We start from the raw sequence: 57,671 nt of genomic DNA, 5'->3' as shown, positions 1-57,671 counted from the left end.
TTCGTGTCGCGGCGATTGTACTTGACGGCGGTTCCGTACGCTAAATGCACCGGGTATTTCGCCTCGTTCTTTTCGATCTTGGCGGCGACCGCCCCTTCGAGGTCCACGTCGAGGCGGTCTGCCAGACGCACCAGGTAAATCAGCACGTCAGCCATCTCGTCGACGACGGCGGCATAGTCATCGGGACGATCCCGCAGCGCGATCGATTGCTCTTCGGTCAGCCACTGGAAGCGCTCCAGCAGTTCCGCTGCTTCGACCGACAACGCGATGGACAGGTTCTTGGGGCTGTGGAACTGTTCCCAGTTCCTCTCGTTGGCGAAGCGGCGCAGGCGCTCGCTTAAATGATGAAGATCCATGAGCTTTCCGATTGAATCTTTGGAATCGCACCGAAGTAGGCGAAAATAACGGGCGTACGTCCATTCGTTCATCCGCGCCCGGCATGCTGCGTGGGATTGCGGGTGTCACGGCCTTGCAGACGGATAGCGAAATACTTGATCAAGCGCAACGGGGGTTGTGAAGCCATGGACAAATTGACCGACGACATCCAAAGAACCATTCGAGCGCTGGAGACCCTTAGTGGCCGCGCTTCGTCCGCGTCCGATACGATCGATGAATTGATGGACCAACTGTTCCAGCAAAAGATCGATCTCGCGGGCGCGAAGTACAGCACGTCTGCCCCGGCCTATCAGCAAGCGCTCCAGAGCATGGCGGCGGCCGCCAACAAGGCCGAGCGCGCTCTGAAGGATCCCCATGCGGTGGCACCGATGGTGCCCGCCATCGAGGATGCGATTGGCAAGCTGGCTCGCCTGCTGGATAGCTTTGCACATACCTCGTAGGCGAGCGGCGGCGTGATCTGCGTCGTTGCCTTACTATACTGCAGGCCGAATCCGACATCGACTCAACAGGGGTCGCCGTCATGAGCGTTTACAAGCTTGCCAAACTCCGTTGTCCCCCGGTCGAACTGGGGGACTATCACTGGCTCGAGCAGCGAGTCGGGCGTTGCCACCTGGAGCAGCGGCTCGGCATCGAACATGACTACGAGGCGCGCATCTTCGGCCAGGGGCGGACGATTTTCCACATCGAGAACTGGACGTCCCTGCATGCCCTGATTCGCTTGACCCTCCGACTGGTCATGCTGGAGCGGCGGGGGCGCGACAATGCGCGCGCACTGAAGGTACGCCACAACGAGCTCATCATCGAACGCCTGCCGCGTGAGTTCGACGGCTTCACGCTGCTGCATCTGAGCGACATGCATCTGGACATGGCGCCGGATAGTCCCGATGCGGTGATCCGCGCCTTGCACGAGGTCGGCGACTACGACATCTGCGTCCTGACGGGCGATTACCGGGTCAAGACCTACGGGCCCTATCAGGCAGCCCTGGATGCCATGCAGCGGGTGCGCCCGCATCTGCGTGGACCGGTCTACGCTGTGCTGGGAAACCACGACACCATCCGGATGGCGCCTGGACTCGCGGCAATGGACATCCGCCTGTTGTTGAACGAGTCGATCCGTATCAGTCGGCAGTCCGCGACCATCCATCTCGCCGGTATCGACGATCCCCACTATTACCGCGCCGACAACATCGAGAAGGCCACGGATCAGATCCCGCGGGATGCCGTTTCGATTTTGCTGTCGCACAGCCCGGAGATGTATCGCCATGCGGCCTACGCCGGGTTCGACGTCATGCTCTCGGGTCACACACATGGTGGGCAGATCTGCCTGCCTGGCGGCATTCCGCTGATGCTGAACGCCAACGCCCCACGGAAGATCTGTGTTGGCGCTTGGCGCTATAACGGGCTACAGGGATACACTTCGACTGGCAGCGGTGTCAGCGTGGCCGACGTGCGTTTCAACTGCCCGCCCGAGGTGACGCTGCACCGGCTGCGTGCGGCCTGAGTTGCCGTCAATAGGGCTGCTTCCGGATATGCAGATGGTATAGCACCCGCGACAGCAGCAATTCGATGATCAGGAACAGAACGGTGACCGCCGCGATTTCGCCTGCGGTGAGGGCTACCGTGTGTTGCACCAGTAGCAGCGGAATCAACACTTCGGGCACCTGATCAATCCCCAAAGCCATGCCGCTCGGCGCAATGCCGAGCCGCCGTTTGACGAAGCTCGACACAAGGTCGCCGGCCATGGCCCCGATTCCCAGCCAAAGCCCGGTTGCTGCCGACAAACCGACTCCGACGGCACCGATGGTCGCGGCGACGAGCGCGGCGGCGATGCCTCGCCACGTTTTCGAGACGCCGAACAACGGGCGGCCGTCGGGGAAGTTCCGACCGCAGTCGACGGGGTACTGCCAGTTATCCCGCAGCAGGTTTTGGGCGAGAATCGGCGCGCCGTTCGCGAGGCCGATAACGAAGAGCAGCTGCACCGCCACCATGCTAGGATGCTCGAAGCGAAACCATGGCTGGTAGGGTATCTTGAATGCCGCGTTGCGAAAACCCGAATGAGTTGCCGGACGCGGGCCTTGGCCGGTCGGAGGCGGTTCCCGAGAGTCAGGCACCGACGCTCGTCCACACGCCCGAGGAGTCCCGCGCGCTCCCGCGCTGGGAACATTTCTCCCACATGGCGGACATGGGCGTCCGAGGCATCGGTCGCGACTGCAGCGAGGCTTTCGCCCAGGCCGCGGTTGCGATGGTCGCCATCCTCTGTGACCCCGCGACGATATGCCCCGAGCGGGCGGTGAGGATCCGATGCGAGGCGCCGGATACGGAGTCACTGCTGGTCGACTGGCTGAACGCGCTGATCTACGAGATGGCCGTGCGCCGCATGCTGTTCAGCCGCTTCGAGGTCCGCGTGAGCGCGGACGGGCTGGAGGCGACGGCCTGGGGTGAGGCGATCGATCGGGTGCGGCACCGACCCGCCGTCGAGGTCAAGGGGGCCACCTACACGGCGCTTAAGGTCGCGCCGGACGCTCGCGGAGCGTGGCTGGCGCAATGCGTCGTGGATGTCTGAACGGAGCCGCGGCGATGGACACCGGTCGACTGGAACGCCTCTCGGAATGTGCGTGGCGCATCGCCCCCAGCGGCGGCATGCGGGTCCCGGCCGTCATCTACGCGGACGCGCCGCTGATCGAGGCCATGGATGACAAGGTCCTCGAGCAACTCACCAATGTCGCCAAGCTGCCGGGCATCGTCGGGGCCAGCTATGCGATGCCCGATGCCCACTGGGGCTACGGCTTTCCGATCGGCGGTGTCGCGGCCTTCGATGCATCGGAAGGCGGCGTCGTATCGGCCGGCGGCGTGGGCTTCGATATTTCCTGTGGCGTCAGGACCTTGCTGACGGGGCTCCGCCGGGATGCCATCGAAGCGGTCAAGGGTCAACTCGCCGATGCGCTCTATGCGGCGATTCCCGCCGGTCTCGGCAGCCAGGGCGACATCCGCCTGGACGACCGCGCGCTGGACGCCATGCTCGTGGGCGGGGCGCGATGGGCGGTGCAGCGCGGTTGGGGCACGCCGGCGGATCTCGAGCGCATCGAGGAACAGGGCTGCATGGCCGGCGCCGATCCGGCAGCGGTATCGGCCCGGGCCAAGGAGCGGCAACGCAACGAAATGGGCACGCTCGGTTCGGGAAACCACTATCTCGAGGTGCAGGAGATTGCCGAGGTTCACGATGCCCCGACCGCGACGCGTTTTGGCCTCGGGGTCGGGCAGGTCGTCGTGACCATCCACTGCGGCTCGCGCGGTCTCGGCCACCAGATCGGCACCGAGTTCCTGAAGTCCATGCAGACGGCGGCGGCGCAGGCCGGCATCCGTCTGCCCGATCGCGAACTCGCCTGTGCCCCGATCGATTCACCGGTGGGGCGCCAGTATCTGGGCGCGATGCGGGCCGGCATCAACTGCGCGCTCGCCAACCGGCAGATCCTCACGCATTTGACACGGGCCATTTTCCAGCGCTTTTTCCAGGGGACCTCACTCGACCTCCTTTACGACGTGTCTCACAACACCTGCAAGCTGGAAACGCATCCGGTCGACGGCAAGCCGAGGGTGCTCCATGTGCATCGCAAAGGTGCGACACGCGCCTTCGGGCCGGGTCATCCCGAGTTGCCCGAGATTTTCCGCGAAACCGGACAGCCGGTGCTGATCGGCGGCTCGATGGGTACGGCCTCCTACATTCTCGCCGGCATGGCCGGTAACGCGAGGCTGTCCTACGCGTCCGCCTGTCATGGCGCCGGCCGCAGCATGAGCCGTCACCAGGCAACCCGCACCTGGAGCGGTCGGCAAGTCGTCGACACGCTGGCCGAGCGCGGTATCGTGATCAGGAGCCCCTCATATCGGGGCGTCGCCGAGGAGGCGCCGGGTGCCTACAAGGATGTCGATGCCGTGGTGCTGGCCAGCGAGCGCGCCGGCCTCGCGCGGCTGGTCGCCCGCCTGAAGCCGGTCATCTGCATCAAGGGCTGATTGCGGGCGACCGCCCGCGCTACCGTCGAGGCCAGACGACTCAGCTCCCGGGCCACCGCGCACAGGCAAGCGCCTCCCAGTCGTCAGCGATCAATCCTCTTCCGTTCGTTCATCTTCAAATGCTTGGAATGGGTTCCCATCGGCATATTGGGCCCTGGGTACGGTGTCGCACACTTCATCTTGGAGCCGGTCGTGGCTTTTGACGCAGGGAATGCGGTGAATAACCTGCAACAAGTTAGCGCAAGGCACTCCGATTGATTACTCCGGCCCGAATCTACTGTACAGCGCGGGGCACGCCAGCCGTGGTTTCCAGCCAATTCCGCTTACGAAGGAGTAGGGCGGGATTAATAGTTGTTACTTGATCGTCATGCGGGAACATAGTTTGCTTAAGCCTGTATGTGCCGCTGTCGGACGTCAACGAATGGGCTGGGTACTTTCCGTAACAACGGGTCATGAATGAGGTCCATGGGGGTCTCATCAAGACATATACCCTACAAGAAATGTGTGATGGCGGTTGCTGTCCTAATTGATTACACAAAAGAACAAGGGTAGGATTTGCGCCCAAAAAAACCGGCAGCCAATTGACATTATCGACGTCATTAATCATCGATACGAAACTGGGGCCTCTACTGTAGTAGGTTGAGGTGACATGCGCTCCGTGGCCGGTCATCTGGTTATGGGGTTGAGAATCTGCCCTGCTTAGCCGATCCAGGCGGGCAACACTGGCGTGATTGCCGTGCGTCTGATATGCGGCGCGCCGCACTTTGCGTCCGTCGGGGGTAGCGACGTTGTTGCAGACGAGGGTTGGCGGCGCAGTGTGGAACTGGAGGCGTACGGCGCCGACGATGACGCGAGATGGTGGCGCGTGCCGGGAGCGAGTGCAACGCGTAGAGGCAGTACGGCACGGGGCAAAGCGGAGTCGCGGACTGGATAGGCAGGGTGATCGGGAAGGTTCGGCGGGCCAAACTCCGCAAAAGCGCTTTCCGTGCGGAACTGTGTGGTTCCAGGAATCGACCCGTCCTTTCGCTGTACCTGTTCAGCCTAGTCGGATTTGCGAGCGAGTCGGTACTCTTGGCAGGCCGTTAGTTGGACGCGGCGGGATTTCAGTCACATGCGAAGCAATCTAAGTATAGCTCTGATGTTGATTTCACTGTGGTTGCCAGGTGGAAAGCCTGCCGCGCATGTGATCTACAAGAACCTACTCACTCAGAATCTGGACAGATCCGGACGGTTTTATGGCTACCTATTCAACAACTATGGCTGGATAGATGGAGCGGACACGGAACCCGACGACACGTTCACGCTTGGCAACACGCATAACGTCTACTGGGGACGATTCACGCTGACTACGACATCTCATGTCAGCATTCGTGTAAGGTCTGTGAATAGGCTGCCTTACTCGATACCGGGACTGAATGGCACTAATGGCATTCCGTTTCGCACGGATCTGGCTCCGGCCTTTACCTTGTACTATGGTCTTGCTCCAGCTCTTGGTCACGACGATGCGAATCCCGAGTGCTCGTCACAGGGCTCTTTTTGTCATGGCGTATTGGATGTGCTTGACACCTTTGAACTATGGAATTCCTGGGGAAGTAACTCTACATTGCAATACCTAGGGCATGCTGTTTCGAATGAGGTACACCCGCATTACGCTGCACGCGCATTCAGGAATCTTCCTGCAGGAAACTACACGGTCGTGGTTGGTGGCGGGAAACCTGAGGGTATTCCAGATGGAAGTAACATGTTGGTTGGGATACGAGCGTTTTCCGTGTTGATGGCCGTCGTACCCGCGGAAGGTGCACCCAGCGCGCCATCTCTGAGTCGCGAACAGGGCTTTTCCGGGACGCTCTCAGTGGGTCAGGAGAAAAAACGTTACCGCGTCGACTGCAAGCCGTCATCGACCAGATTAACCGACAGGTACTGGTTCAGTATCAGCAGCCTAGGCGTGAACGCTCCAAAGCTTAAGCTGACCGTTGAAAAGAATGGGGTAGCCCGGACCGTAACCGACCCCTACAGCGGTGATCTTGCCTTTTCCAATTGGGCTTCGGTTCGTGGTCGCGATGGCGCATATTACCTCACCGTCAGTCGTGACGGTAGTTCTGGAGCTACGGCAGAGGCAGGCCAAACTTTCCGAATAAGGCATGCGTGTGGGACAAACCGGGGAAATCTCACTGTAACTTCGTCGCCCAGGGCCCTGGACCAGGGCGATCGCTTGGCTGACATAAACAAACCTTAACGTTGGAGCGGTTTAATGAAAAATTTTGGAGTGTCGCATGCCGTGTTGCTGCTTGCCGCCCTGGTCGCTTCGACCGGTGCTCTTGCGCATGCAACGGGCAACATTTCTCTAAAAATTGTCGACAAAAAGCTTGTAGCCACGTCGGTCGATACGGGAGAGGTTCTTGGCCGCAACAGTGTCTATCAGACATTCTTTGGAGTCGAGCGGGAGTGGGACGAAAGAAAAATATACACTAATGTCGATGCTCAAGGTAATCCCAGAGACGACAATGGGAATGTCGCCTTCTCGGGTGGTTCCGGCTTGCCGTTCATGAGTGACAGCGGCAGCACAAGGAACCCGCTATATGTCGTGGATGACTATGCCTGGAGTTACTACGATAATGCTTTTTCGTTGCCAGTTAGACCGGGAGACGACGGTTCGGTCGACAACTTGAAGATCACACTTAATGTCATCTCTTCCATGAAAGTCTGGAACGGTAGCAAGTTTGTTTTGACGGGTGGAGAAAAGCCGTCCATCTCGATTTGGGAATGGACGACAGTTGCGAGTGACGGGGTGTCCAATAAATTTGACGGGTATCAGTTCCCTGATGGCGGGTGGTATGCCGTCCCCGTTGATCCTGTTCGGCCCGATCATCGAGAGACCGTTCCGGCCGGCACTTATATCTTTGCTCCGGGTGATCACTATCATTGGTTGATTCAGTTGGGGACTGACAGGTCGGGCGCCAGGGATAAAGGAGTCTATTTGCTGACTGTCACGTTCAGCACTGATGCGCCCGGTGTGAAGGAAAGTCAGCCCATAAAGCTTCTGGTTGCCAATGGCTTGGGTAGTGATTGGGCGTCATCCGTGTCTCACGCCAAGTTCGCGGAAGCGCTGGCAGCCTTCAAATAGGGTGGAACTGGCGCTGAGAGAATAGGTACGGCAGTGACCAAAGCACGCCGTGCGGCCGGGCCGCGGTCCTTTGGCGGATGGATTCGCCGAGTACATAAAACGGTTGGGAGTAGCGGGGGAGTCTGATAGCGCAGTCAGGCCGTGATGCCGCCGGTGCACACCGGCGGCAGCCTGTGGCGTCTACTCGATCCGGACCTTCTGACGTTTCGCGCCGGGTGCCTTCGGCACCGTAATTTCGAGAATGCCCTGGCTGAACGAGGCCTTTGCCTTGTCGCCTTCGACCGGGCCCGGCAGTCGGACGGTACGCTGGAATTCTCCCCGGCTTAGTTCCCGTCGGTAGTATTGCCCCTTCTCTTCCTTGGATTCGTGCTCCGCCGTCGCCTGTATCGTCAGCAGGTTGTCGTTGATCGAGACCTCGACGTGGTCCTTCTCGACGCCCGGCAACTCCGCCTTGACGACGACCTCGTCGTCGCGGTCGATCACGTCGATTTTCAGCGAGCGCGCGCCGAACGGTATCGGGATGTCGAGTTCGGACAAGCCGCGACGCAGGAAGGGCTGTATCCAGCCGCCGCGGGACAGGAATTCGTCGAACAGGTGTTCCATTTCCTCGAACGGACCGATCGCCGTGTGGCGTACGGGCTGAACCTGAACCTGCTTCGAGGTTTCCTTGGTTTCTTTGTCGTCTTTCTTGGACATGGCGATGACTCCTTGCGTTTGGACTTGGCGTCTCCGTGTGCGCTCGGCGATGGCGTGGCCTCAGTGCACGACAGGATGGTCATCATCATGAAATCGTAAGGCCGAAGATCCGGTGGCCGAGCACAGAACACGCGGAGTAACAACCGTATACGCCGCCTCACCTGGCCGAGTCAACGCTGTCTTTCGGCCTAACCGGTAGGCGGCAACCGGGATTCAGACGGTGTCGCCGAGGCCGTATTTGCGGATGCGGTAACGCAGCGTCTCGCGCGTGGTGCCGAGGGCACGAGCGGCACCGGTCACGTTGCCGTCGTAACGCTCCAGTACCGTGCGGATGATGTAGCAGTCCATGTCGTCGAGCGCCATGCTGCCGTCCAGGGGGATGCGCAGACTGTTCGCATCCCCGCTGGCCTCCGGTCCGGGGGGCGGCGCGACGCCCGGCAACTGCAGCCATTGTCCGGGAAAGACCGGCCCGTCGGAGAGCAGCACGCAACGCTCGACCACATTACGCAGTTCGCGGACATTGCCGGGCCAGTCATAGGCGCGGAGCTGAGCCCAGACGGGCTCAGGGACGCTTCTGACCTGCTTTCCCGAGGCGGCATTGAATTCGTCGATGAACAAGGGGACCAACTCTTCCAGGTCTTCCTTGCATTCGCGCAGGGCCGGCAGATGGAGCCGGAACACGCTGAGGCGGTGGTAGAGATCCTGGCGGAATTCACTGCGTCGGGCCATGTCCGCCAGATCGCGATGGCTGGCCGCGATGATCTGCACGTCGACAGCGATCTCCTTTTCCGAGCCCAGCCGCCGGAACTTGCGATCCTCGATCGCCTTCAGCAGCTTGGCCTGAAGATCCAGGTGCAACTCGCCGATCTCATCCAGGAACAGCGTGCCGCCATCGGCCTGCTCGAGCAGGCCGCGATGACGGGCCGTCGCGCCCGTGAAAGCGCCGGCCTCGTGGCCGAACAGTTCCGATTCGAGCAGTTCGCGTGGCAGCGCGGCGCAGTTCAGTTCGATGATGGGACCTTTGGCCCGCTTGCCTCCGAAATGCAGCACGCGGGCCGCAAGTCCCTTGCCGGTGCCCGTCTCGCCGCTGATGATCAGCGTGCTGAACGGCACGTCGGTCAGCCGGCTTAGCAGATCGCGCACCTGCCGCGCCGCCGCACTGTGACCGATGTAGGCTTCGGCCGTGTACCGCCGGTGCTGATTCTGGGCCTGGTCTATCAGCCGGCGATGGGCGGACGCGGAGCGGACCGCACTCGCCATGACCAGGTCGAGTCGTTCGAGCTCGCAGGGCTTTTCGAGGAAGTCATAGGCGCCGAGCCGGAGCGCCCGTACGGAATCGGGCACGCTGCCGTAGCCGGTCAGAAAGATCCATTCGGCGTAGGTCAAGCGTGCGGACAACTCTTCCATCAGGTCGAGCGCGTTGCCGTCCGGCAGGTGCATATCCGACAGGATCAGCAGCGGCTCGAAGCCCTTGATACGGATCAGCTGGCGGGCGTCCTGCAGCGTTCGGGCCCACTCGACCTCCCAGCCGGTCCGGCTGTAATGGCGGGACAGTTCGGTGCCCAGCAGGGCTTCGTCTTCGATGATCAGCAGGCTATTCGGCATGAATCGGACCCTCTTCCGCGGGGATCTGAAGCGTGACCTCTGCACCCCGGGGGAGCCGGTTGGCGAGCCTGAGCTGGCCACCGATATCGCGCACAAACCGCTGGACGATCGCGAGGCCCAGGCCCGTGCCCTGCTTCCGGCTGGTCGCAAAGGTCTGGATTCCGCCGGCGAGCAGCTCCTGGCTGAAGCCGGGGCCATCATCGTAGACCGTGATGATGACAGAGCGATGATCGCGTTGCGCGTTGATGACAATGTTGCCGGGATGGCTATCGATCGCTTGAGCGGCGTTCAGGACAAGGTTGAGCAGGGCCTGGCGCAGCCGGTTCTCCGCGAGCCGGCAGACGAGATCCGCGGGTACCTCGCTGCGGAGTTCGATATGGGACGAGATCTGATAGCGGGTCAGGGCGACCAATTCCGAGACCAGCTTCGACAAGGCCACCGGGCGTGCTGGGGCCGGGCTTTGCTTGGCGCGCTCAAGGAGGTCCGTCAGCAGGCGCGCCATCCGTTTCAGTTCTGAGGTGACCAGGTCGAGGCGTCGCGCGTGCTCGGGATTCTCGACCTCGCCACGCAGGTTGGCGCAGCTCATTTGAATGCCGGCCAGAGGGTTGCGCAGCTCGTGGGCGATGCCCGCGGCCAGCTCGCCCACGGCGGCCAGGCGCTCGGCCTGGGCCAGGCTCCGTTGCTGTTCGAGCAGCGCGCGCGTTGCCGCACGCACTTCGGCTTCCAGCGATTGCGTATGCATCCGCTTCACGCCCTCGAGTTCCGCCAGCCGCTTGACCATGTCGTTGTAGCTGTTGAAAACCGGCCGCAGCAAGGGGTCGAGCTGCTGGGTTTCGATGGGGCTGAAGTCCTCTTCGGCCAACCGGATCAGCAGCACGCGCAGATCGTTCAGCGGCGCCAGGATGCGATGGCGCAGGAATAACCCGGCCAGCAGCAGGATGGCCGCCAACGTGGCGCTGGCCAGCGCGACCTCGTAGCGGGTGTCGCTGCTCAGATACTTCAGCATTTGTTCGCGCCGGGTCGTCTCCTCGTCCAGCGCCTGACTCATCAGTGTCATCGCCGACAGGAGCCGGGTGCGCGACGCTTCCGGCGAATCGCTGCCGTCACCGGGATCGGCCAGCGAGCGTTCCACGGACAACAGGCGCGCGGGGGTTTCCGGGTCCAGATGACGGTCGAATCGGACCAGTTCGCGCACCTGCTCGGAAATGCCCTGCAGGCGCCCCGTGTCGATCACCTGGTTGTCGGCGATGTGTTCCAGCAGCGCGTTCTGCATGCTCAGGTTCGCCATCTGGATACGGTGCGAATAGCGCACGTACGAACCGAGCGATTCGAGCCGGGCCAGATTGCGCCAAATCATGCCGCTGAGGATGGCGAGCACGAGCAGCAATAGCCCCAGCAAGGCCCAGCCGCGCAGCTGGGCGGGATGGTAGATCAGGGATCGCACGGTCAGCAGCCCGTTTGGGGTACGTTCCGCCATTATACGAAGTCGTCGGTGCCAGACATGGGGCGGTCAACGGATGGCGCGCTTGGCGGTGTCGGGGTTAAGCGGCGGGATGAGGCTAACGCGGGGTCAGAAACGTCAGCAGACCGCGCAACAGCGTCAAGGGCGTGGGCGGACAGCCGCGAATCACGGCATCGACCGGTATGACATTCTCGATCGCGCCCAGGCTGGCATAGGACACGCCGAATTCGCCGCCGTCGGCCGCACAGGTACCGACGGCGATGACCCATTTCGGGTCCGGCGTCGCGTCGTAGGTAGCTTTCAGCGCATGCTGCATATGCCGCGACACCGGTCCTGTGACAAGCAAAAGGTCCGCATGGCGCGGTGAGGCCACGAAATGGACGCCGTAGCGCTCCAAGTCGTAGAAGGCGTTGTTCAGCGCATGGATTTCTAGCTCGCAGCCATTGCAGGAACCGGCGTCGACCTGGCGTATGGCCAGACTGCCACGGAAGCGCTGGTCGATGACCGTGCGCAGTTCGGCGCCGACTTCTTCCAGTTCGCTGTCGGAGTAGGGTCGCGCCGGTTCAGTGGCGATGCCGACGCGGGCGATCTTCAGGAGAATGGATTTCATCTGGGCGCTAAAGATCGTGGCCGGAGTACGAACCGTTCACCGACTTGTTGCATAGGGGGAAGTCGGGAACGATGTTGCCGTGAATGAGTTGTTCGAGTGCCGGCCAGTTGAAAACGCTGGGATCGCGGGGATAGTACCGGGCCACGCGCCCCGTTTCGTCGAAGCGGATATAGCTCAGGACTTCGCCACGCCAGCCCTCGACCAGGCCGATGCCCTCGGTGGCGCGGCCAGTCGGCCGGAGATCCGCGATTACGGGTCCCGGGTGCAGCCGGTCCAGCAACTGCGCGATGATTGCCAGCGATGCATTGATTTCGTCGTAGCGCACATTGAGCCGCGCGGCCACGTCGCCCTCCGTCCGCAGGACACGGGGCACGCTCACTTCGTCGTAAGGGGCATACGGGCGGTCGCGGCGCAGGTCTATGTCGAAGCCGCTGGCGCGACCGACGTAGCCCAGGCAGCCAAGATCGCGCGCGCTCTCGAAACTCAGATGCCCGGCGCCCACCAGCCTGTCCAGCAACGAATGATTGCCGTCGAGAATCGGACGGAGTTCGTCGAGCTCGCGTCGCAGGCCCGCCATGTGATCCCGCATGGCTCCTGCGTCGGTTTCAGCCAGGTCGTGGGCGACACCGCCCGGTACGACGAGGTCCATCAGCAGCCGATGACCGAACCACGCCGCGTTGTCCCGCAGCCATTGCTCACGCAAACGGCTGAACTGGTAATTTGCAAAGGGGAAGCCGACGTCATTGCAGATCGCGCCGATATCGCCGAGGTGATTCGCGATCCGTTCGCGTTCGGCGAGGATGCCCCTCAGACGGAACGCGCGCAGCGGTATCACCGTGTCCAGCGCCTGTTCCATCGCCATGCAGGCTGCCCAGGCATGGGCGACCGTCGAATCGCCCGAGACGCGGCCGGCGAGGCGCGCAACGCTTTCGGGGTCACGGCCCTCGGCAATTTTCTCGATACCCTTGTGGACATAGCCAAGCCGCTCCTCCAGATTCAAAACCGTCTCGCCGACAGCGAGAAACCGGAAGTGGCCCGGTTCGATGATGCCGGCATGCACGGGACCGACGGGGATCTCGTAGATCTCGGGTGAGGGGCTGGCCAGGAACGGGTAGCCGGCATCCGGTGGTGTTCCCGGTGTCGGGTGACCGGTGACCGGGAAGGACTTACGGAGCGGAAAGCAGTCGGGAGACCAGGCCTGATGCCGGGTCCAGCGGCGTGGGTCCGGATGGCCCTTGAACGTCACGCCGTACAGGTCGGCAGCATGCCGTTCGACGCGGTCCGCCGCGGGGAACGCATGAGCCTGAGACGGCAGCGACAGATCCGGCGGTTCCAGGTGGGTGCGCAGTACCAGGAGTCCGCCGTGCTTCATTAACGCAGCATGGGCGCGCAGCTGCCCATTGCCGAGGTCGTCCAGCCACACCCCGGCCCAGCGAACCTGCCGATGCTGGGCTGCGCGGGCCACGCGCTCCCAGTCCTGGGAACCGAGCTCCCACAGATGCGCCGGCAGCAGTGCCGAGCCGGTGGCGTCGAGAACGTCGATACCCTGCGTCTGGAGCTCCCGGTGCAGTTCGATCATCCACGCGCGATGCGCGTCGTTCAAGGGTGCCCAGACATCCATAACGTTCTCCTGTATGGGGCAATACACGGCGCGCCGGTGATAAACCGGATATCTCACAGCGGCCGGTCACCGGCGATCAGCTGCGTGGCCTGGCTGAACCACTCGGCGAGGCCGCTCGGGATCGCGAGGCCTAGCCACAGCACGATGGCGAGGTGCGCGAACACTGGCCAGACGTTGGCGGTGACGGGGTGCTGGCCTTCGGGTAACGGTCCGTAGACCATGGAATGCAGGTGCCGGAACAAACCCGCGAAGGCGACGCCGATGCCGATAAGCAAGAGCGGAGTCAGCCACGGATAGCTCTGCATCGTCGCCAGCAGCAACAGGAACTCGCTGGTAAAGACACCGAAGGGTGGGAAACCGGCAATCGCGAGCGTGCCAATCAGCAGGCCCCAACCGATGGCGGGTTGCGTCCGGATCAGGCCGCGGATGTGCTCGATCCGCTGGGTGCCGGCAATTTGCGAGGCGTGGCCGACGGTCACGAAGATGGCCGACTTCGTCAGTGAATGCACCGTCATGTGCAACAGGGCCGCAAAGGTCGCGAGCGGCCCGCCGACGCCGAAGGCGAAGGTCATCGCGCCCATGTGCTCGATCGACGAGTAGCTGAACAGCCGCTTGATGTCTTTCTGACGATGCAGGAACAGCGCCGCCACGAGGAAGGACAGCAGGCCGAAACCCATCATCATGTAGCCCGCCACCGGCCTCTGCGTCGCGCCGTCGACCAGCATCTTGCAGCGCACGATCGCATACAGGGCATCGTTGAGCAGCAGCCCGGACAGGATGGCCGACATCGGGGTTGGTCCTTCGGAGTGCGCGTCGGGCAGCCAGTTATGCATCGGGACGAGACCGGTCTTCGTGCCGTAGCCCACCAGCAGGAAGACGAAGGCGAGCGTCAGCACGTCGGGATTGAGCTCGGCCGAATGGTCATACAACAACGACCAGGTCAGGGCATGCTCCCCTGCGTTCGGCAGCTGTTCGGCCGCGAAGTACAGCAGTACGGTCCCGAACAGGGCCTGGGCGATGCCGAGTCCGCACAGGATGAAATACTTCCACGCCGCCTCGATGGATTCGGGCGTCCGGTAGAGTCCGACCAACAGCACCGTGGCGAGTGTGGCGCCTTCCATCGCGACCCACATCAGGCCCATGTTGTTGGCGGTCAACACCAGGAACATGGCCAGCATGAAGCCCTGGTACATCGCGTGGTAGAGCCGCAAGCCTCCCTCGGTCAGGCGACCGTGGCCCTGCTCGTGCTCCATGTAGGGCGCCGAGAACAGCGACGTCGTGAAGCCGATGAAGGCCGTCAGGACGATCAGGTAGACGTTGAAGGCGTCCACCCGGAGCATGCTGTCTTCGCTTTCGATAGGGCCGTTGCCCCAGACCTGTCCGGCCAGCAGCAGGCTGACCGCCAGCATCGCAGCGTTCACATAGACATTGATCCGGCCTGCCCTGACGCGGTGACCGAGCAGCGTCATCGCCAACATGCCCATCAGCGGAACCCACAGCAGCAGCGAGATCATCAACGTTCCACCTCATGCAGCCGGTTCAACTGATCGACGTCGAGCGAGTCGATGCTGGAGCGGATGTGAAAGAAGAACACGCCGAACAGGACGGCGGCGACCAGCACGTCGAAGGCGACGCCGAGTTCGACCACCATCGGCATGCCGCTGGTCGCGGTGACTGCGGCGAAGAACAGGCCGTTTTCGATCGACATGAACCCCACGACGTGGGTAACTGCCTGGCGGCGGGAGATCATCAGCAGCATTCCCAGCAGCACGACCGCGAAACTGACGGCGATGGCGTTCCGTGACGCCAGCGTCGAGAGCTGCTCGATCGGTAGCACGACGTAGTAGCTGAACAACACCAGCGCCGAGGCGGCCATCATCACGTAGGCCGGATACACCAGCGATTCGACCTCGCGGTGGATATCCAGCTGGATGATCCAGCGGCGCAGCATCACCGGGATCAGGACGGCCTTGATCAGCAGTGTCATCAGCGCGGACGCGTAAAGGTGGGGATAGTGCAGGTTGAACGCGACCAGAGCGGTGGTCAGAGCCAGCAACAGTCCCTGCCAGGCGAACAGGCCGACCAGCGGAAACAGGCGGCGCTGAGCCAGCATCAGGAACGACGTGAAGACGACGAGCGCGGCCAGGAACAGCACCGCCTGCTCGAAGATCGTCTGCTGCATCAGGCCCATCAGTTCACTTCCAGGATCACGTGGCTCAACATGCCGAGCAAGCTCAGCAGATAGGCGAATCCCAGAAATTCCTGGTAGCGGAACACCCGCATTTTCGCGAACAGGGTCTCGGTGATGGGCAGGGCGATGCCGAGCACGGCCAGTTTGCCGATGATGGATGCGAAACCGATGGCGAGATCACGCGCTGCAAGGCTCTCGGCGATACCCCACGGCAGGAAGATGTTCGCGATCAGCACGCCGTATAGCATCAGCTTGATCTGGTTCGCCCACTCGATCAGCGCGAGATAGCGACCGCTGTATTCGAGCACCATGGCCTCATGCACCATGGTCAGCTCCAGATGGGTCGCCGGGTTGTCGATCGGAATCCGTCCGGTTTCCGCGATGCCGACCAGCATCAATCCAGCCAGCGCGAACACGAACGAGGGTCGCAGCACCAGACCCGTCTGGAGGACCCAGTCGATGGCCTGCGACAGGTTCGTCGTCGCGGCGCTCATCGCCAGCGTGAACACGGCCATCAACATCGCCGGCTCCGCCAGCGAGGCGATCATCATTTCCCGCGAGGAACCCATGCCTCCGAACGCCGTTCCGAGGTCGAGCCCGGCCAGGGTCAGGAAGAAGCGTCCCAGTGCAAAGAAGCCGACCAGGACAATCAGGTCCGCCACCTTGGCCGTGGGCAGGTGGGCGATGGCGAACGGCACGATGCCGGCGGCGAACACGGCGGTGACGAACACGACGAACGGCGCCGCCTCGAAGATCCACGACGCGGTATCGGCGATCACCGGCCGCTTGCGGAACAACTTCGCGAGATCGCGGTAAGGCTGCACCAGCGGTGGTGGACGGCGGTTCTGCAGGAGGCACTTGACCCATTTGAGCCAGCCGGCAAAGAGCGGCGCCAGCGCGACGAACAGCACCGTTTCGAGGATCGAGGTCAGCCAGCTCATGCGCTCACCATCGCCAGTAGGGCGAGCAGCGTAAAAAAGGAATAGGCGATATAGGTCCGGATGTTCCCGGTCTGGATGCGCCCGATCTGGCGCGCGGCGGCTTCGACCCCGCGCGCCAGCGGCAGATAGCCATGACGCCACGAGCGGTCGCCGATCCGCAGTTCGAAGTCCAGTGCGGCGGGAGTCAGCAACGCATGCCCGCGTTCGTCACGGGTCGCCCGTTCATCGATCTCATACAACGGACTGAACACGCGCCGCAAGGGCTGGCTGAACGCGGTCGACGTGTACTGCATGCGGGCATCGAGACCGCCGAAACCGCAGTCCCAGCGCGGCCGATCCCGCAGCAGCGCCAGTTTAGGTGTGCGCAGTAGCCGGAAGCTGACCCAGGCGGCGAGCGCGCAGGCCAGCAGCACCAACGGCGCGGAGTAAGACGCGCCGCGAGACGACACCGGGGTCAGCCAGAGCCAGCCATTGGCGTAAGCGCTCGCCAGATCGTTACCCAGCAGGGTGCGGGTGATGGGTCCCAAGGCAGCGATCACCTGACCCGGGAAGACGCCGAGCAATACACACAGCGCGGCCAGCAGTGCCGGCCCGGCAAACATGCCCCGGTGCAAGGGCTCGCCGGCGTGGGTCGCATGACGCGAGCGGGGCGCCCCGAGAAAGCCGATACCGTACGCCTTCACGAAGGCGGCGGCGGTGACCGCGCCGGTGAAGGCGAGTAGGGCCGCGGCGACCGGCACGAAGCTACGCAGAATGCCGCTGTCGAGTGCGGAAGCCTGCAGCGCGGTCTGGAACGTCAGCCATTCCGAGACGAAGCCGTTCAACGGAGGCAGGCCCGAAATGGCGATGCACCCGACCAGCATGATGAGCGCGGTGCGAGGCAGCCGCTTGATCAACCCGCCCAGCCGCTCGAGACTGGACTCGTGAGTCTGGTGCAGGATCGTCCCGGCCTGCAGGAACAACAGGGTCTTGAACACGGCATGGTTCAGTACGTGGTAAAGCGCGGCAATCAGACCAATCGCCGCCAGTTCGCCGTGACCCTTGGCAAAGAAGACCATGGATAGGCCGAAGCCCATGAATACGATGCCGATGTTCTCGATCGAGGAATACGCCAGCAGGCGCTTGAGATTGTTTTGCTGAAATGCGTACAAGGCCCCGAGCGCTGCTGATGCCGTTCCGAGCAGCAGGGTTGCCGCGCCCCACTGCCACTGTATGTCGCCCAGAATGTCGAAGACGAAACGCACGAAACCGTACACGGCAACCTTCAGCATGACCCCGCTCATCAATGCAGAGATGTGCGACGGCGCCACGGGATGCGCTTCGGGCAGCCAGGCATGCAGCGGCACCAATCCGGCCTTCATGCCGAATCCGATCAGGGCTAGAGCGAAAGCAATGCTGGCCCAGGTCGGCGACAGCGGTGCCGCACGCAGGGCGTCGAAAGTGAAGCTGTGGGCCGACGCGAACGCGGCCACGATGCCGTAGGCCAGGATCAGCGCGATGGCGCCGACCACGGCCATCAGCAGATACAGGAACGACGCCCGCCGATTGGCGGCGTGCTCGTGCTGAAAGGCGACCAGGGCATAGCTGGCCACCGACATCAGTTCCCAGGCGATCATGAACAGGAATGCGTCGTCGGCCAGTACGACCAGTTCCATGCCCGCTACGAACACGCCGGTGCCAAAGGCGAGCGTCGCAAAGGAATGTCCGCTGTGCCGGAAAGATCGGACATAGCCCGGACCGTAGAGCGCGACCGCGAGCACGCACAGGCCGATCACGCCGAGAAAGAATCCGGCCAGCGGATCAAGGCGCAGGTGCCACGCCAGCCATGGCAGACCCAGCGGGAGTTGATCGGTCCGCGTCTGGCCGGCCAGCAGCGTTACGCAGCCCGCCACCAGACTTGCGAGCCCCGAGCAGGCGAGCAGACCGAACGCGGCATACTCGACTGCGGACTGGAAGCGCTGTCCGTCGAGCCGAGCCGTCCGGTCCTGCGGCCGGCGGCGTGCCCAGCGCGCACAAAAGCGGACGACCAAACCACGGCTCTGTTCGGCGTCGATCAGAACGAGCGGGAGCGCTGCCGACAGCAGGGCGCCAAGCAGTGCGACAGTGGCCAAGACGAGCATGAATCTCCTGAAAGGCGGTCTGCGGAGGGACGGTTCGTGCGTTGCCGCAGGGGCGCGGCAGTTCTGACCTCGGCGCGTGGACGGGAGCGCCTCGACGATTGGGGCGGCGGTCAGCGGAGCCTCGGGGCCTGCACGGTGAGGCGTATGCAGTGCTCGTGCCACACCACCGACACGGTGCTAACAGATTGTTATCGAAGTGAATCCTGCGACGTGACGAGGATCCTGCTCGGAGTGATCAGGTTGTTATGAACCGAGCGCCGTGGATGCGCGGGGGTCTTCCACCGATGACTCAGTGGCTGAGCAAAAGGTTTTCGGCTCCTGGGCCCAGGTGGTCGAGACCACAGGGACGCAGCGGGGAATCGGGGGTCCGCGGTGGTGCCTTTCCACCACTCCCTGGTGTGCGCCCCGGTAAAATGTCCGCAAACGTATGAAAAAAGACATAATGGGCGATGGTTTCGATCTTGCTTATGAATCGGGTGTCCGGCGTTCGCCGCGTTGATTGTGTTTTGGCCGCTGAGGAACTCGTATATGTCCACCTTGAACGCATTTGTCGAGAAATTGAGCGCTGCAGCAGCCGAGGACTCGGAGCGGTTCGCGACCTATGTGCTGACCGCGTTCATGGCGGTGCTGGCGCTGATCGTGCTGCTCTGACCCGTCGTGATGCAGGGGTTGATCCCTGCTCCGACGCGCTCGCGGGTGCCCGTCGCGGCGCCCCCCAACCGGACCGGGTGCGTCGCTGTCATCTGCTATCCGTGCGGTCGTGCGCTGGCCGTTCGCATCGGTATGCCTGGCTAGGCATGAGCCCCGGCTGCCCCGTTCGACCCGGAATGGCGCGTGTGGAAACCGATTCATGACGATGGTCACTCCGGCGAAGCGGGCACAGTCCGAGATCCCGCGTTATCGTATCCTGGCGCTGGCGACCGCAGCGCTGTTGCTCGTGGCTGCGGGCGAGCGATGGGTGGGCGGTGACATCGATCTCGCGCTGCTCTACCTCGGACCGGTGGGTGGGACAGCCTGGTATGGAGGGAACGCGGCCGGTCGTGTCATCGCCGCCCTGTCGCCGTTGGCGCCGCTCGCCTTCGGCTCCTGGGCAGAGGCTCTGTCGGCGCCCGCCTGGCCCCTGTTGGCGAATGCAGCTCTGCAGTGTGTGCTGTTGTTGATCTTCGTAGAGTGGGTGGTGCGGCTGCGGTGTCGTCTGGCCTCTCAGCAGTCCTTGGTAAGGACGGATCCTCTGACCGGGGTCTTGAATAGCCGTACCTTTATCGAGGAACTGCAACACCGTCTCGATCTCGCCGCGCGCGGCGGTCAGAGCATCGCCATTGCCTATCTCGATCTCGACGACTTCAAGCTGATCAACGACATTCACGGTCATCTGGCGGGGGACCAGACGCTGGGCGTGGTTGCCCGGACGATGGCGGCAGCGCTGCGGCGTACCGATCTAATAGCCAGGATGGGCGGCGACGAGTTCGCCTGCCTGTTCAGTGGAGTGGACCTAGCAGGGGCCGAGGTGGCCATCGACAAGCTGCGGCAGGCCATTGTGCATTCGCCGGGACCTCACGGCATGGTGACGACCAGTGTGGGCTGCACCGTCATCGCAGCGCATCGACCGGATGCCGTCGCCGGCTTGAGTACCGCCGAGCGCCTGATGTACCTGGCCAAGGCGCGGGGCAAGAACTGTGTCGTGTTCCGCGACCATCACGACTCGCCAACTGACTTAGCCGATTCCGCATCGGTCTTGCCGCAAACCTTGTCGTGATGTGACGCCCGACGTGTGCCCAGCGGGCATCCCGCAGGCCGGTGCGCGACGTGTCGTTTCCGGTCCAGGTTGCAGGGCGAAGGCGGTGTGACGTGTCGGAATGCACACCGCTGTGCGTTGACCGTCTTCAAGTTCTCGCGCAATGCCCCAGGTCGTCGCCGACTGTAAAAGTCGCGTCCAATTCCTTATGCTTGGCCTCGGTTGATAGGCAGCGTATACCCCTGGGGCCGTGCGTAACCATTCACCCCCCTTTGCTTGGTAGCGGGCGCGGGCCGGGAGGGCGAGACCGTCTGCAGGAGGGAACCCGCAGGCTAGCCTCCAGGGACGGATTCACGGCGTGTCTCGGCCTCCCGCCCGCTCCGGCGCGTGGGGGCGTGAACAGTTACGGGCCGTGCTGGGCGTCGGCGGCCAACGAAGCGGTCGATGTGCCCCCAGTGACAAACAGGCGGGCCATAGCCGAGATGCGAAGCGAGAGATAAAAGATGGTCCGATCCTACCTGACCCGACGCGCGGATGGCCCGGCGGTTCCGCGCTATTCCCTGCTGGCGCTCGTCCTTGGTCTCGGCGGGTGTGCCCAGATGCCATGGCCGCGAATGGAGTGGCCATGGCCGGCCCTGGCGAGCGGAAGTCCGCCCGACATCACGATGCAGCCGCCTGCCGGCAGCAGGGAGGTCGATCCACGGCTGGGGATCACGCTGCGCGCGCAGGGGGTCGGCACGCGGCTTGAGCGTGTCGAAGTTCGCGACGGTGAAGACAAGCCGGTCAGCGGTGCGATGAAGGGCGACGAATACGTCGTCAAGCCGCCGCTGCAGTTCGGTTCGCGCTATCGGGTGTCCGCCGCTGGGCGCAGTGCCGCGGGGGAGCCGATCACTCGCGAGTTCGACTTCACGACGCTCGCCGTTCCCAGCCTGGACGGTGGTACGCTGCGGCCCATCGGTCCGGATAGTGCCGTCGCGTTGAGTTTCGACCGGGCGGTCGGGCGTCTCGATATTCGTAGCGACCTGAAGGCGAAAGTCGAGCCCGATACTGAGCGACGCACATTTCGTATTGTCGTCGACGGCTACCCGAAGGGCCGTACGATCCCCGTCGAGGTGCAATGGGAGACACCCAGCGGCGTGCCGCTCCCCCCGCTGGCCTTGCAACTGACGTCGGCCCCGCCACTGAATGCGAATCTGAGCCTTCAGGGGCAGACCAACCTCGGGCTGGCGTTGCCGGTCGAGTTGCGATTCGCCGAGCCGATAGTCGATCGTGAACAGGTGCCCGCGGCGTTGCGCGTCCAGACTGCGGCCGGCGAGCCGGTCGATGGGCGCTGGCAATGGCTTGGCGACCAGCGGCTCCGGTTCACACCGAAGCCGCGGTGGCCGGCGACCAGTTCGATCGAGGTGCGCGCCGAGCCAGGCCGGATCCGCTCCGCGAAGGGCGCGACCAACACCGCGGTGCTGGTCGGCAGCTTTCAGACTGGGGCCGACCGCAAGATCGTCGTCTATTTAGATTCCCAGCGGCTGACCGCGATCGAGAACGGCCAGGTCGTCAAGACGATCAAGGTCAGCACCGGCAAGCCGGCGACACCGACCGTGACCGGGTCCTACTACATCTACGCGCGCTATCCGCGCAAGACGATGCGCAGTCAGGCCAAGCCCGGCGAGCCTGGCCATTACGTCGTCGAGAACGTCCCCTACGCGCAATACTTCCATGCGGACTACGCCTTGCACGGTGCCTGGTGGCATAACGGGTTCGGGCGCCCGGCCAGTCACGGCTGCGTCAACATCCCGACCCGCACCAACAACCGCCGCTGGCCCAAGGCGCCCGAAGAAGCCGGCTGGCTCTATGATTGGGCGGCACTTGGCGTGCCGGTTACCGTGCAGCGCAGCGCCGCGCGTTAGCGCGCGGACGCGCATGCGCGACGGGGCTCCGGGGGCGGGGTTCGCCTTCATTCTTCCCGGGAAGACGGGGCATACGGCCGCAGCTTGTGGTTCAAAAGAGCCATCTCGTACCGACGCTTGATCGCTATGCCGGGTTAAGTCGTTGAACCTGAATAGGGTGTCCCGATCTGGGTAGATGGCGCGGGGTCTGCTAGAGAGAGGCTCCGACCCCCAGTGCGACAGTTCCCATGAAGCCAAGCTCGCGGTGTTTTTTCAAGGCATCGGCAAAGCGCCCAGCCCGCGCTGTCGGGTTGTCTGTCCTCGTGTTGTTACTGTCGTTTGCCGACGCCGGCCATGCGGAGCTCGCGACAAGCTGGGGCAGTTGGGGACAGGTGGTGGCCGAAGGCGATCTGGGTTTCATCGATCCCAGCCTGCAAAAAATGAGACTCTGGCTCGAAGGCCAGATGCGCTGGAATGAAGACTGGCAACATTGGTATCAGGGAATGGCCCGGGCCGCGCTGGGCTATTCGTTGAGTGACCGTGCGACGGTGTGGCTCGGCTACACCTTTCTGCCAACTCAGCTTCAGGGTAAGCCCTATGTGGCACAGCAGGATGTCTGGCCGGGCTTTCGCTATACCCTGCCGACCGAATTCGGCACCTTCATGTTCCGGACACTGTTCGAGACCAACTTCATCCGCGGTGACGACCCGCGTTTTCGTCCCAGGCAGATGATCCGCTACCTCCGGCCGCTCGAATTCGAGGCGCGTCTGAGTCTTGTGGTCTGGGACGAATTCTTCGTGCGCCTCAACAGCACGGAGTGGGGTGGTAAGGCGGGCTTCGATCAGAACCGCATCTTTCTCGGCCTGGGTTGGACCTTCACGCCGGGCGTCCGCGCCGAACTCGGCTATCTGAACCAGTATGTCGAGGACAAGAACCTCATCAACGAGACCGACAACAACCTGATCATGGGTTCTGCTTTCGTCAACTGGTGAAACGGCGCCCCCGGGGCGCTTTCCGATGAGCTTAGGTGGGGGGCTCACGCCGCCTCTGCACGGGGCGCACGGCGTGTTCGACAAGTCGAAGAGTAGGTCGAGGACTTCGGCCGACCGTCTTGCGATCTCCGGCTGAGTCGTTCCCATGGTGGTGCGTAAGGTGCGGATTTACCAGAGGGTATGGTAATGTGGACCGCGTAAGGTCGGCGATGGGCGGGGTCGTCGATGGGGCTGTTTTGCGAGGCGGCGCTCCACTCGAATGCGAAACGAGGTGAGACCATGACGACTATCTTCGATCGGGGCCCGCATCGGCTGTGGTGGGCTTGCTTCCTGCTACTGGCGGTAGCTTGGGTGAATGAGGCTCGGGCTCATGAGCTGCGGGTTAGCGGTGCGCGGGATCGGTCCGGCTCGATAGCCTTGGGTGGACTCGAAGCGTCGGGTGGGATCTACGCCTTTCTGGTACCCACGGCGAGTGCCCGCGAGGTCAGGTTCTACCTGGACGATCCGGCGATGACTCGAGCGCCGCGCCGGGTGGAGCGCAACGCTCCCTATGATTTTGCCGGCGGCAGTGCGACGTCGGCGCTGCCTTTCGACACCCGCAGGCTGGCCGACGGCGTTCACCGGATTACGGCTCAGGTCGTGTTGCCGACCGGCGGAGTCGACGTCGTGGATGCAAGCTTCACCGTGTCCAATCGGCGGAGCAACGCATTGGATCAGGTTCATCTGGCATGGGGGCCAGACCCGACGACGTCGATGATCGTCGTCTGGCGCACCCTGGATCCCTTATCGATTTCCGCGGTCCGGTACCGAACCCCGGGCTCGCTGATCTGGCATGCCGCGGCGGGCGGGCCACGCCCCTCGGGCACGGAGGGTACGCTGCATGAGGTCGCGATCAACGGGCTGGCGCCGAACACATCCTATGAATACCAGGTTCAGGGCGGCGACGGACTGTGGAGCGAAACCTTCACTCTACGCACCGCCCCGCCGGCGGGAGCCGACTGGGATGCCGTGTTCGTCGCGGACACCGGCCTCATCGGTCGTCTTGATGGCCTGACCACAGGCACGCAACAGGTCATCGACGAGATTGCGCGACTGCAGCCCCGGATGGTTTTGCTCGGTGGCGATTACGCGTATTTCAATACGGATAAGCGCTATGTGACGCTCGATGCCACGATCGACGCCTGGTTCAACCAGATGCAGCCGATCGGTCGCCATGCGCCCATGATGCCGGTCTACGGGAACCACGAAGTCGGACTGGATGAAAACCTGCCGGCGTGGCAGGCGCGCTTTCCGACACCGGCCGGGTTCGACCGTCGTCGGAGCTATTCATTCGATATCGGCGAGGTGCATTTCGTCGCCATTTTTGCGATTTCGGACAGGAATGGCCTCAGAGCCGGGACGGAGGCCTGGATCGAGCAGGACATTCAGGCTGCCTACGCCGCCGGCGCGCGCTGGGTCATCCCGTATCTGCATGTGGCGCCGTTTTCGGACGGCAGGAATCATCGGTCGAATCTGGCGCTCCGCGCGGAACTCGGGCCGCTGTTCGAGCGTTTGCACGTGCCGCTGGTCCTGACGGCGCATGACCAGTCCTACGTGCGCACCTACCCGCTCATTGACGTGCCGGCCTCGAATACACCGACCTCCCGGAGCCGGGACTGCTACACGGCTGATGATGGCGTGACCTGGGTCAAGATCAGCCCGGGGGGCAAGATGAGCAGCATCAACGGGGCTTTCTCACGGTTCGAAACGGCCACGCCACCGGCCTACACCGCGTTTCGCGACAACACCCGGCATCATTACTCGCGCCTCCGGGTGTTTGCCGCGGGGGCGCTGCAGCTGGACACCTATGGCGTGAAGGGCGATGGTTCGCCCGGCGTGGTGATCGATAGCTTTCGCTATACGACAGGCACCTGCGAGCCGCCGGGCTGAGGCGGCTAGCGCCGCCCGCGGCTCAACCGGCCGTAGTGGCGGTGCTTTGCGGCGATCGACCCGTCCACGCGGTGGTCGCCGCGAGCAGTGGCATCGTCAGCGTCATTTTTTCGTGGACGAGGTGTAGGTAACAACATGTTCGATGGACGCGCCAAAGGGTGGAGACAGGGGACGCTCCGCACCTGCTGGAGTCGGATGCTCGCGCTGCTCCCGGCGCTGGCGGCCGGTTGCATCAGTGACGGAACGCTGCTCGATGAAAACTCGGCGGTGGCGCTGCGCACGGTACGAACCCAGGCCCGGCAGGATCTGAGCTGCCCGGCGGCAACCGTCAGTATCGTGTCGGAGAAAGAGGTGCCCGGGGCGCCATGGGGCTATCTGTACAGCGATTATCGTGTTCGCGCCGAGGGTTGCGGTCGCGGCGCATTCTACGATGTGGAATGCCGGGACGAGACCTTGTGCGACCTGAAAAATGTCCAGCCATGAGGTGTGGGCGTTTCCGCGTCGCTTGCCATGCGGTTGCGCTGGGCGGGCTGCTGACGGCCGTGGCTATCCCGGGCGCGGCGGACATCACCACGACCTGGGGTAGCTGGGCCCAACTCGTGGGCGAAGGGAGCCTCGGCTTCGTCGATTCGCGACTGGAAAACCTGCGCTTGTGGCTCGAGCTTCAGGGCCGCTGGAATGAAGACTGGCAGCATTTCTACCAGGGGGTCGCGCGCGCCGCGCTGGGCTATTCGCTCAGCGACCGGGCCACGGTCTGGCTCGGCTACAATTTCGTCCCAACCCAACTGGAGGGCAAGCCGTACTTCGCCCAACAGGACCTCTTTCCGGGCTTCCGCTACATCATGCCGACGGAATTCGGCGTGTTCATGTTCCGGACGATGGTGGACATCAATTTCATCCGGGGAGACGACGTGCGGTACCGGCCGCGCCAGCTGATCCGCTATCTGCGGCCCTTCGCGTTCGACGAACGACTGAGCCTGGTGGCCTGGGACGAGTTTTTCGTGCGGGTCAACAGCACCGAGTGGGGCGGCAAGGCCGGCTTCGATCAGAATCGCGCGTTTCTCGGTTTCGGCTGGAGCTTCAGCCCGGAACTACGCGCCGAACTCGGCTACATGAACCAGTACGTCGAGGACCGCGATCTGCTGAACGAAACCGACAACAATCTGATCATGGGCTCGTTGTTCGTCGGCTGGTAGCGGCAGCCGGCAATTGCGCGGCGATCCACTCCCAGCGCTTATCCTTGACCATAACGAAGCGGCAGCGGCCTTCCGACAGTTCCGCCCAAAGCTCACCGATTCGCCGGTCGTCTGCGGTGGCATCCCAGCGGTCGGCGCCCTTGTACTCGACGGCCAACACGGGGCCCGGCTGCCCGTCTCTCTCGGGCAAGCGACACAGGAAGTCGGGATAGAAGCGCCCGTCGGCTTTTTGCAGAAAGAACGAGCTGCCTTCGCGGCGAGCGAGGTTGCGGACCCAGGAGTCGGGCGCGCGGTGTGTGGGCGACGGCGAGGATGTAACTGCGATCGGATTCGACCGTGTGCAGCAGTTTGTAGGGAAAGCGGCTCAGAATCAGCCGCCGTATGTCACCGCGCTCGTTTGGACATGCCAGGAGCTAGATGCGCAATCGCAGCAGGGCTTGCCTCACGTCCTGTCGAAAACGTGCGCCCAAAACCCGGAACCTCACGTTCGTCGTGGCGCTCGCCATCCCCGAATTCCGTTCTCGCTTCTGGTGAGAAGGCGGTGCGCATCACAAGGGTCCGAAGATATCCTCGTCCGGGATGCCCTGGGTTTGACCAGCGCGGTAGGTTGCGAGACGGCGCTCGGCTTCTTCCAGCCATGCGCAATCGATCTCCGGGTCCGGTAGATCCAGGCCCGTCAGAATCTTCTCGGCCAATTTGAAACGTTCATCCGGGGCGAGTTTCAACACGGAAGCGAGAATGTCACCAGAGTGCATGCAGTGCCTGGTCGGAATCGCAAGCGGGCTGAGAAGGCGCGTGTAAATGCAGGAGGCAGCTTGATGTCATGGCGGAAGCGTTTCCTGATGGGGGCGATCCAACCGCCCTGCCGCAAAATGTGAGTCTGCCGGCCAGTCTTCGCCTCAAGGTTCCGAAGATCCTTCGACGCTGCTTGCTCGCCATGCCGCGCACGGCAGTGGCATGTCGCGGCTCATCGTCAAACGTAGGGATTGGGAAGCGCGCCTTCGCCCGCGCTGCGCTTCCGGGCGCGGACCGGGCAGCCGAGACACGCCGTGAATACGTCCGTGTAGGCTCGGCTCCGGGCTCCCGCCCGCAGACGGTCTCGCCCGCCCGGTTCCGCTCCCGCCCCGGACCAAACGGGAATGAACTGGTACGATCCGGATGCCGTGACGCTTGCTGGCCACTGACATCTTCACAAGTCCAGTGCGTAGGGGCTTTATTTGTACGCGATGCCTTCGCGCGCGGTGCGGGCACCGAGCCGGTTCGCGTCCGCGTACATCACCTTGGGACCGTGATGCGGAGCAAGGGCGGCATACCTGGCACTGGTCAGCACGTTGCTACCCGCGGTGTCTCAGCCCATCATCTGCGCGCTGGGCTTGTCGATTCGGCCCTTGCCGTTCGACTTGGCCCGGCGCGCCGCGAGCGGGTGGTCGGAAAACGGTTCGTGATTCTCGAGACCGACAATCGAACAGCGTCCGCCCCGGGCATTGTAGTCGTGCTGGAAATGGTCGATGAATTCCATGACGGTGTGATCGATGAAGGTGGTATTCGAGAAGTCCACGATCACGGTCTTGCCGGCGGGAACGGCGGCGAGATCGCCTTTCAATCCCATGAAATTGGAGAAGGCGGCGGAGTCGGTCACGGTGATGCGGTAGGAGTCAGGACAGGCCTTCTCGACCGTGTAGATAATCCTGAAGAGATTCAGGAAAGTGACGCCGCGGGCCGCGTGAATCAGCAACTCCGCAAGGATCCCCAGCAGCACGCCGATCAGCAGGTCGGTCGCCAGCACGCCCACGATGGTGATCACGAACAGCGCGAACTGATCCCACCCGATGCCCATGGTTTTGGCGAATTCCTTGGGTGAGGCCAGCCGGAAGCCGGTGTAGACCAGCAGGGCCGCGAGCGATGCCAGCGGGATTTCGTGGATGAAGTGCGGGAACAGCGCGACGAAGAACAGCAGGAATGCGCCGTGGAAGAAATTGGCCCAGCCGGTGCGCGCGCCGGACCCGACGTTGGCCGAACTGCGGACGATCTCGGCGATCATCGGCAGGCCGCCGATGAGGCCTGCCAGGGTATTGCCGATTCCGACCGCGGTCAGGTCCCGGTTCAGATCCGACTGCCGCCGATACGGGTCCAGCTTGTCGACCGCTGTCGTGCTGAGTAGCGATTCCAGGCTGCCGACCAGGCAGATGCTGAGGACCGCACCCCAGAAGGCCAGCGTGCCGATCTTCGAGAAGTCGGGAAAGTAAAACCCACTGAAGAAATGCTCGGGCACCGCGACCAGGAAGGCGGGGCCGACCGTGAACTCGTGATGGGGGATAACCGGATCGTTCGGCAGGAACATGTAGACGTGCTGATGATCCAGATCAAAATACTGACCCAGCGCCATGCCCACCAGCACCACGAGTAGCGGGCCCGGGACCATGCGCAAATAGCGGTTGCGTACGCGCGACCAGACCATCAGGATCAGCAGTCCGACGCCTCCGATGAAGGCGATCTCGGGGTTGAAGTTCGCGATGCTGTGCGGGATCTCGAGGATCGTGTCGATCAGCTCCTTGGACTCGGGCTTCACCCCCAGCAGCGTGTGAACCTGCTTGGCCATGATGATGATGCCGATCGCAGCCAGCATGCCGTGGACGACCGAGGCCGGGAAGAACGCGTTGAGCCGGCCCGCCTTCAACAGGCCCAAAACGATCTGCAGCAGGCTGGCGACCACGATCGCGGCGAGCGTGTACCGATAGGCGGCCATGGCATCGCCGTCGCCAAGGGACTGGACTGCGGACAGGATCACGACGATCAGGCCGGCTGCCGGGCCGTTGATCGTGACGTACGATCCGCTGATGCGCGAGACGACGACGCCGCCGATGATCGCGCTGATGATGCCGGCCATCGGAGGAAAGCCCGAGGCCATCGCGATGCCAAGGCACAGCGGGAGGGCGATCAGAAAGACCAGAAAGCCGGATGTCAGGTCGGACCTCCAGTTTTCGATCAATCCGGGAATGCCGGTTTTCGGCGTCTGGCGCGATGCGGTCGTGGGGTCTATGGCGATCACGGGTTACCTCGGCTAGATCATGCGTTGGACTGCATGCAACTACCGGGCCTTTCGTGGGCGAAGCGCACTTTCAAAGGCTTGCAGGACCGGCGGGCCGCCACATCGCTAGGGCGTGGTGCAAAGCCACCGTTCGCGGCGGGGCAAATGAACCAGCGTGTCGGGTGCCGCCGAATGCGGGCCGGTGAGGCGCTGCCCGGGCCCCCGATCTTGACCCGCGCTCAGCCTCTCGGTTACGGTGGGGCCAATGATCACCATCGCGGTTATTTCGCAGAAGGGAGGCGCCGGAAAGACGACGCTGGCGATCAATCTCGCCGTCGCGGCGACCCGGGATGGATCCGTCGGATGCGCGCTGATCGATCTCGATCCCCAGGCCAGTGCGGCAACCTGGGGCGATAGCCGCTCGGAGGCGCTGCCCGAAGTCGTTTCGGCGCAGGCGAATCGGCTGGAACGGCATATCGAGGCGGCCCGCAAGGGCGGTATGGCGGCCGCCATCATCGACACGGCGCCGCATTCCGAAAGCGCGGCCCTCGCTGCGGCGCGGGCGGCCGATCTGATCCTGATTCCCTGCCGTCCGGCGATCCTCGATCTGCATGCGATCGGTACGACGATCGATCTGGCACGGCTGGCCGGCACGCCAGTCGCTGTCGTGCTGAACGCGGTGCCGCCGCGCGGCTCGCTGGCGGACGAGGCGGCCGAGGCCGTGGCCGGCTATCAGGTGCCTTTGGCCCCGGTACGCATCACGCAGCGCGCGGCCTTCGTGCACTGTCTGACCGTCGGCAAGGCGATACAGGAATTCGAGCCCCGGGGGCGGGGTGCTGTGGAAATCGGAGGGCTTTATCGGTGGATCTGCGAAACGATTGCGGCCTGAGGTCGACGAGTCGGGGGAAACTCCGGATATGACGAAAAGGGTCAAATTGTCTGCCGCGCTGAGTCGCACGCTGGACCAGCGCGCGGGCGTGTCGCTGGACGCCGATGACGACGGAAACCCGAATGCTCCGGCGCGCACGGAGCGCCGCACCGATGGAGCGTCGGCACCGCGCCGGCGTTCCCTGTTGTCTCCGGTGGGGCGCGCCATGTCCGCGGCCGTGTACGGGGTTGGCTACTACGGCAGCTATGGCATCGCGTTCAGCGCGATGACGCTGTGGTATCTGCTGCCATTGAACAATGCGTTGGGCCGCGGATTCCGCGACGGGGGATGCGCCGGCAAGGAGGCGGCGGCCCACACCTGGTCCGACGCGAATGAAGACTTGGCGCCGTCGACACCCGAAAAACGACGCGCGCGGAAACGCAGCGCCCATCCCGCGACCGCTTGACACGCCGGTCGCTGTCAGGGATTTCGACCGTGAGAACGGACGTTGCCGTTTATTCGCTCTGCTCGTGCTCGGAACGCTGCTCGCGGCATGCGGTACGACTCCCTTCGAGCCTGCGGCAGCGGGTCGTGTCGACAATAGGCCACGCGTTTACCTGTTGGGTCAGGGTTGGCACGCGGGCTTGATCGTCGAGCGTAACGCGGGGTCCGCCCGGCTATGGCCGGAACGCGGGGATTTTCCCGAGGCCGATTTTGTCGAGGTCGGTTGGGGCGAGCGCGAGTTCTACCAGGCAGCCGACCCGGGCGTCTGGATGGCCGTGAAAGCCGCGCTCTGGCCGTCGCCCAGCGTCGTGTTCATGTCCGGGCTACGCAGTCCGCCCGAGACGGTCTTCGCCTGTAGCGACCTGATCGCACTGGATCTGTCGCCGCCCCGCCTGGAAAGTCTGCTGCGTTACGTTCACGACAGCTTCGATCGAGCGGTATCGGCACGTACGGCGCCACTGCCGGGTGGTCGCCCGGGGAGCGGGGCTTTCTACCCGGGGCGCGGCCGTTTTCATCTGTTCAACACCTGCAACACATGGACCGCAGGAGCGCTTGCGGCGGCTGGTTATCCGCTCGATCGTCCCTATCCGCTGACGGCCGGCGGTCTCGTAGGGCGCGTGCGGCCCTGGGGCCGCACGCTGGCGCCTCGTGCCCTTTGCCGCTGACCTCGCTCCGCTTAGCCACGGATCTTCCTGCGGTGGCTGCGGTCAGAGCGAGGGTGGTGGTGGCAAGTCGGCGGACGCGGCGCTACTCTTGTGAGCTTTTGGCCTGACACGGAGCGAGCGATGGAGATCGATGACGACGGCAACATGACCTTGACCGCCGAGGAAAATCAGGACTTGATGGATCGCCTGGGTATCGCCGAGGCGGATTATGACGACCCGCCCGTGGCCATCGAGAGCGTGGAGTTCGAGGCGGGCGTCGCAACCTTCCGCGCCACAAATACCCGTACCGGAAGATCGGTCATGTTGACCTTTGACAGTAGCCCCTAGGCCTAGCCTGATTTTAGGTGCCGAGTTGGGTGGGATGACCGATGGGCCTGCCTGGACCCGTTCCGGGCGTTTTCGACAGACGAGTGACCGACATGTTCATTGCTATGAACCGCTTCCGGATTGCCCCCGGACGCGAAGACGAATTCGTGAAAATCTGGCGCAATCGCGAAACCTACCTGGACGAGGTGCCGGGTTTTCGGGAGTTCAACCTCCTGCGTGGCCCGGCCACCGACGAATGTACACTCTTCGCGTCGCATTCGATCTGGGACTCGCGGGCGGCCTTCGAGGACTGGACCCACTCCGAAGCATTTCGCAAGGCCCATGCCGGTGCCGGCGGTGCCAAGGGCCTGTATCTCGGGCATCCGCAATTCGAAGGTTTCGATGTGGTGTTGTGAGCCCTCGGGAGTGTCCCAGCGATTTGCCGGACGCGAGCATTACTGCAATACTGCGCGCCGATTCGCTGCGTGAGCCCGTGCTTCGGCCGCAGACGCGGCGTAGTGTTTCGTTCGTTGCTGGACTCTCTCCGTTGCTACTCGCTGTCTCGGCGCTGGACCTCGCGTTCCGCGCGGCTTTCGTCCCCTTCCTTGCAATTCGCCGCTTGGCCCGCGCCCAGCGCTTCGCCTTTCGGAATACGGATCGACCATGGATCTTTTCCTTCTCCAGGGCCGTCGCGGTTTCGGCGGATGCGAGCGCCATGTCTTACGCTGATGCGGGCTTAGGGTGGCAGCCGTGAGCGTGACGCGACACCTGGCACTGGGTCTCGCCTTGGTTCTGGTGCTTGGGCCAGCCTCAGCCCGCGACTGGCGGTGGTATCCAAAGCGGCAATCACCGGATGCCAACGCGTTGCGGCCCGATCTCGAAGGTGCCAAAGGCGACGATGGCAATTCCGGCCTGACCGAATTGGACGAGATGCGGCAGTGGCTTTATCGCCGGGATGTTGAGCGGCGGGAGCGCGGCTTTACCGTGCCCGACACGGTGGAACAGATCGATCCCACCGTTTCGGAACCGCCCCCGTTGCCCCCACCCAGGCATTGGACCCGCCCCGGTTTCGGCAGTCCGTCGGTTGGGGGATTCGACAGTGACGGTGGGTCGCGTGAGCGTATCCGGAGCATGCTCCCGGTTGAGCCGGTTCCGCAAGCGCCGCGGGAAGGCCTGACCGATCCGACGGAAGTGCCGATGGCCGAAGGATTCGACGGCGCGGATGCGGCGCCTGAGCAACATACGCGTTCCGGAAAGCATCACTACCGGAGCAAGTCCGGGCACCGCAAGCATCACCGGTCAGGTAAGTCCTCAAAGTCACGGAGCGGCAAGCATCGCCACCGCTGAGCTGAGGCGGCGTCGACGTTCCGGCCTCGGTCATCCGGACCCGCGGCATCGCCGCCGTCGCGCCGTGTGGCGCTCAGGCGACGCCAGCGGCGGTCCTGGGAATTGCGGCCTGAGCCCTAGCCGCGGCCGTGCAAGGCCTGTTGGTAGACAGGCATGTACTTTTCCGCGAGTTTCTTCATCGCGTCGATCCGGGTTTCCGGGCTGGGGTGAGTGCTGAGGATTTCCGGAGTGCGGGAGCCGCTGGCGTGCAGCATTTTTTCCCAGAGGCTGACCGCCGCCTGCGGGTTGTAGCCGGCACGGGCGGCGAGTTGCATGCCGACGGCGTCGGCTTCGCTCTCGGCTTCCCGGCTGTTCGGCAACTGCAGCGCGAGGGTCGCGGCGGAATCGGCCAGTCCTGCCACCGTGCCGAGGTTGTAGCCGGCGATGGCGCCGGCGATCATGCCAAGTTGCAAGCCGGCCTTCTGCATCGTTACCCGGGACATTTTTTCGGCCTGGTGCGACAGCAGTGCGTGCGAGATTTCGTGCGCCATCACCTGCGCCAGTTCGTCGTCGGTCGGCTTGATCTTGTCGAGAAGGCCGGTATAGACGGCCATCTTGCCACCGGCCATGCACCAGGCGTTGACCTCGTTGACGCGCAAGACGTGCACTTCCCACCGCCAACTGCGTGTTTCCGGGCGTAGGTTCTGGGCCTGCACCACGAGCTTGTCCGTGATCGTACGCACGCGGCTCAGCGTGGCGGGGTCGGTGTCGAGCGCGCGTTCGCGGTGGGCTTCCGAGACAAGCTGGCTGTAGGCTTGTTGCGAGGATTTCGCGGCTTCCGCATCGCTGATCAGCGCGGCCTGACTGCGGCCCGTGATCGGGTTGGTGGCACAAGCAGTGAGCGTGGACGCGCCGATGGCCAAGGATAAGATCGGGAGGGTGAGTCGTTTCATGCGATTCGGCTGTGCCCTTTGCGGGCTGTTGCTGGTCGATGGCTGCCAGTCCGTGGTCGGTATGGTAAACGCGCTCGAGCGCCTGGCGGCTGTCTTGAGGATTCCGTTCGAGAGCGCGCTGCAGCGCATTTCCGGCGCCGTCACTCAGCCTAGTTGTATAACGACCCGGGACCGAGATTGCAAGACTGTCGATTGGAGGGGGCGCCAGGGTCGCGCCACTTGTGACTGACTCTGCCGCACCCGATGATCTCCCTGGCCGCTGAGCGCCGCGGGTGAGGCCGAGACCGAGCCGAAGGCCCGTGAGCCCATGGGACGGCCCGATTAGCGCGGCATTTCGGGCGCCCTGCCCCAGTGGCCGCAGGGAGTTGTCGGCATCAAGGCTGAGCACTTCGCGGTTCGGTCAGGCCGGGGCTGGACGCGTCGAATGTCAGGCCCTCGCTCAGGGCCAGATGCTGCATGACCTGAATCGCATTGCGCAGTGCATTGGGTTCCACGACAGTGCGTCCGGCGTAAGGGTGGTCGACGGAAATGACCACCGCCAATTCGAAAGCGATGGATGCTCCCAGGGCGAAGCTCATGACCGCGAACAGGCCATTCCTACCCTGCGTGAACAAGGCCGCCATGACCATGACCACGACCGCGCCACCGAACAAGAGGCGCCAGACATCCGCCGGCAGGTAGGGTTTCGCATCGAGCAGGCGCGATCGGCGGTCTTCGGTTAATCGGATCAATTCCTCCATCGAATGATTCAGCGTGATCTCATCGCGCGCTTCCTTCGGCGTGTAGCGAACGTAGTATGACCAGAGTTCGTTGTGGATCGCGAAAGCCTTGGGGATGCCGGTGGTTACACCCTGTGACCGCCTGTACAGCGAGTCCATCCAGGCCCACTCCTCGTCGACCGTCGATTGTGCGTACCGATACAAGCTGGATCGGATCTTTTGTGCTTCCGGTTCGGACAGTCCGCCGGACAGACGAAACAGGCTGACGAGACGGTTGGCTTCGTCGATCTGTTCCGCCTCGGCGTCTTGGAAGTTCTGCCAGGCAGCGACCAGGATCAAGCCCAGCAGGATTGCGTAGAGCGCGGAAACCGAGTTGAACACGGCATCGAGTGCCTCATGATGGCCGGTTTCCTCCCGCCCGACGAGCCAGCGTCGCAAAGGGATCGCTGCGATGCTAACCAGCGTATAGCTGGCACCGAACAGCGCGGCGATCTCCCACATGCTGAGCGAAGCGAGAAAATCGTAAGTCGAGGCCATCGAAAAGTTCCTTTGAAGTCTGCAATCCGGCAGTGGATTATCCCGTAAATGGATCGTTCAAACGGGGTCGGCAGGCTTCTGATTAAGAGGACCGCCACGGTGGCGGCGCCTTCGAACTGCCGGCTGGACGGTGATCACTCCAAGCGGCCCCGGGCGATTCGTAGCATAATTTCCCCTGCGGCGTATAAGGCCATCAACCGAAAAGAACAGCGCCCGCAGAGTCACCCCAATGAAGAATCTCCCTCGTCCCGAGCTTCCGTATTCCCTGATGTGGGGTGCGCTGATTCCGCTGGTGGCCTGCGGGCTGCAGTGGGCGCTATGGCCCCACGTCCCTCCCCTCGTCTGGCTATTCTTCTATCCCGCGGTTTTTCTCAGCGCCTGGCTGGGTGGACTCTACGCCGGGCTGCTCGCCACCATACTCTCGGTCGGGCTGGTCTGGTTCTTTTTCGTCGAGCCGCGGCTCTCCTGGGCCGTGGCGGATTCCCGTCACCTGGTCAGTTTTGCCGTCTTTACGTCGATGGGGGTCTTGTTCAGCCGGATTCACCAGAAACTGTTCGACCTGGCGGGGGAGATCGAGCGCATTCAGGCATCAGATCTCGAGGCGAAGCGGGATCGTCTGGAGTTTGCGTTGCGGGCCGCCGATGCTGGGCTTTGGGATTGGGACCTTAAGAGCAGTCGAGTCCTGTGGTCCGAGACCATCTGGCATCTCTACGGCCTGGAACCGGGCAGCTGTGAGCCATCTTACGAGGCCTGGGCGGCAAGCGTCCATCCCGATGATCGCGATACCACCATCGCGAAGCTGCATGCGGCCGTGGAAGCCGGAGGGGATATCTACCTGGAGTGGCGGGTCGCGAACTGCCCGCTCGGCGAGGAGCGCTGGTTATTGTCGAGGGGGCAGCCGGTGCTGGATGCTCACGGTAACCGCTGTCTTTACCGGGGTATCGTGCTGGATATCTCTCGGGTGAAACACTCGGAAACGCGCCTCGCGGACAGCGAGCAGCGCCTGAGTTTCGCGTTGGACACGCTCGGCGTCGGCGCCTGGGAATTGGACCTGCGCACCCGTGCCGCCATGCGCACTCTGCTGCACGACCGGATCTTCGGCTACGAGGAAGCGCTGCCGCTCTGGACCTACGACATGTTCTTGGAGCATGTCACGCCGGAGGATCGCGACCACGTGGACCGGTGTTTCCGCGACGCGACCGCAAGCGGTGCCGACTGGGACTTCGAGTGCCGCATCCGGCGGGTGGACGGTGTGCTGCGATCGATCTGGGCCAAAGGGCGGCATCGGTACGACGAACAAGGCCGACCGCTGGCACTGGCGGGCATCGTGCAGGACATCGCCGAACGGAAGCAGCTGGCGGATGCGCTGGCAGCCAGCGAACGGGAGTTCCGCTTGCTGGCTGAAGCCATGCCCCAGATAGTCTGGGCCACGGATGCGGATGGCCGGAACACCTATTTCAACCATCAGTGGACCGATTACACGGGCCTGTCTCTGGCTGAGAGTTCCGGCCACGGCTGGAACATCCCCTTCCATCCCGATGATCGGAATCGGGCCTGGGTCGCGTGGCGGAACGCTGTCGAAAACAATGCCACCTACGCTCTGGAGTGCCGTCTGCGGCGGGCCGATGGGGTGTACCGCTGGTGGCTGATCCGGGGCGTTCCGGCCGTCGACGACGCTGGAAAAATTCTGAAATGGTTCGGTACCTGCACGGACATCCATGATCTCAAGCTGAACGAGCAGGCGCTACTGCAGAGCCGCGAGAATCTGCTCTCCGTGATGCAGAACGCGCCCTACGGCATCCTGTTGATCAAGACGGACGGCACGACGGCTTACCTGAATCCGACCGCCACCCGGTTGCTGGGGTATAGTCTGGCGGACATCCCCGACCTCGACACGATGTTCAGGAAGGCGTACCCGGAGCCAGCCTATCGGGAACAGGTGCAGCGCGCCTGGCAGGAGAATGTGATGGCTCGCGAGGAAGAGGGCACGCTGGACGAGGCGAGAATCTACACCGTTCACCGTGCCGATGGAGTTCCCCGGGACATCGAGTTTCATGTCACCCGCCTTCCGGATCAGCGCACCTTGGTAACCTTTGCCGACATCACCGACCGCAAGCAGGCGGAGGACCAGTTGCGCAAGCTGGCGCTCGCGGTGGAGCAGAGTCCGGCCAGCATCATCATCACCGACACGAACTCGCTGATCGAGTACGTGAACGACGCCTTTTGCCGCAACACCGGCTATACGCGAGAGGAAGCCCTGCAGCGAAACCCGGCATTCCTGGGATCCGGCCAGACGCCGGCAGACACCTTCCGCAGCCTGCGGGCCATGCTGGCGCAAGGCCTGACTTGGAGGGGCGAGTTGTTCAACCGGCGCAAGGATGGGAGCGATTACGTCGACGATGCCATCATCTCGCCACTGCGTCAGCCCGATGGCCGGGTTACCCATTACGTGGCCGTGCAAGAGGACGTTACCGAGAAGAAGGCACTGTTCCTGGAACTGGAAACGCATCGCCAACATCTCGAACAACTGGTCGAACAGCGGACCCGGGATGTGGTCGCCGCACGTGCGGAAGCAGAAGGCGCCAATCGGGCGAAAAGTGCCTTCCTGGCGAACATGAGTCACGAGATCCGAACGCCGATGAATGCCATTCTGGGCCTGGCTCATCTGCTCAGGAGCGACAGCCCCACTCCGGGTCAACTGGAGCGGCTGGGCAAGATCGATGGGGCAGCGCGACATCTGCTCTCCATCATCAATGACATCCTCGACATCTCGAAGATCGAGGCCGGGCGCCTGGAACTGGAGCACGCGAACTTCCCGCTGGCCAGTATTCTCGATCACGTCCGTTCGCTGATCGCGGAACAGGCCCGCGCCAAGAACCTCAAGGTCGAAGTGGATGGCGACGATGTGCCGCTGTGGCTGAAGGGCGACCCGACCCGTTTGCGTCAAGCGCTGCTCAATTATGCGGGCAACGCCGTGAAGTTTACGGATAGCGGCTCGATCAGCCTGCAGGCGCTGCTGCTGGGCGAGGACGCTGATGGTTTGCTGGTGCGTTTTACTGTCCAGGACACGGGCGTCGGCATCGCGCCTGAGGAAGCAGCTCGGTTGTTCGAGGCGTTCGAGCAGGCCGATGCCTCGACCACCCGCAAGCACGGTGGTACCGGTCTGGGACTCTCCATCACCCGACGTCTGGCCCGGCTGATGGGAGGCACCGTCGGTGTGGACAGCGAACGCGGTCGGGGCAGCTCGTTCTGGTTCACGGTCCGTTTGAAACGGGGGGAGGAAGGGGCTCCGCTCGACCCCGGTGTGTCGCTAGCCTGGGCCGAGGCGGAGCTACGAAGGAACCATACGGGTGCCCGCCTGCTGTTGGCGGAAGACAACGCCATCAACCAGGAGGTCGCATTGCAACTGTTGCAGGCACCCGGACTATTGGTGGATGTCGCCTGGGATGGGCAGCAGGCCGTGGAGAAGGTCAGGGGCAACGCTTACGACCTCATCCTCATGGACGTGCAGATGCCTGGAATCGATGGGCTCGAGGCCACGCGGATCATCCGTGCGATGCCGGAGCGTCGGACGGTCCCGATCCTGGCGATGACCGCCAACGTGTTCGACGAGGACCGACGGGATTGCGTGGACGCGGGCATGAACGACTTCGTCGCCAAGCCCGTGGATCCTGAACTCCTATACGGGACCTTGCTGAAGTGGTTACCCGTCAGGACCATTAGCACCATCGATGGACCGGTCAATGCCGCGGAGGTTTCGGTTGAGGACGAGTACCGGCAGCGCCTGGCCGCGATACCGGGCCTCGACGTGGAGGCAGGGTTGAGCCACACGGGCGGCAAAATGCCGACTTATCTCCGATTTCTCTCGATGCTGGTCTATCAGCATCCTCCGGACCTGCAGCATATCGCGGCGCTCCTGGCTGAGGACAAGCTCGCGGAGATTGGACGCGAGGCACACGCGTTGAAGGGAGCGGCCGGCAACCTGGGCATTGAGAGTGTCGCCGCGCTGGCGGACGCGCTGGGTCTTGCGCTGCGCCGCGATGCCGGCGCTGAGGAAATCCGGCAGATCGGCAATGCGCTCATACAGGACTGGTCGAGGATCAGCGCAATGCTGGTGAGGGTGCTGCCGGATCCGGGCTCAAGGGGCGAGCAAGACCGTCGCTAGGCTGTCGTTGCGATGTATCCCCGAGACGGGCAGTCGACTGCGCGGGCAATAAGAGGTCCATGCCGAGGAATCCAGTCCCCAGGTACAAGTCCATTGACTCCGTGTCGTTTGCGCGCTTTTGTCGAGGAGCCCTCGTAGCGGGTGCGCTCACGTCGCCGGGCCGGTAATGGCTGGTTGTTCCAACCACTGCAGTAGGGTCAGGTAGAGCCGTTCCGGCACGACGGGTTTGCCGATGTGATCGTTCATTCCCGCCTCGAGGCAGGCGTTCCGATCCTCCTCGAAGGCATTGGCGGTCATCGCGAGGATCGGTGTGGCCGCATGACCCGGTAGGGCACGTATGGCACGCGTAGCCTCCAATCCGTCCATGACCGGCATCTGCATATCCATCAACACCAGATCGTAGGGGGCGCTCGCGCAGCGGGAAACAGCGATTCTGCCGTTTTCGGCCGTATCGACGCGGAGTTGTGCCGCCCGCAGCAATTCCAGGGCGACCTCCTGATTGATGGGGTCATCTTCGGCGAGAAGAATGCGGGTTCCGGCATGCTTCCGGCGCAAGGCATTCAGAGCGGAGTCGGAATCCTGCCCTTCGTCGCTGGAATCGATCATGCTGCCGGGTTCGAGCCGCGCCGTGAACCAGAAGGTGCTGCCGCACCCTGGGGTGCTGTCGACGCCCGCATCGCCTCCCATCAATTGCGCGAGACGGCGGGTTATGGTCAGGCCAAGACCTGTGCCGCCGTGCTTCCGGGTGGTCGACGCATCGGCCTGGACAAAAGGGGCGAACAGGCGCTCGCGGCGCCCCGGATCGAGGCCCGGCCCGGTGTCTTCCACCTCGAATCGGACCAGCAGCGTTGAGCCCGTGTTCTCCAACACGCGCGCGCGCAGCGTGATCGAGCCGTGTTCGGTGAATTTGACGGCGTTCCCGACATAGTTGAGCAGAGCCTGTCGCAACCGCGTGGGATCGCCGCGCAACCGGTTTGGTACATTGCCAGCGTCGACCGTGATGCCAAGGCCCTTCTGCTCCGCCGCATCCGCCACCAGTGACCGGGTGTGTTCCAGCAGTTCGGGCAGGGAAAAATCGGCTTGCTCGAATACGATCCGGTCGGCCTCGATCTTCGAAAGATCGAGGATGTCGTTCAACAGGCTCATCAGATGTTGAGCCGCCTGTTCGATCTTGGTCAGACGATCGCTCTGGGTCGGGGTCAAGGGCTCCTTGCGCAACAGGTAGCTCAAACCCAGGATGGCATTCATCGGAGTTCGGATCTCGTGGCTCATATTGGCCAGGAACGTACTCTTGGCCCTTGTGGCGGCTTCGACGTGGAAGCGGTCGATTGCGATCGCGGCCAGATCGGCGGCCTGCTTGATCAGGCGCAGATCCCCGTCCGTGGGCCACGCGGGCTGTCGATGATAGATGGCCAGGGTGCCGAGCACCTGACCGTTGGCGGAAAGGATGGGTTCGGACCAGCAGGAAGCCAGGCCGGCGCTGGCCGCAAGCGTCCTGAATGGGCTCCAGTAAGGGTCGGTCGAGATGTCGGCGGCGATAACGCGCTTCCCGCTGTGTGCGGCTGTGCCGCAGCTGCCCGAGGATGGGCCGATTTCCAGCCCATGGATGGCGCGATTGTAGAACTCGGGAAGGTTCGGGGCGGAACCGACCAGCAGGTGCTTGCCTTCGGGGTCGAGCAACAGGATGCTGCACAGCGTTCCCGGCTGGCCGGCTTCGACGGCGCGCACGATGGCATCGAGGATTTCGCTTAAAGGGGCATTTCGGGCGATCAGATCCATGGCCTGGATGCGCGCGGCTTCCCGCTGGTCGGCCAGCTTGCGTTCGGAGATGTCCTGGAGCGTCCCCATCAGGTAGTCGATGCCACCAGTGGCCCGATAGTGAGGGAATCCGCGCAGCTCCGTCGCCTTGACGGTTCCGGACCGCGCACCGCGCACTTCGACCTCGATCCGGAACGGTTCGCCTGTGGCAAGCGTGTGCTGAAGGCTTTCCACAACCCGTTCGCGCGAGCCTGGCAGGTAGAAATCGAGTCCGGTGGCCAGGTCCGGTTGGTAATCCGCGGGCATCTCGACGATTTCGTAAACACCCTCCGTCCACATCAGCGTGTTGTTCGTCGGGTCGGCGCGCCAGCCGCCCAACTGTCCTACACGCTGACTTTCCCGCAGGAAAAACGCGTTCTCGCGGAGTTTTTCCTCCATGGTTCTGCGCTCATCGATATCGGTATGCGTGCCCAGCATCCGGATCGGCTCATTCGCCGCATTACGCTCCACGACGCGTCCTGTGGACAGGATCCATTTCCAGTTGCCGGACGCCGTGCGTTGGCGGAATTCGGCGTGGTAGTCGTCACTCCTGCCCTCGATATGGTCCTGATAGGCCCGTTGCGCGGCATCGAGATCGTCCGGGTGTAGGTTATCCAGCCAGCGCACATGGGTCTCATGGAACTGGCGCGGGTCGTAGCCGAGCATCAACGCGTACTCGTCGTTCACGATCGCTGCCCCGGTTCGCAGGTTGAGATCATAGAGCCCCTGACGAGCGGCCTTCAGTGCCAGACGAAGGCGCGCTTCACTGATCCGGAGCGCCTCGTCGGCCCGCTTATGCTCGGTCACGTCGATGAAGACACCGTTCCAACGAATGTCGCCGCCCGCCAGGGACACGGGAACAGACTCCAGTCGAAGCCAGCGGATGTCGTCGCCGACGACGAAGCGGCCCTCCCAGCGGAATGGATCAAGGGTGCGTGCGACGGAGCGCTGAGCGGCTTCAAACGCTTCGCGATCCTGCGGGTGCAGGGTGTCGAAGAGAACGCGCGGATTCGCCAGCGCGTCCTCCTTCTTCACGTCGGACAGGGCGCAGAGTCGGTCGCTGATGAAGTCGAAGCGGGCCGTGCCATCGGCGCGCTGGAGGATCGAGTAAATCCCCACGGGTATCCGGCGAACAAGATCGTCATAACGGGCGTTACTTTCCCGCAACGCGTGCTCGGCAGCCCGATTTTGGCTCACGTCCTCGAAGATCGTGTACACCGCGCAGACGTCGCCGCCCAGGGCCGCACGCAGTGGGATGGCGTCGATCTTGATCCAAACATGTTGCCCCCAGGCGGGGTTGAACACCCCCATCAGAACGCCGTGTACCGGTTCGCCGGTGGTCAGCGCAACCATGCTGGGATGCGTGTCTCCGGGAAACGCGGATCCATCTTCATGGATCGCTTGCCAGCGGGAAGCACGCGAGTCCAGGGAACGCAGTTCGTCGACGCTCGCGCCCAGTATCGAGGCTGCGGCCGGGTTCGCGTCGACGATGGCTCCGCTCCGATCCTGATAGACAATGCCATGCGGGGAAGTCTCGAAGAGGAGGCGGTGCTGCTCTTCGCTGCGTTGCAGGGCGGTTTCCGCATTGATGCGCGCGGTGATGTCCTCGACCATGCAAATGTGAGTCGGTCCCTGGTCAATATCGATTCCCAGAGGAGCGATCGTCATGTTGATCCAGACTGCCGAACTGTCCGGTCGCAGGTAGCGTTTGTTCATCCGGAACTCGGTGATCTCGCCTGCATTCAGGCGTGCCATTTGCGCGAGATCCGCCTGCACGTCGTCTGGATGGGTGATCTGCATCCAGTCGAGTGTCGCAAGCTCGTCGCGCGGGCGATCGGCGATTTCCGCAAAACGCTGATTGGCCTGGTGGATGCGGCCGGTCAACGAACTGATCAGGGCGATCCCCACCGGCGCCTTCTCGTAAAGTACCCGGAAGCGCGCCTCGGAGTCCTGGCGGTCCAGCAGCGCCGAGATCGCTCGCCGTTGGCGATTGTGCCGCCACCATGCGAAACCGATCGCAATGAGCCCGAGGACCAGCAGCGAAATGACGGCGGACGTCCATGCCGCCAGGCGTCTGACGCCCGCGTCGGCTTCCGCTTCATCAACCTTGGCGATCAGGGACCACGGGGTGCCGGCAATGGGGGTTGTGTAGGCCAGGACGGACGCGTCGCGATAATCGGGGCCGCGGTGGATCCCGTGGCGACCACGGGCTGCAGACGCGGCGGGAAGGCCCGGGGACGACAGGGGTTTCTGGAGGGTTAGCGGACCTTCTTGCCGGTGGCGCAATGGGCTGATGAAGCGGACACTGTCTCGCTCCGGCCGCACCAGGAAAGTCTCTGCCGATTCGGTCGGAATCGGCCAGCGTGCGACCAGCGGATAAAGGGAGGTTGCGGCGTCCTTGGCCAGATACAGCACGGCCGGGGACGGCGCCCCGGGGATTCTTACGGGCGCGAGCATACCGAATTCGACCCGGCCGTCGGCGTTGCGGTGCAAGTCGACTAGGGAACCGCGCTCCTGGGACAGGATGGCCGCAGCCGAAGTGGCGTGCTCGGCTGCATCGGGAGACCCGATCACCAACAGGTCATGGGCGGACGCATCGAACAGGGCGATCGATAGGTAATGGTGCGCAGCGGCGATGGCTTCCAGACGCTGACGAATCAGCGATTCCAATGCGGTGTTCCGCTGCTGCCCGCCAATCCACCGTGCGATCGACTGCGCGAGCTCGGATTCCGCCGATGCATAGAGATCGGCGTCGACCTTGATGTCGGTCAACATCTGCTCGATCTGCTGCTGTTTCTGTTCCGCGATGGCCGTTAGCTGGTTCTCGAACTCCTGACGCATTTGAGCGCGGGCGCGAAAGAATGCGGACGCACTGACAGCCCCGATCAGGCCAGTGACGATCAGGATAGCGAGCGGGAACCGCCACGGCCGTGCGTCGGGGTTTTGAACATGTCCGGCGTCTGAGGGCGGCATTTGATGCAGCGACAGTTTCGACGTCGGGATTGGCTTGGGCATGGAAACCTGGGAGTAAACGTGAGGGCGGGCGATCGGTTTCCAAAATGAAGTCGTAATTGCTTGCCCCGGAGGCTTCTTCCGGGCTCAGTTGACCGCCGCCGCAACATCCGCGCATGGGCGCCGGACGAGCTTGCTTGCGGAGCGTGCGCGGAGAGCGGCGGATTGCGGCGCCGTCAAGCGGCTGTAGTCTAATTCAAAAAGCGGATATCGGACATTTGTCGCGGGCATTCTTCGGGCCTGGGTCTATCGACGGAAATGATCGGCGTCAATTTGGCTGGGAAGGCCGTGGCGGCCAGGGATAAAGCCTCTGCCGGCCCGAGTCGCGGCTATACCGGCGCCACGGCCGTTGTCCCTCCCGGCGTCAGGGGTTCCCCGGTGTCGGCAAACTTTCGGTACACTGGTGGCCCTTCAACGCACAAGGAGTCAGTCAGATGAGCCTGTTCAGTACCATTCTTGAAAAGCTCGGTTTCGGAAGTGCCCAGGCCGCGCCGGCGCCAGCCGCAGGGGCTGCCGGCGCCGCTCTCGTCGACGTGACCGCGCAACTCGACAGTCGCGCTGCCGCGAGCGCGGAAAAGCTCAATTGGAAGACCTCCATCGTCGACCTGATGAAGCTGCTGGGTTTGGACAGCAGCCTGGCCGCTCGCAAGGAGCTCGCCACCGAGCTGGGTTGCCCGGCCGATCTGATGGGCGACTCTGCCAAAATGAACGTGTGGCTGCACAAAACCGTACTTCAGAAGCTTGCCGACAACGGCGGCAACGTGCCCCCGGAACTCCTGTAGCGGGTTCGCTTGCCTGCATCCGGTCGCCCTGGGCGGCCGGATACCCTACATCCGCGTTTCGGTGTTGGTGGTCGGGTTGCGCGGGATCAATGACGGCGATCCGCATTGGCGCGGCTCCAAGGTTTGATCCGACGGCCGTGCCTTGGCGGGTGCCAACCCGTTCGGTACGTGGGCGGCGTGTTCGCGGCCCCGGCTCACTTTCCGATACAAAAGCTGCTGAAGATGCTGCCCAGCAGGTCTTCGGTCGTGAAGCGGCCGGTGATTTCCCCGAGGGCTTCGTGCGCCGCGCGAAGGTCGTCGGCGAACAATTCCGGGTTTGAGGCTTCGCAATTGATCATCGCCTGATCGAGAGTCTGGCGGGTGCGGCGGAGCGCGTCCAGGTGCCGGCGGCGCGCCATGAAGATCCCGCCCTCCTCGCTGCGATACCCGGCGCACTCCTTGAGGTGCTGACGCAGTTCGGACACGCCGGCACCGGTTTCGGCCGACAGGTAGACATGCGTGCCCGAGGGCGTGAGTTCGATTCGGGGTGCGGCGTTGGTCAGGTCCGTCTTGTTGTGCACTCGTGTGATCGGCACGCTGCCCGGTAGTTCCTGCAGCAGTTCTTCTCCCTGTTCGGGAAAGCGATCGTCGAGGACCAGCAGTACGCGGCCGGCCTCTGCGATCGCGGCCCGGGCACGCCGTATTCCCTCCTGTTCGACGCGGTCCGCGGCATCATGGATTCCCGCCGTATCGATCACATGCAGTGGCAGTCCGTCGATTTGTATGTGCTCCCGCAGCAGATCGCGTGTGGTACCGGCGATGTCGGTGACAATCGCGGTGTCGCGACCGGCCAGACGGTTCAACAGGCTGGATTTTCCGACGTTTGGGCGACCGGCGATGACGACGGTGAGGCCATCGCGGAGCAATTCGCCCTGCCGGGCCGTCGCGACGAGGGTGTCCAGACGGCACGACAACTCGCCAAGTCGGGTAGACACCTGACCGGAGTTCAGAAAGTCGATTTCTTCGTCGCTGAAATCGATGGCCGCCTCGACATAGGTGCGCAGCCAGACGAGTTCGTCGCAGAGTGCGGCGATGCGCTTGGAGAAGTCGCCCTGCAGTGAGCGTTGCGCGGAGCGGGCGGCTTGTTCGGTCGCGGCGTCGATCAGGTCGGCCACGGCTTCGGCCTGAGCAAGATCGATCTTCCCGTTCAGGAAGGCGCGTTCGGTGAATTCGCCGGGTTGGGCGAGGCGCGCGCCGGCGGAGAGGACGCGTTGCAACAGCAGGTCGCTGACGACCGGACCACCATGGCCGTGCAGTTCCAGCATGTCTTCGCCGGAAAAGGAGTGAGGGCCGGGAAAATAAAGTGCCAGGCCCTCGTCGATCACGGAGCCGTCGTGGTCGCGGAAGCGGCAAAGCCGGGCGCGCCGGGGATCCAGGGTCTGCGCGAGGATGGCTTCGACAACCCGACTGACGCCGGGCCCGGACACGCGGACGATGCTGACGCCGCCCCGGCCGGGTGGCGTCGCAATCGCGGCGATGGTGTCGTGGCAGGCCGGCGCGATCATGCGCGGCGGCCCGCGGACTTCAGGCCGGGGACTTCGCGGGCTTCTCGATCTGCTTGGTGATGTACCACTGCTGCGCGATCGACAGGATGTTGTTGACGACCCAGTAGAGCACCAGCCCGGACGGGAAGAAGGCGAAGAAACCGCCGAAGAGATACGGGAAGAACTGCATGACCTTCGCCTGCACCGGATCGGCCGGTGCGGGGTTCAGCTTCTGCTGGATGACCATCGAGATGACCATGATCAGCGGCAGCACGTAGTACGGGTCGCGCGCCGACAGATCGTTCAGCCAGCCCAGGAACGGTGCCTGGCGCAACTCGACGCTCTCGGCCAGCACCCAGTACAGGGCGATGAACACAGGGATCTGCACCAGGATCGGCAGACAGCCGCCGAGCGGGTTGACGCGCTCCTTCCGGTACATCTCCATCATCGCCTGATTGAAGCGCTGGCGATCGTCGCCACAGCGCTCCTTCAGCTCCTGGAGCTTGGGCTGCAGCTTGCGCATGTTCGCCATCGAGCGATAGCTGGCTTCGGATAGCTTGAAGAACAGCGCCTTAATGACCAGCGTTACCGAGATGATCGCGAAGCCCCAGTTGTTGAAGAGTTTATGGAACCATTCGAGCAGCCAGAAAATTGGCTTGGCGATCACGGTCAGCGCACCGAAGTCGACGGTCAACTCCAGGCCGGGCGCGGTGGCTTCGAGCACGCGCTGCAGCTTCGGGCCGGCGTACAGGGTGGCTGCCAGCGCTTGGGTCTGGCCGGGCGCCACGGTGGCATCGGGGCCGGTCGCGCCGATCAGGAAGCGCTTGTTGCCGAGGTCCTTGGTGTAGAAGCTGTTGTCCTGTTCGGCGGAGGGGATCCAGGCGGCCAGGAAGTAGTGTTGGATCATCGCGACCCAGCCGCCCTTGGCGCTGCGGCTGAGGTTCTTGTCCGTCATGTCACTGAAGCTGATCTTCTCGTACCGGGCCTCGGGTGTGTAGAGCACGCCACCGAGATAGGAACGGACGAACTGCGACTTGTCCTTGTCGCTGGTATCGGTGCGCTGCAGCTGCACGTATTGCTTTCCGGTCCAGCCCTGTGCGGAGCGGTTGTCGACACGGTGTTCGAGCTGCACGGAGTAGCTGCCGCGCTGGAAGGTGTACGTTTTCGTGACCGTCAGCCCGCGGCCGTTGGTCCAGGTCAGGGGAACGCGCAAGCTGTCCTGGCCGGGCTCCAGCGTGTAGGCGGTAGAGGCCGGGGTCCAGACGCTGTGATGGGTGGGCGCATCCTGGGGATCGCCGAGCAGTCCGGCCTGGGCGATGAACACGTCGCTTTCGTCGGTCAACAGACGGAAGGGCCGATCGGGTTCATTCTTGCTGATCGGGTACTGCAGCAGTTCGAGCAGGCGCAGGTCGCCGCCGGCGGGGTCGATCGCGGCGCGCAAGGTGTCGGTCGTGACCAGGACGCGATTCGCGGAGGGACTGAGACTTTCCGACTTGGCACGGTCACCGCCGGCGATCTGGTCGAGGGTCTGCGCTGCGGCCGGGGTGTCAGCTGGTGCGCCGGCAGTCCCTGCCGCACCAGGCGTATCGGACGCCACGGGTTGCGGGGGCTTGGGTCCGTAGTCCAGCTGCCATTGCTGCCAGAGCGAATAGCACATGAATGCCAGGATGATGAACAGTACGAACCTGATGTTAGCCATTCTTGTTCTTTCCGAAGGTTTCCGGGACGGGGTCGTAGCCGCCCCGATGCAAAGGGTGGCATTTTAACAGCCTTCGGATGGCGAGATAGGCGCCACGTAGGGCACCGAAGCGCTCGATGGCTGTGATCGCGTAGCTGGAACAGGTCGGGTGGAAACGGCAGTGATTGCCCACCCACGGGCTCAGCAGGAAGCGGTAGGTTCGGATGACGGACAGGAGGACGGCGCGCATCGCTGCAACAGCTGGTTCCAGTGGCGTTTGAACGAGGTGCGCAGCGTGGCGGAGGAAGCTTCAGCGCAGACGTTGCGGGCCATGACGATCACGTCCAGACCCGGCAAAAGGGCGTGATGCTCGCGGAAGGCTTCGCGTAGGATGCGTTTGACTCGGTTCCTGTCGACGGCCCGCCGGAGGCTCTTCTTGGAGATTGCCAGACCGAGACGCGCGGTTCCTGTGCCGTTGGGCCGAGCCAGTACGGTCAGGTGCGCGTCGGAAACGCGCAGGGGCTCGGCGAACACGAAGCGATAGTCGCGCTTCGTCAGCAGGCGCTTCGACTTCGGGAAGTCCCGGGGGCGGGCCGACAAAGGTCACACGGTCAGGCGTTTGCGGCCCTTTGCGCGGCGTGCGTTGATGACTGCCCGGCCGCCGGGAGTCTTCATGCGGGCACGAAAGCCATGCGTGCGAACACGTTTGATTTTGCTGGGTTGATAGGTGCGTTTCATACCGGGAACCTTGACAGAGGATGACGCAAAAAGATCGCGTAGCTTACGTGTGCGAGTCGCGTGGTGTCAAGGCTGTAGGGTGCGAGGGATTGGGGTATATTAATTGACCCAGTCCTTACGGGTGGCCCTGCCGGGCAACCTGCCCCTTGCACCAGCCCGGATCGATCAAGCGCGCGATGAGCAGCCTTTGGAGTCACTGTATCAACAAGCTCGAGGGGGAACTGCCGCCGCAACAATTCAACACGTGGATTCGTCCGCTGCAGGCTATCGAGGGTGCGTCGGAGCTGCGTCTGCTGGCACCGAACCGTTTCGTGCTCGACTGGGTGAAGCAGCATTTCATCGGGAAGATCGAAGAGGTCGTCGCGGGTCTGGGCAAACAGCCGCCGGTGAGCGTGGTGCTAGAGATCGGCAGCCGGAAGGTGCCGGTGACTGCCGAGCCGTCGCCGCCGTCGCGCAAGGCGGTGCCATCCCGGCGCATGGGCGCGAGCAGTCTCAATGCGACGTTCACGTTCGAGAGTTTCGTCGAGGGAAAATCGAATCAGCTGGCGAAGGCCGCCTCGGTGCAGGTGTCGCAGAATGTCGGTCGCGCCTTCAATCCACTGTTCATCTATGGTGGCGTGGGTCTTGGCAAGACGCACCTGATGCACGCCATCGGGAACGAGATTCTGATGGGCAACCCGTCAGCGAATATCGTCTACCTGCATTCGGAACGCTTCGTTTCGGATATGGTCAACGCGTTGCAGCATAACTCGATCAACGCCTTCAAGGAATACTACCGCACGGTTGATGCGCTGTTGATCGACGACATACAGTTCTTCGCAGGCAAGGAACGGTCGCAGGAAGAATTTTTTCATACCTTCAATACCTTGCTCGAGAACAAACATCAGGTCGTGCTGACCTGCGATCGATACCCGAAAGAAATCAAGGGGCTGGAAGAGCGGCTGAAGTCGCGCTTCGGGTGGGGCCTGCCGGTAGCGGTCGAGCCGCCCGATCTGGAGACGCGGGTCGCCATTCTGATGAGCAAGGCACAACAGGCGGGGGTCGATCTGCCGCCCGAGGTGGCCTTCTTTGTCGGGAAGCGCATCCGCTCGAATATCCGCGAGTTGGAGGGAGCGCTGCGGCGGGTCATCGCGAACGCCGAATTTACAGGGCGCGAAATCACGCTGGACTTTTCGAAAGAAGCCTTGCGGGACCTGATCGCGCTGCAGGATCGGCTGATCAATGTCGAGAATATCCAGAAGACGGTGGCCGAGTACTACAAGATTCGGGTGGCTGACCTGTTGTCGACCAAGCGTAACCGCTCGGTCGCTCGACCGCGGCAGTTGGCAATGGCGCTATCGAAGGAACTGACGAATCACAGCTTGCCGGAAATCGGTCAGTTTTTCGGCGGCCGCGACCATACGACGGTGCTGCACGCGTGTCGGCGCGTGAGGGAGCTCAAGGAGGGCGACAGCAAATTCCTGGAAGACTTTTCAAACCTGATGCGCATTCTTTCGAACTGAAGACGCGCGCCGGTGGCGTTGCGCTGGTGTCCCTGCAACTTTGAAAGGCAGAACAACGGATGAAATTTTCAACCTCGCGCGAGACGCTGCTCGCGCCGTTGCAGCAGATCGTGGGTGTCATCGAGCGTCGGCAAACCTTGCCGATACTCGGCAATGTGCTGCTGCGCCTGAACGACGGGCGCCTGGAGTTGACCGGCACGGATCTCGAGGTGCAGTTGGTGACGCGCCTGGATGTGGAGGGTCGAGCGGATGGCAGCACGACGGTGCCGGCGCGGAAGTTGGTCGACATCGTGCGCCTGCTTCCGGATCGGGCACCGCTACTGGCGGAGATCCGGCAGGAGCGCTTCCATCTGCAAAGCGGGCGAAGCCGCTTTACCCTCAGTACGATGCCCGCTTCGAACTACCCGGAATTCGATACGGGGGCGCAGGATCGCGTGTTTTCCGTGCCGGTGGCGGTGCTTCGGCGGGCGATGGACAAAACGCTGTTCGCGATGGCTCAGCAGGATGTTCGGTATTACCTGAACGGTTTGTTGCTGGAGATCGAGGGCCCGACGTTGCGCACCGTCGCCTCGGATGGTCACCGGTTGGCCCTGTTCGAGACGGACGTGCCGGGATTGGGGGCCGGGTCGGCACAGGCGATCCTCCCGCGAAAGGGGGCGCTTGAGTTGGCGCGGCTGCTGAAGGACGACGAAGGCATGGTCAACGTGGAGCTGTCCTCGAACAGCATTCGGGCGAGGATGGACGATCTGACCTTTTCGTCGAAGCTCGTCGAGGGACGCTATGCCGAGTATCGGCGAGTCTTGCCCTCGACGACGGAGCGCCACGTCGTTGCCGACCGGAATGAGTTGAAGGCGGCGTTGACGCGAGTTGCCATCCTGTCGAATGAGAAATACCGCGGTGTGGGCTTGTTCGTGGAATCGGGTACGCTGCGGCTGAAAGCGCAGAACCCGGATCGCGAAGAGGCCGAAGAGGAAATCGCGGTGGACTTCGATGGGGCATCGTTCAGCGTGGGCTTCAACGCATCCTATCTGCTCGATGCCGTGGGCAGTCTCGAGTCCGAGAAGGCGACGCTGTCGTTTGCGGAGAGCAACTCCGGTTGCATTATCGAGGAAGTCAGCGACCCGCGGGTGCGGTATCTGGTAAGTCCGATGAGACTCTGAGTCTCGCTGCGGGCGGCCGGATATCGAAACGTTCGGTCGCCCGCACCACGACAGCAATGACGGCGATTGCCCTGCCGTGCTGAGAAGGCTCGAGATCTCCCAGCTGCGGAATATCGAACAGGCGGAGCTGGTGCCCGCGGCTCATCTCAACTGCCTGGTAGGCGCGAACGGCAGCGGAAAGACGAGCGTTTTGGAGGCCATTCATCTGGTGGGGCGCGGCCGGTCGTTCAAGACGACGCGGGTGTCGGAACTCATTCGTTTCGATCAGGCTCAAGCCACGGTGTCGGCCCGCTTGAGTGACGAGGGCGGGGCGGTCTTTCCGGTCGGGATTCGTGTGGCTCGGGCCGAGCGGGAGATCCGCATCCGCGGGCAGCGGGTTGCTTCCAGCGCGGAACTGCTCGTGATATTGCCGTTGCTGGTGATCCAGCCGTCCAGCGTGGAGCTCGTCGACGGGGCGCCGCGCGTGCGGCGGCAATTTCTCGATTGGGGCGTGTTCCACGTGGAACATGCGTACCTCGATGTCTGGCGTCGACACGCCAAAGCGCTTGGTCAGCGCAACGCCGCCCTGCGATCCGGTGCGGATCTTGAGCCGTGGGATCAGGCTTTGGCCCGTTACGGTACAATACTCGCCGAAGCAAGGGCGCGGTATCTGCTGCGCCTGCAGCCCAACATCAAGGCGGCGGTTTCCCACTTCCTTCCCGGAGTCGAGGTAGGTCTTAGGGCTATAACCGGTTGGACCGACGGGCGGGCGTTGCTCGATGTGCTGAGAGAGGAGCGAGAGAAGGATCGGCAGTTTGGCTACACCCAGTCGGGTGCGCACAGGGCCGACTTCGTGCTGGCGGTGAACGGCCGGGCCGCGCGGCGGTTTTTATCGCGTGGCCAGACGAAGATGTTGGCCTACGCGCTTCTGTTGGCACAGGCCGGATTTCTGGCGGAGAACGCAGCAGATCCCGCCTGCGTGATGATTGATGATCTGCCGTCGGAGCTAGACCCGATCAATCGGGGTCGTTTGTGGGATTACCTCGCGTCGCTTCGGGCGCAGTGCTTCATTACGGCAGTTGACCGGCAGGAACTGGATGCCGCCCGCGCCGAGGACGTCGGCATGTTCCACGTGGAACATGGGCGCGTCGTCCCGCGCTAAGTGACAGGGTATTCGAGAAACCATGACCCAAGCTCCCCTATACGACAGTTCAAACATTAAAGTCCTCCGAGGCCTGGACGCCGTCCGGAAGCGGCCAGGAATGTACATCGGCGACACCGATGACGGTTCCGGTCTGCACCACATGGTATTCGAGGTGGTCGACAACGCCATCGACGAAGCGCTGGCCGGTTACTGCACGCGCATCCATGCGACGATACACCCGGACACCTCGGTCACCGTTAGCGATGACGGTCGTGGCATCCCGGTCGACATTCACCCCGAGGAGGGGCGGTCGGCGGCGGAGGTGATAATGACGGTGTTGCACGCGGGAGGCAAATTCGACGACAACGCCTACAAGGTATCGGGCGGATTGCACGGTGTCGGTGTTTCGGTCGTCAACGCGCTGTCGGAGCGACTGTTGCTCGAGATCTGCCGGGATGGGCAACGTTACCGGCAGGAATACCGCAGCGGCGAGCCGGTTGCGCCCCTGGCCCCGATAGGTCCCACGCAGCAGACCGGCACCACGGTGACCTTCTGGCCCAGTCCGGCCATCTTCACGAACATCGAGTTTCACTACGAAATCCTCGCGAAGCGCCTGCGCGAACTGTCGTTTCTTAATTCCGGTGTTCGCATCGAACTGGAGGATGAGCGGACCGGGAAACAGGATGTGTTCGAGTTCGAGGGCGGCATCCGCGCTTTCGTCGAACATCTGAACAAGAACAAGACGCCGCTCTTCGAGAAGGTGTTCCACTTCCAGACCTCTCGCGATGACATCGGTGTCGAAGTTGCCTTGCAGTGGAACGATTCGTATCAGGAGAACATCTTCTGTTTCACGAACAATATTCCGCAACGCGACGGCGGCACGCATCTGGCCGGTTTTCGTGGCGCGCTGACGCGGACGCTGAACCAGTACATCGAAGAGCAGGGTCTGGTGAAGAAGCACAAGGTGGCGACGTCGGGCGACGATGCCCGCGAAGGCCTGACGGCGGTGCTGTCGGTCAAGGTGCCTGACCCGAAGTTCTCGTCGCAGACCAAGGACAAACTCGTGTCGTCCGAGGTCAAGCCGGTCGTGGAGTCCTCTCTCGGAGAAAAGCTCTCCGAGTTCCTGCTGGAGAACCCGGCCATTGCGAAACTGATCGCGAACAAGGTGATCGAGGCGGCGCGCGCGCGCGAAGCCGCTCGCAAGGCGCGGGAAATGACCCGGCGCAAAACCTCCCTCGACATCGCCGGGTTGCCGGGAAAGCTCGCCGACTGTCAGGAGCGCGATCCCGCGTTGTCCGAATTGTTCATCGTCGAGGGTGACTCGGCCGGTGGTTCCGCCAAGCAGGGCCGGGATCGCCGCAGTCAGGCCATCCTTCCGTTGAAGGGAAAAATCCTGAATGTCGAGCGCGCCCGGTTCGACCGGCTGTTGTCGTCGGAGGAGGTCGGGACGCTGATCACGGCCCTGGGTTGCGGGATCGGCCGTGAAGAGTTCGACCCCGACAAGCTGCGTTACCACCGCATCATCATCATGACCGACGCGGACATCGACGGCTCGCACATCCGCACCTTGCTGCTGACCTTTTTCTATCGACAGATGGCTCAGCTGATCGAGCGCGGCCACGTCTACATAGCCCAACCCCCGCTGTACAAGGTCAAGAAGGGCAAGCAGGAGCACTACGTCAAGGACGATGCCGAACTGAATGACTACCTGTTGCAGCTCGCCATCGAGAAGGCCCGGCTATACCCGCATGAGGGCGCCCCGCCGATACAGGGCGCCGGTCTGGAAAAGCTCGCGCGGGACTACCTCCACGTGCAAACGGTCGTGGCCCGTCTCTCTCATCGCTATGACGAGCATTTGCTGGTGACGCTGATCGACCACCGCCCGCTTTCGCCGGCCGTGGCCGAGGATCTGTCGGCCCTGCAGGACTGGGCCGATGAATTGCAAACCAGGCTCGACGGCGGGGATGCCCGCACGCAGTTTCAACTCGCCCTCATTCGCGGCGAGGCGCCCGGCAGCTTCACGATCCGCGTAGCGAAGCGCCTGCACGGCGTCGAAAAGCATTTCGAGTTGGGTGCCGGCTTTTTCAATTCCGTCGACTATGGGCACCTGACGAGCTTTGGCCAGATCGCCGGCGACCTGTTCGGCCCGGAGACCACGCTGGCGATAGACGAACAGCGCATCCCGGTGGCTGGCTTCGCCGCGGTGTTTGATCGCATGATGGCCGATGCGAAGAAAGGACAGCACATCCAGCGCTACAAGGGTCTCGGCGAAATGAATCCCGAACAGCTCTGGGAGACTACGCTCGACAGCAACACCCGCCGTTTGCTGCAGGTCAAGATCGAGGACGCAATTGCGGCTGACGAGGTATTCACGATGCTGATGGGCGATCAGGTCGAGCCGCGCCGCGACTTCATCGAGCGCAATGCGCTGGACGTATCCAACCTCGATATCTGACCCACCGGACACTGCACGCTGATGATTGCCTATCCGCATATCGATCCGGTTGCGATCAGCCTGGGACCGGTGAAGGTCCACTGGTATGGACTGATGTACGTCATCGGCATCAGTGCCGCCTGGTGGCTGGCTCGCCGCCGCGCACAGCAGCCCGGATTCCCCTGGACGCCGGCCCAGGTCGAGGATTTCATCTTTTTTACGGCCCTGGGTATGGTGCTTGGCGGCCGCATCGGCTACATGCTGTTCTATAACCTGCCTGGATTCCTGGCCGATCCCCTGATGATCGTTCGTGTCTGGGAGGGCGGCATGGCGTTTCATGGAGGGCTGATCGGCACCCTCGCCGCCATGTGGATCTATGGCCGGCGGCACGGGATGTCGTTTCTCGAACTCGGTGATTTCGTTGCCCCCTTCGTGCCGATTGGCCTAGGCGCCGGCAGGATCGGCAATTTCATCAATGGCGAGCTATGGGGACGAGTAACCGATGTGCCCTGGGGCATGGTCTTCCCGACGGGCGGCCCGCTTCCCCGCCATCCCTCGCAGCTCTACGAGGCCGCGCTCGAAGGGCTTGCGCTGTTCGTGATCCTGCAGATTTTCAGCCGGAAGCCACGGCCGGTTGGCGCGGTCGGCAGCGTCTTCCTGATGGGTTATGGGCTGTTCCGCTTCATCGCCGAGTTCGTCCGCGAGCCAGACGTTCAGCTCGGCTACGTCGCATTGAACTGGGTAACGATGGGGCAACTCTTGAGTTTGCCGATGATCCTCGGTGGCCTGGGTCTGTTCATCTGGGCCTACCGCCCGAAAGCCGCCGCCTGACAGGCGGGTTTGCCGTGCGCGCTTACCTCGACCTGCTTCAGGATATCCTCGATCACGGCGATACCAAGGCCGACCGGACTGGTGTCGGCACCCTCAGCGTGTTCGGCCGCCAACTGCGCTTCGATCTCGGTGCGGGCTTTCCGTTGGTCACGACCAAGAAGCTGCATCTCCCCTCGATCATCCATGAACTGCTGTGGTTCGTAGCGGGTGATACCAACGTGCGCTACCTGCAGGCCAACGGTGTCAGTATCTGGAACGAGTGGGCGGACGCCGAGGGCGAACTGGGGCCGGTCTACGGCAAGCAGTGGCGGGCTTGGCCGATGCCGGACGGCTCGACCCGCGATCAGCTGGCGCTGGTCGTCGATGCGATCCGACGGAACCCGGATTCGAGGCGGCATCTGGTGCTGGCCTGGAATCCGGCGGAGATCGACCGGATGGCGCTGCCCCCTTGCCACTATGCTTTTCAGTTCTATGTTGCGGGTGGGCGCTTGTCCTGCCTCTTCAACATGCGCTCCATCGATGCGTTTCTGGGGCTCCCTTTCAACATCGCGTCCTATGCCTTGTTGACGCACCTGATTGCGCACCAGTGTGATCTCGCGGTCGGCGAGCTCATCTGGAGCGGCGGCGACGTGCATCTGTATTGCAATCACCTGGATCAGGCCCGGGAACAGCTACGGCGCGAACCTTTGCCTCTGCCCCGCCTGCTGCTCCTGCGCCGCCCGCCCAGTCTGTTTGATTACAGGTTCGAGGACATTGCGGTCGAGGGTTACCAGGCCCATCCACACATCAAGGCGCCGATCGCCGTCTGAACGACCATGTGCGCCCTTTTGAAGCCCCGGATATCGCTGATCGTTGCGATGGCGCAGAATCGCGTGATCGGCTGCGACAATCGTCTTCCCTGGCATCTGCCGGCAGACCTGCAGCGTTTCAAGACCCTGACCTGGGGCAAACCCATCCTGATGGGTCGCAAGACGCATGACTCGATCGGGCGAGCGCTGCCGGGCCGCCAAAATCTGGTGTTGTCCTCTGACCCTTCCTACCGCGCCGCCGAGGGCTGTATCGTCGTTCGTGACATCGATGAGGGCCTCAGGCAGGCTGCTGCCGCTGCCGACCTGATGGTCATCGGCGGCTCGTCGCTCTACGCCGCCCTGTTGCCTCGTGCCAGCCGGATATACCTCACGACGATCCATCGCGACTATCCGGGCGATGTATTCTTTCCTTCCTTCGAACCGGCCGAATGGTCGCTCGTGTCGCGCGAGCATGTCGCGGACGATCCTCGCTTCGACAGCCCCTATACCTTCGATGTCCTCGAGCGAATCGCTTCCTGTGTTGTGGCCTGATCTCCATCGCACGGCGGACGGCACCAAGCGAGACGCGGGTCAGCGGTCAATCGGCCCGTGACCAGCGCCCTGATCGCCCGCCCGACTTCTCGACGAGCTGCACGTTCTCGATGACCATCCCGCGGTCGACTGCCTTGCACATGTCGTAGATCGTCAGCAGCGCGATCTGGA

Annotated in this window: 49 protein-coding genes (2 of these 49 only partly in view); 27 read left to right on the top strand and 22 right to left on the bottom strand. The window is 63.2% G+C overall.

The window, feature by feature from the left end; translation table 11 throughout:
• Positions 1–356 carry the 5' portion of a nucleotide pyrophosphohydrolase gene (locus ACW73L_RS08650; protein ID WP_498921375.1) on the bottom strand. It extends 22 nt beyond the left edge of the window, so the window shows 356 of its 378 coding nt (coding positions 1–356); it begins with the start codon at positions 354–356; its stop codon lies beyond the left edge, outside the window.
• 135 nt (positions 357–491) lie between these two features.
• Between ACW73L_RS08650 and ACW73L_RS08645 the strand changes: the two genes are divergently transcribed.
• A complete protein-coding gene (locus ACW73L_RS08645; RefSeq protein ID WP_498921373.1) occupies positions 492–836 on the top strand; it encodes a hypothetical protein in 345 nt (114 codons plus the stop codon).
• An 80-nt stretch (positions 837–916) separates the two neighbouring features.
• Complete coding sequence (locus tag ACW73L_RS08640; RefSeq protein ID WP_498921372.1) at positions 917–1,897, top strand: metallophosphoesterase; 981 nt, start codon at positions 917–919, stop codon at positions 1,895–1,897.
• Positions 1,898–1,904: 7 nt separating this feature from the next.
• Here ACW73L_RS08640 and ACW73L_RS08635 read toward each other — a convergent pair whose 3' ends face one another.
• Positions 1,905–2,384 carry a CDP-archaeol synthase gene (locus ACW73L_RS08635; RefSeq protein WP_498921370.1) on the bottom strand — a complete coding sequence of 160 codons (480 nt, stop codon included), beginning with the start codon at positions 2,382–2,384 and terminating at the stop codon, positions 1,905–1,907.
• Between the two features lie 44 nt (positions 2,385–2,428).
• Here ACW73L_RS08635 and ACW73L_RS08630 point away from each other — a divergent pair, with 44 nt between their 5' ends.
• From ACW73L_RS08630 to ACW73L_RS08620, 3 genes are all read left to right on the top strand, one after another.
• A complete protein-coding gene (locus ACW73L_RS08630) occupies positions 2,429–2,959 on the top strand; it encodes an archease (protein WP_498921369.1) in 531 nt (176 codons plus the stop codon).
• A gap of 14 nt (positions 2,960–2,973) precedes the next feature.
• Entirely contained in the window at positions 2,974–4,404 is a 1,431-nt protein-coding gene (locus ACW73L_RS08625; RefSeq protein WP_498921367.1) for an RtcB family protein, read from the top strand.
• Positions 4,405–6,655: 2,251 nt separating this feature from the next.
• The gene (locus ACW73L_RS08620; RefSeq protein ID WP_498921366.1) at positions 6,656–7,528 is read left to right on the top strand and encodes a hypothetical protein; all 873 of its coding nucleotides are present in this window, start codon (positions 6,656–6,658) and stop codon (positions 7,526–7,528) included.
• Positions 7,529–7,708: 180 nt separating this feature from the next.
• On the opposite strand, the gene ACW73L_RS08615 is transcribed toward ACW73L_RS08620, so the two are convergent.
• The 9 genes from ACW73L_RS08615 to hyfB form a co-directional block, all read right to left on the bottom strand.
• Positions 7,709–8,224: an Hsp20/alpha crystallin family protein gene (locus ACW73L_RS08615; protein ID WP_498921364.1), complete on the bottom strand. Its 516-nt coding sequence runs from the start codon at positions 8,222–8,224 to the stop codon at positions 7,709–7,711.
• A 213-nt stretch (positions 8,225–8,437) separates the two neighbouring features.
• The gene (locus tag ACW73L_RS08610) at positions 8,438–9,829 is read right to left on the bottom strand and encodes a sigma-54-dependent transcriptional regulator (RefSeq protein ID WP_498921362.1); all 1,392 of its coding nucleotides are present in this window, start codon (positions 9,827–9,829) and stop codon (positions 8,438–8,440) included.
• Positions 9,819–11,306, bottom strand: a complete 1,488-nt coding sequence (locus ACW73L_RS08605) for a sensor histidine kinase (RefSeq protein ID WP_498921360.1) — start codon at positions 11,304–11,306, stop codon at positions 9,819–9,821. The genes ACW73L_RS08610 and ACW73L_RS08605 overlap by 11 nt, the downstream gene beginning before the upstream one ends.
• A gap of 82 nt (positions 11,307–11,388) precedes the next feature.
• Positions 11,389–11,901 carry an NADH-quinone oxidoreductase subunit B family protein gene (locus tag ACW73L_RS08600; RefSeq protein ID WP_498921358.1) on the bottom strand — a complete coding sequence of 171 codons (513 nt, stop codon included), beginning with the start codon at positions 11,899–11,901 and terminating at the stop codon, positions 11,389–11,391.
• A gap of 7 nt (positions 11,902–11,908) precedes the next feature.
• Entirely contained in the window at positions 11,909–13,522 is a 1,614-nt protein-coding gene (locus tag ACW73L_RS08595; RefSeq protein ID WP_498921356.1) for a hydrogenase large subunit, read from the bottom strand.
• A 53-nt stretch (positions 13,523–13,575) separates the two neighbouring features.
• Positions 13,576–15,036 (bottom strand): hydrogenase 4 subunit F, encoded by a 1,461-nt coding sequence (locus tag ACW73L_RS08590; protein ID WP_498921354.1) that lies wholly within the window; start codon positions 15,034–15,036, stop codon positions 13,576–13,578.
• Positions 15,036–15,713, bottom strand: a complete 678-nt coding sequence (locus tag ACW73L_RS08585; protein WP_498921352.1) for a formate hydrogenlyase — start codon at positions 15,711–15,713, stop codon at positions 15,036–15,038. The genes ACW73L_RS08590 and ACW73L_RS08585 overlap by 1 nt, the downstream gene beginning before the upstream one ends.
• Complete coding sequence (locus ACW73L_RS08580; RefSeq protein ID WP_498921350.1) at positions 15,713–16,654, bottom strand: respiratory chain complex I subunit 1 family protein; 942 nt, start codon at positions 16,652–16,654, stop codon at positions 15,713–15,715. Before ACW73L_RS08580 ends, ACW73L_RS08585 begins: the two co-directional genes overlap by 1 nt.
• Complete coding sequence (hyfB, locus tag ACW73L_RS08575) at positions 16,651–18,774, bottom strand: hydrogenase 4 subunit B (RefSeq protein WP_498921349.1); 2,124 nt, start codon at positions 18,772–18,774, stop codon at positions 16,651–16,653. Before hyfB ends, ACW73L_RS08580 begins: the two co-directional genes overlap by 4 nt.
• Positions 18,775–19,302: 528 nt before the next feature.
• Between hyfB and ACW73L_RS08570 the strand changes: the two genes are divergently transcribed.
• The 7 genes from ACW73L_RS08570 to ACW73L_RS08540 all read left to right on the top strand — a co-directional run bounded on the left by ACW73L_RS08570 (position 19,303) and on the right by ACW73L_RS08540 (position 26,509).
• On the top strand, positions 19,303–19,425 hold the full coding sequence (locus tag ACW73L_RS08570) for a hypothetical protein (RefSeq protein WP_498921347.1): 123 nt from the start codon (positions 19,303–19,305) through the stop codon (positions 19,423–19,425).
• A gap of 199 nt (positions 19,426–19,624) precedes the next feature.
• Positions 19,625–20,530 carry a GGDEF domain-containing protein gene (locus tag ACW73L_RS08565; protein WP_498921345.1) on the top strand — a complete coding sequence of 302 codons (906 nt, stop codon included), beginning with the start codon at positions 19,625–19,627 and terminating at the stop codon, positions 20,528–20,530.
• 482 nt (positions 20,531–21,012) lie between these two features.
• Entirely contained in the window at positions 21,013–22,413 is a 1,401-nt protein-coding gene (locus ACW73L_RS08560; protein WP_498921344.1) for a L,D-transpeptidase family protein, read from the top strand.
• Between the two features lie 302 nt (positions 22,414–22,715).
• Complete coding sequence (locus ACW73L_RS08555; protein ID WP_498921343.1) at positions 22,716–23,384, top strand: DUF2490 domain-containing protein; 669 nt, start codon at positions 22,716–22,718, stop codon at positions 23,382–23,384.
• A 279-nt stretch (positions 23,385–23,663) separates the two neighbouring features.
• On the top strand, positions 23,664–25,313 hold the full coding sequence (locus ACW73L_RS08550) for a purple acid phosphatase family protein (protein WP_498921341.1): 1,650 nt from the start codon (positions 23,664–23,666) through the stop codon (positions 25,311–25,313).
• 135 nt (positions 25,314–25,448) lie between these two features.
• On the top strand, positions 25,449–25,796 hold the full coding sequence (locus ACW73L_RS08545; RefSeq protein WP_498921339.1) for a hypothetical protein: 348 nt from the start codon (positions 25,449–25,451) through the stop codon (positions 25,794–25,796).
• Positions 25,793–26,509 (top strand): DUF2490 domain-containing protein, encoded by a 717-nt coding sequence (locus tag ACW73L_RS08540; RefSeq protein WP_498921337.1) that lies wholly within the window; start codon positions 25,793–25,795, stop codon positions 26,507–26,509. Before ACW73L_RS08545 ends, ACW73L_RS08540 begins: the two co-directional genes overlap by 4 nt.
• 548 nt (positions 26,510–27,057) lie before the next feature.
• Here the strand turns inward: ACW73L_RS08540 and ACW73L_RS08535 are convergent.
• A complete protein-coding gene (locus tag ACW73L_RS08535; RefSeq protein WP_498921336.1) occupies positions 27,058–27,264 on the bottom strand; it encodes an addiction module protein in 207 nt (68 codons plus the stop codon).
• A 593-nt stretch (positions 27,265–27,857) separates the two neighbouring features.
• The gene (locus ACW73L_RS08530) at positions 27,858–29,549 is read right to left on the bottom strand and encodes a SulP family inorganic anion transporter (protein WP_498921564.1); all 1,692 of its coding nucleotides are present in this window, start codon (positions 29,547–29,549) and stop codon (positions 27,858–27,860) included.
• 253 nt (positions 29,550–29,802) lie between these two features.
• On the opposite strand from ACW73L_RS08530, the gene ACW73L_RS08525 reads away from it, so the two are divergent.
• From ACW73L_RS08525 to ACW73L_RS08500, 6 genes are all read left to right on the top strand, one after another.
• Positions 29,803–30,426 (top strand): nucleotide-binding protein, encoded by a 624-nt coding sequence (locus ACW73L_RS08525; RefSeq protein ID WP_498921335.1) that lies wholly within the window; start codon positions 29,803–29,805, stop codon positions 30,424–30,426.
• A 28-nt stretch (positions 30,427–30,454) separates the two neighbouring features.
• The gene (locus ACW73L_RS08520; protein ID WP_498921333.1) at positions 30,455–30,871 is read left to right on the top strand and encodes a hypothetical protein; all 417 of its coding nucleotides are present in this window, start codon (positions 30,455–30,457) and stop codon (positions 30,869–30,871) included.
• 64 nt (positions 30,872–30,935) lie between these two features.
• Positions 30,936–31,574, top strand: coding sequence for a DUF2459 domain-containing protein (locus tag ACW73L_RS08515; protein WP_498921331.1), 639 nt, complete (start codon positions 30,936–30,938; stop codon positions 31,572–31,574).
• Positions 31,575–31,694: 120 nt separating this feature from the next.
• On the top strand, positions 31,695–31,901 hold the full coding sequence (locus tag ACW73L_RS08510; RefSeq protein ID WP_498921329.1) for a hypothetical protein: 207 nt from the start codon (positions 31,695–31,697) through the stop codon (positions 31,899–31,901).
• Positions 31,902–31,993: 92 nt separating this feature from the next.
• The gene (gene hmuQ, locus ACW73L_RS08505) at positions 31,994–32,296 is read left to right on the top strand and encodes a heme-degrading protein HmuQ (protein ID WP_498921327.1); all 303 of its coding nucleotides are present in this window, start codon (positions 31,994–31,996) and stop codon (positions 32,294–32,296) included.
• A gap of 334 nt (positions 32,297–32,630) precedes the next feature.
• The gene (locus ACW73L_RS08500) at positions 32,631–33,227 is read left to right on the top strand and encodes a hypothetical protein (protein ID WP_129883372.1); all 597 of its coding nucleotides are present in this window, start codon (positions 32,631–32,633) and stop codon (positions 33,225–33,227) included.
• A 116-nt stretch (positions 33,228–33,343) separates the two neighbouring features.
• On the opposite strand, the gene ACW73L_RS08495 is transcribed toward ACW73L_RS08500, so the two are convergent.
• Entirely contained in the window at positions 33,344–34,129 is a 786-nt protein-coding gene (locus ACW73L_RS08495; RefSeq protein WP_498921325.1) for a M48 family metallopeptidase, read from the bottom strand.
• A 404-nt stretch (positions 34,130–34,533) separates the two neighbouring features.
• The gene (locus ACW73L_RS08490; RefSeq protein WP_498921324.1) at positions 34,534–35,415 is read right to left on the bottom strand and encodes a bestrophin-like domain; all 882 of its coding nucleotides are present in this window, start codon (positions 35,413–35,415) and stop codon (positions 34,534–34,536) included.
• Positions 35,416–35,644: 229 nt separating this feature from the next.
• Here ACW73L_RS08490 and ACW73L_RS08485 point away from each other — a divergent pair, with 229 nt between their 5' ends.
• Positions 35,645–39,580: a PAS domain S-box protein gene (locus ACW73L_RS08485; protein ID WP_498921323.1), complete on the top strand. Its 3,936-nt coding sequence runs from the start codon at positions 35,645–35,647 to the stop codon at positions 39,578–39,580.
• Positions 39,581–39,727: 147 nt separating this feature from the next.
• On the opposite strand, the gene ACW73L_RS08480 is transcribed toward ACW73L_RS08485, so the two are convergent.
• Positions 39,728–44,392, bottom strand: a complete 4,665-nt coding sequence (locus ACW73L_RS08480; RefSeq protein ID WP_498921322.1) for a PAS domain S-box protein — start codon at positions 44,390–44,392, stop codon at positions 39,728–39,730.
• 431 nt (positions 44,393–44,823) lie between these two features.
• Here ACW73L_RS08480 and ACW73L_RS08475 point away from each other — a divergent pair, with 431 nt between their 5' ends.
• Entirely contained in the window at positions 44,824–45,171 is a 348-nt protein-coding gene (locus ACW73L_RS08475) for a DUF3597 domain-containing protein (protein ID WP_129883376.1), read from the top strand.
• 194 nt (positions 45,172–45,365) lie between these two features.
• Here the strand turns inward: ACW73L_RS08475 and mnmE are convergent, their stop codons facing one another.
• Genes mnmE through rpmH form a run of 5 tightly spaced genes read right to left on the bottom strand, consistent with a single transcriptional unit; the run spans position 45,366 to position 49,110 of the window.
• Entirely contained in the window at positions 45,366–46,715 is a 1,350-nt protein-coding gene (mnmE, locus tag ACW73L_RS08470; protein ID WP_498921320.1) for a tRNA uridine-5-carboxymethylaminomethyl(34) synthesis GTPase MnmE, read from the bottom strand.
• Between the two features lie 19 nt (positions 46,716–46,734).
• The gene (gene yidC, locus ACW73L_RS08465; protein WP_498921318.1) at positions 46,735–48,393 is read right to left on the bottom strand and encodes a membrane protein insertase YidC; all 1,659 of its coding nucleotides are present in this window, start codon (positions 48,391–48,393) and stop codon (positions 46,735–46,737) included.
• Positions 48,386–48,622, bottom strand: a complete 237-nt coding sequence (yidD, locus tag ACW73L_RS08460; protein ID WP_498921316.1) for a membrane protein insertion efficiency factor YidD — start codon at positions 48,620–48,622, stop codon at positions 48,386–48,388. Before yidD ends, yidC begins: the two co-directional genes overlap by 8 nt.
• Positions 48,574–48,972 (bottom strand): ribonuclease P protein component, encoded by a 399-nt coding sequence (gene rnpA / locus ACW73L_RS08455; protein ID WP_498921315.1) that lies wholly within the window; start codon positions 48,970–48,972, stop codon positions 48,574–48,576. The genes yidD and rnpA overlap by 49 nt, the downstream gene beginning before the upstream one ends.
• A 3-nt stretch (positions 48,973–48,975) precedes the next feature.
• The gene (gene rpmH / locus ACW73L_RS08450) at positions 48,976–49,110 is read right to left on the bottom strand and encodes a 50S ribosomal protein L34 (protein ID WP_129883381.1); all 135 of its coding nucleotides are present in this window, start codon (positions 49,108–49,110) and stop codon (positions 48,976–48,978) included.
• A 176-nt stretch (positions 49,111–49,286) separates the two neighbouring features.
• Here rpmH and dnaA point away from each other — a divergent pair, with 176 nt between their 5' ends.
• The 7 genes from dnaA (at position 49,287) to ACW73L_RS08415 (ending at position 57,500) form a co-directional block, all read left to right on the top strand.
• A complete protein-coding gene (dnaA, locus tag ACW73L_RS08445; protein WP_498921312.1) occupies positions 49,287–50,612 on the top strand; it encodes a chromosomal replication initiator protein DnaA in 1,326 nt (441 codons plus the stop codon).
• Positions 50,613–50,671: 59 nt separating this feature from the next.
• Positions 50,672–51,772 carry a DNA polymerase III subunit beta gene (gene dnaN / locus ACW73L_RS08440; protein WP_498921311.1) on the top strand — a complete coding sequence of 367 codons (1,101 nt, stop codon included), beginning with the start codon at positions 50,672–50,674 and terminating at the stop codon, positions 51,770–51,772.
• Between the two features lie 76 nt (positions 51,773–51,848).
• Entirely contained in the window at positions 51,849–52,913 is a 1,065-nt protein-coding gene (gene recF / locus ACW73L_RS08435) for a DNA replication/repair protein RecF (RefSeq protein WP_498921309.1), read from the top strand.
• 22 nt (positions 52,914–52,935) lie between these two features.
• The gene (gyrB, locus tag ACW73L_RS08430; protein ID WP_498921308.1) at positions 52,936–55,350 is read left to right on the top strand and encodes a DNA topoisomerase (ATP-hydrolyzing) subunit B; all 2,415 of its coding nucleotides are present in this window, start codon (positions 52,936–52,938) and stop codon (positions 55,348–55,350) included.
• 21 nt (positions 55,351–55,371) lie between these two features.
• Positions 55,372–56,160: a prolipoprotein diacylglyceryl transferase gene (lgt, locus tag ACW73L_RS08425; RefSeq protein ID WP_498921306.1), complete on the top strand. Its 789-nt coding sequence runs from the start codon at positions 55,372–55,374 to the stop codon at positions 56,158–56,160.
• Positions 56,161–56,174: 14 nt separating this feature from the next.
• On the top strand, positions 56,175–56,969 hold the full coding sequence (thyA, locus tag ACW73L_RS08420) for a thymidylate synthase (protein ID WP_498921305.1): 795 nt from the start codon (positions 56,175–56,177) through the stop codon (positions 56,967–56,969).
• Between the two features lie 6 nt (positions 56,970–56,975).
• On the top strand, positions 56,976–57,500 hold the full coding sequence (locus ACW73L_RS08415) for a dihydrofolate reductase (protein WP_139557258.1): 525 nt from the start codon (positions 56,976–56,978) through the stop codon (positions 57,498–57,500).
• A 46-nt stretch (positions 57,501–57,546) separates the two neighbouring features.
• Here the strand turns inward: ACW73L_RS08415 and moaC are convergent, their stop codons facing one another.
• Positions 57,547–57,671, bottom strand: partial view of a cyclic pyranopterin monophosphate synthase MoaC gene (moaC, locus tag ACW73L_RS08410; protein WP_498921303.1) — the end only. 367 nt of this gene lie beyond the right edge of the window; 125 of the gene's 492 nt are visible here — the last part of the coding sequence; the start codon falls outside the window, past its right edge — the gene reads right to left on this strand; its stop codon occupies positions 57,547–57,549.

It is taken from the genome of Methylolobus aquaticus, from assembly GCF_054172105.1.
This window is presented reverse-complemented; position numbering and strand designations above follow the sequence as displayed.

What these genes read in the sequence shown, in the direction of transcription:
- ACW73L_RS08640 (WP_498921372.1), top strand. Translation starts at nt 917, where the DNA reads ATGAGCGTTTACAAGCTTGCCAAACTCCGTTGTCCCCCGGTCGAACTG.
- ACW73L_RS08545 (WP_498921339.1), top strand. Translation starts at nt 25,449, where the DNA reads ATGTTCGATGGACGCGCCAAAGGGTGGAGACAGGGGACGCTCCGCACC.
- hmuQ (WP_498921327.1), top strand. Translation starts at nt 31,994, where the DNA reads ATGTTCATTGCTATGAACCGCTTCCGGATTGCCCCCGGACGCGAAGAC.
- ACW73L_RS08520 (WP_498921333.1), top strand. Translation starts at nt 30,455, where the DNA reads ATGACGAAAAGGGTCAAATTGTCTGCCGCGCTGAGTCGCACGCTGGAC.
- dnaN (WP_498921311.1), top strand. Translation starts at nt 50,672, where the DNA reads ATGAAATTTTCAACCTCGCGCGAGACGCTGCTCGCGCCGTTGCAGCAG.
- ACW73L_RS08610 (WP_498921362.1), bottom strand. Translation starts at nt 9,829, where the DNA reads ATGCCGAATAGCCTGCTGATCATCGAAGACGAAGCCCTGCTGGGCACC.
- mnmE (WP_498921320.1), bottom strand. Translation starts at nt 46,715, where the DNA reads ATGATCGCGCCGGCCTGCCACGACACCATCGCCGCGATTGCGACGCCA.
- ACW73L_RS08570 (WP_498921347.1), top strand. Translation starts at nt 19,303, where the DNA reads ATGTCCACCTTGAACGCATTTGTCGAGAAATTGAGCGCTGCAGCAGCC.
- ACW73L_RS08540 (WP_498921337.1), top strand. Translation starts at nt 25,793, where the DNA reads ATGAGGTGTGGGCGTTTCCGCGTCGCTTGCCATGCGGTTGCGCTGGGC.
- ACW73L_RS08550 (WP_498921341.1), top strand. Translation starts at nt 23,664, where the DNA reads ATGACGACTATCTTCGATCGGGGCCCGCATCGGCTGTGGTGGGCTTGC.
- ACW73L_RS08630 (WP_498921369.1), top strand. Translation starts at nt 2,429, where the DNA reads ATGCCGCGTTGCGAAAACCCGAATGAGTTGCCGGACGCGGGCCTTGGC.
- ACW73L_RS08580 (WP_498921350.1), bottom strand. Translation starts at nt 16,654, where the DNA reads ATGAGCTGGCTGACCTCGATCCTCGAAACGGTGCTGTTCGTCGCGCTG.
- lgt (WP_498921306.1), top strand. Translation starts at nt 55,372, where the DNA reads ATGATTGCCTATCCGCATATCGATCCGGTTGCGATCAGCCTGGGACCG.
- ACW73L_RS08485 (WP_498921323.1), top strand. Translation starts at nt 35,645, where the DNA reads ATGAAGAATCTCCCTCGTCCCGAGCTTCCGTATTCCCTGATGTGGGGT.
- ACW73L_RS08525 (WP_498921335.1), top strand. Translation starts at nt 29,803, where the DNA reads ATGATCACCATCGCGGTTATTTCGCAGAAGGGAGGCGCCGGAAAGACG.
- gyrB (WP_498921308.1), top strand. Translation starts at nt 52,936, where the DNA reads ATGACCCAAGCTCCCCTATACGACAGTTCAAACATTAAAGTCCTCCGA.
- ACW73L_RS08535 (WP_498921336.1), bottom strand. Translation starts at nt 27,264, where the DNA reads ATGCACTCTGGTGACATTCTCGCTTCCGTGTTGAAACTCGCCCCGGAT.
- ACW73L_RS08595 (WP_498921356.1), bottom strand. Translation starts at nt 13,522, where the DNA reads ATGGATGTCTGGGCACCCTTGAACGACGCGCATCGCGCGTGGATGATC.
- rpmH (WP_129883381.1), bottom strand. Translation starts at nt 49,110, where the DNA reads ATGAAACGCACCTATCAACCCAGCAAAATCAAACGTGTTCGCACGCAT.
- hyfB (WP_498921349.1), bottom strand. Translation starts at nt 18,774, where the DNA reads ATGCTCGTCTTGGCCACTGTCGCACTGCTTGGCGCCCTGCTGTCGGCA.
- ACW73L_RS08585 (WP_498921352.1), bottom strand. Translation starts at nt 15,713, where the DNA reads ATGGGCCTGATGCAGCAGACGATCTTCGAGCAGGCGGTGCTGTTCCTG.
- dnaA (WP_498921312.1), top strand. Translation starts at nt 49,287, where the DNA reads ATGAGCAGCCTTTGGAGTCACTGTATCAACAAGCTCGAGGGGGAACTG.
- yidD (WP_498921316.1), bottom strand. Translation starts at nt 48,622, where the DNA reads ATGCGCGCCGTCCTCCTGTCCGTCATCCGAACCTACCGCTTCCTGCTG.
- ACW73L_RS08620 (WP_498921366.1), top strand. Translation starts at nt 6,656, where the DNA reads ATGAAAAATTTTGGAGTGTCGCATGCCGTGTTGCTGCTTGCCGCCCTG.
- ACW73L_RS08480 (WP_498921322.1), bottom strand. Translation starts at nt 44,392, where the DNA reads ATGCCCAAGCCAATCCCGACGTCGAAACTGTCGCTGCATCAAATGCCG.
- ACW73L_RS08605 (WP_498921360.1), bottom strand. Translation starts at nt 11,306, where the DNA reads ATGGCGGAACGTACCCCAAACGGGCTGCTGACCGTGCGATCCCTGATC.
- ACW73L_RS08625 (WP_498921367.1), top strand. Translation starts at nt 2,974, where the DNA reads ATGGACACCGGTCGACTGGAACGCCTCTCGGAATGTGCGTGGCGCATC.
- ACW73L_RS08510 (WP_498921329.1), top strand. Translation starts at nt 31,695, where the DNA reads ATGGAGATCGATGACGACGGCAACATGACCTTGACCGCCGAGGAAAAT.
- ACW73L_RS08565 (WP_498921345.1), top strand. Translation starts at nt 19,625, where the DNA reads ATGACGATGGTCACTCCGGCGAAGCGGGCACAGTCCGAGATCCCGCGT.
- ACW73L_RS08615 (WP_498921364.1), bottom strand. Translation starts at nt 8,224, where the DNA reads ATGTCCAAGAAAGACGACAAAGAAACCAAGGAAACCTCGAAGCAGGTT.
- ACW73L_RS08415 (WP_139557258.1), top strand. Translation starts at nt 56,976, where the DNA reads ATGTGCGCCCTTTTGAAGCCCCGGATATCGCTGATCGTTGCGATGGCG.
- ACW73L_RS08590 (WP_498921354.1), bottom strand. Translation starts at nt 15,036, where the DNA reads ATGATCTCGCTGCTGCTGTGGGTTCCGCTGATGGGCATGTTGGCGATG.
- ACW73L_RS08490 (WP_498921324.1), bottom strand. Translation starts at nt 35,415, where the DNA reads ATGGCCTCGACTTACGATTTTCTCGCTTCGCTCAGCATGTGGGAGATC.
- ACW73L_RS08635 (WP_498921370.1), bottom strand. Translation starts at nt 2,384, where the DNA reads ATGGTGGCGGTGCAGCTGCTCTTCGTTATCGGCCTCGCGAACGGCGCG.
- yidC (WP_498921318.1), bottom strand. Translation starts at nt 48,393, where the DNA reads ATGGCTAACATCAGGTTCGTACTGTTCATCATCCTGGCATTCATGTGC.
- ACW73L_RS08600 (WP_498921358.1), bottom strand. Translation starts at nt 11,901, where the DNA reads ATGAAATCCATTCTCCTGAAGATCGCCCGCGTCGGCATCGCCACTGAA.
- ACW73L_RS08475 (WP_129883376.1), top strand. Translation starts at nt 44,824, where the DNA reads ATGAGCCTGTTCAGTACCATTCTTGAAAAGCTCGGTTTCGGAAGTGCC.
- ACW73L_RS08560 (WP_498921344.1), top strand. Translation starts at nt 21,013, where the DNA reads ATGGTCCGATCCTACCTGACCCGACGCGCGGATGGCCCGGCGGTTCCG.